Source organism: Roseobacter sp. (genome assembly GCF_045106495.1).
GTDB lineage: Bacteria > Pseudomonadota > Alphaproteobacteria > Rhodobacterales > Rhodobacteraceae > Roseobacter.
Window position 1 is genome coordinate 1 of sequence record NZ_JBGCEQ010000015.1, and the last position, 57671, is coordinate 57671.

The following is a 57671-nucleotide window of genomic DNA, read 5'->3' on the forward strand; positions in this document are numbered from 1 at the left end:
CCGCTATGGTGTATTGGATGCCGACAATAAACGCGGTCAAGTAGTGCGCCATATGATACACCACTGCGATGGGCAACACGCACAACGCCAGCCATCCACAGGCCCGACCGAGGGGCACGCGCTGATGCGCCAGCGCCATACCCATCCAAATGACCAAGACAAAAACCGCCATCAGGCCCAGAATAGCCCCGATCAGCCCTAGCAATGTAACGCCAATAATGGCTGAACGTCCCGGAAACTCCAACGGGTTCACGCCGATCTGGCCCAGCCACCAGAACGTCTCGTTTAATCCATCAAAACTACCGACGCCCAACATGGTCAGCGCGAAGATACCCGCCGCAGGGACAGGCGGGGATTGTGCGATTTGCCAACCTGGTCCACCGATCCCTGCCGGTTCGCGCAGTCGCAATGTTGCCATGCTGGCAAAGGCCGCGAACAGGGCGTGACCCAGTTCTGCACTATGACACCACTTCGGCCCGAACAGGAGCATCCCGGCGAAAGTGAAAGCCCAGTAACCGGCGACCAATTGCGCCAAACGGGCTGGATCGTCCGGGGCCGGGTCCGCCAGAAGGAAGGCGGCAAAGGCAACCAGTATCAGCGTGGCAGGCCAGACCCCGATGCTGTCGGGCATTCGCAGGACCGGCTCGTTGATCCCCAAAAGCCGATAGGGGCCCATCCACGGATTAACCCAGATCCAGAGATTGCCAAGGAAGGCTGCAAGGCTGACCAAAGCAATCCATCCGATTGTCCAGAACCCCAATGGCATCAGGTTCGATAGCGGATCGCGGGGGCCATAAACGCCAATGTAGATGCCGAAGAGCATTAGGCAGAATGACAAGAGACTGGTTAGGATTTGCAGCTTGCCAAAATCCTTGGATGGCAGCGAACGCGTGGAAAACATCCGCCTGACGACGCGGTCTGGTACTGCAAACAGCGCAACGACCGTAAGGGCGACAACCGCCACTCCGGCGCTGATATAGGCTCCGGTCGGCAACAGCAGAACAAAGCCCTGTTCGGACACATGCGCCATCGCCGGGTTAGCCCACAACACCGAAAGGTTGACGCAGATGATGAAGTTCCGCAGTTTCATGTTGGCATGATGGGTGTGAGCGGACAGAGATGAAAGTCGGTATTCTACTATTGGCGGTAGCTGCGATCGGGGCCGCTCTTTTTTTCGGCGGGTTTCTGGCCCCTCCCGCCAGTCAATTACTGGTCACACAAGCCACCGCAACTCCGATGCAAGACGGGGCGGCAGCCGTGCTAACAATTGAAAATCAAGGGGCGCCCGATGAACTGGTCGCGGTCAGCAGCCCTGACGCCGAGGTCGTATTGCACAATGCGGACATGGGCCTGCCCATCCAGACAGGTGTATCCTCATTGGCGATGGATGCAGCCCACATCTTGGTTACTCCCCTTGCGGCGGATTTTGAGGATGGCAGGTTGATCCCTCTAACCTTGACCTTTGCCAATGCTGGTGATGTCAGCGTCAAGGCCCGCTTTTCAACCCCAGACCCAAACAGCATGGCCGGACATATGGCTATGGGCCACGGCAGCATGGGGCACCCAGTCGGGGAAGAACCGCGCCCGAATATATCCTTGAGCGCCGAACGGGTCGAAGGCGGGTGGATCGCTCAAGTCGCTACAAAGAATTTCACTTTTTCCGAGGCGATGCAGGATGGCGACCATGTCCCTGGCACGGGGCATGGGCATATCTATTTGGGCGGGATGAAACTGGGCCGGGTGTTTTCTGACAGCTATCGTCTCGGCGCATTGCCCGCAGGACAGCATGTCCTGCGCGTCACGCTCAACACCAATGATCACCGTGCCTATGTGATTGATGGGCAACCCATCTCAGCCGAAACCGTCATTACAGTTGACTAGCCCCGCCGCTTTGCGACTTTATTGGTATACAAGCAAGTTTGCACGAGGTGTCGCCGTGGCAAAAGACAAAATTATTGGTGTGGATGTGGGCGGCACATTTACCGATCTGGTAACGATTGACGGCGATACCGGCGACATTCGCATCGCCAAGACACCGACAACATTGGACAATCAGGCCTTTGGCGTGATCAATGCCTTGGATCTGGCGCAAGTCGATCTGGCGCTTGTGGATCTGATCGTGCATGGCACCACAACAACCACCAACGCAGTGCTGGAACGCAAGCTGGCCAAAACCGGCCTGATCACGACCGCCGGTTTCCGCGATGTGCTGGAACTGGGGCGGCGGACCCGCCCACAGCCCTACGGGATGACCGGGCAATTCTTTTCCATCATCCCACGCGACCTGCGGATGGAAGTGGCTGAACGCATGGATGCCACGGGCAATGTCCTGACACCGCTGGATGAAACCGCGCTGCGGGGTGCTGTACAGGTTTTGGTCAACGAAGGGTGTGAGGCGCTGGTCATCCATTTCTTGCATGCCTACGCCAATCCCGCCCATGAAATCCGCGCGGCAGAAATCGCCGCCGGGTTTTGGCCCAACGCCTACATCACGACCGGTCATAGCCTTTTGTCTGAAACGCGCGAATTTGAACGGGGCGTGACGGCGGCCGTCAACGCTTCGGTCCAGCCGCTGTTGGAACGCTATGTCACTCGCCTGAGAGACGAGCTGACGGGCAAAGGATATCAGGGCGACGTGTTGGTCATGAACGGCAATGGGGGTATGGTATCCTCGCGCCTTGTCGCCCGTGAGGCCGCGAAAACGGTCATGTCCGGCCCGGCCTCTGGCGTGATGGCCGCCGCCTATACTGGTGCAAGGGCAGGTGAAGACAACCTGCTGACTTATGACATGGGCGGTACCTCGACCGATGTGGCGCTGATCCGTAACGGCACCCCCCCGATTTCCAACGAAATCGAAGTTGAGTATGCGATGCCGATCCATGTGCCGATGGTCGATGTGCGCACGGTAGGTGCCGGCGGCGGGTCAATCGCGTCCGTCAATGCAGCTGGGTTGTTAGAGGTCGGACCCGCCAGCGCCGGCGCTGATCCTGGCCCGATCTGCTATGGCAAGGGCGGGGTCGAGCCGACAATTTCGGATGCCAACATGTTGTTGGGACGGCTAAACCCCGAAAAATTGAACGCGGTTGCGGGCGGCGTCAGTCAGGACAAGATTGCAACGGTATTTGCGGCAAAGCTGGGCGCCCCACTTGGCGTTGATGCCATGCAAGCGGCCGAGGCCGTGATCCGCGTCGCCAATGCCAAGATGGCAGGCGCTGTCCGCATGGTGTCGCTGTCACTGGGTGCGGACCCGCGCGACTTTGCACTGTTTGCATTTGGTGGCGCGGGGCCGCTGCATGCTGCTGACTTGGCACGCGAGTTAGGTGTTCCGCGTGTGCTGATCCCGGCCCGTCCCGGTATGACCAACGCGCTTGGATGTATCGTGGCCGACTTGCGTCATGACTACGTGCAAACTGTCAATCAACCGCTGGGATCGGAGGACGTCGGCATGATCCACGATATCTTTGCGACCCAGGTTGCCATGGGCGAGGCCGCACTGGCACAGGAAAGCATCACCATCCGTGAGATCCGCAAGGTCTTTAGCGTCGATATGCAGTTTTTGGGGCAAAGCCATGTGGTACGGGTGCCACTCGACAGTGCAATACCAACCGCAGCCGAATTGTGCTGCGGTTTCGAAGCGGTCTATTGGAACCGTTTCAAGGTTGAACTGCCTGAAATCCGAGCACGCATTGTGAACGTGAATACATCGGTCATTGGGGTGTCCGACCCGGTGGATCTGTCCCGGCTGATCAATCCCGATGGGCGACAGGACACCACAAAACCGGTAAGTTATCGTGCAGTCGTGTTTGACGGCAAAGCACATAACACGCCGGTTTACTGGCGCGATCATCTACCCATCGATGCGACCTTAACCGGACCTGCCATCATCGAACAGCTGGACAGCACTATCCTGGTCCCTCCCGGTGACCGCGTGACCTCTGGCGCGGACGGCAATCTGTTCATTCATATAGAGGGCACGCCATGACCATTGATCCAATTACGCTATCCGTCATTCAGGCGGGCCTGCAGCAGGTCTGCGATGAAATGGACCTCAGCTTCTCCCGCGCGGCCTTTTCGCCTGTAATAGCCGAGGCGAATGACCGCTCTGACGGGATCTATGGTGCCGAAGACGGAGCGCTGATTGCTCAAGGGGTTGGCGGGTTGCCAGTCTTTGTCGGTACGATGCAGTACTCTACTCGCGTCCTGATCGAGATGATTACCGCAGGCACGGTCGCCGCACCCAAACCCGACGACATTTATATCGTGAATGATCCCTATCTTGGCGGCACGCACCTGATGGACGTGCGCTTTGCGCGCCCCTTTTACCGTAAGGGCAAAATATTCTGTTGGCTGTCAAACACTGGACATTGGCCTGACACGGGCGGGGCGGTACCGGGCGGGTTTTCCGCCTCTGCCACCTCGGTCGAACAGGAAGGGCTGCGATTGCCTCCCGTGCGGCTTTTCAAGGAAGGCACGCTAGACCCGGAAATCTACGCCATTATCTGCTCCAATATTCGGGTCGCCGACCAGCGGATCGGCGACGTCAAAGCGCAAGCTGCGGCACTGATGGTGGGCGCGGATCGTTTGAATGCTTTGCTCGATCGTTATGGCGATGATGTGGTTCAACAGGCGATTGCCGAACTGCGCAACCGCGCCGAAACTCAGATGCGCAAGCTGATCGATGAAATTCCCGATGGAAACTACACATCAACAGCCTGGATCGACAGCGACGGGGTGGTGAACGAGCCGCTCGCCATCCGGCTGCGGATTGACAAGACGCCGGGGCATCTGCGTTTTGACTTTTCGGAAAGCAGCCCGCCTTGCATGGGACCGATGAACTCGGTCCTGGCAACGACACTGTCCTCTGTTTACCTCGCTATGCGCCACATCTATCCAGAGGTGCCGATCAGCGCCGGAGCCTTCGCCCCGCTGGAGGTTCTGCGGCCCGAAGGCACGTTTCTGGATGCGCAATATCCGCGCCCTGTCTCCGGTTGCGCAGCAGAAGTATCGCAACGGATTGCCGAAGCGGTTTTTGCGGCCCTCGTCGCACCGTTGCCGGACCGCGTCACAGCCGCGCCTGCTGGCACCAGCGGCAATTTTGCTTTGGGAGGGCATGACCCGGAAACCGGCCGCGACTATGTGATGTACCAGCTGTCTGGTGGCGGCTATGGCGGCAACGCAGACCATGACGGTATGACCAACGGATGTTCGACCATCGGGATCTCCAAGGCACCCCCGATCGAGATTATGGAACAAAATTTCCCTATACTCTATCACCGCTACGCGATGCGCGAAGGGTCCGGTGGGCAGGGCAAGCACCGCGGCGGGCTGGGCTTGGAGTACGAGGTCGAATTAAGGCGCGGATCGGCAAGGGCGAGCTTTGTGATGGATCATGGGCGGTTCGGACCCCAGGGTGCACTGGGAGGTGGCGACGGAGCGGTGAACGAGGTCGAAGTCATACGCGCCGGCCAGACTTATACACCTAAGCATCTGTCAAAAGAACAGGACATTGCATTGGAACCCGGAGACAGGGTCTGCGTGCGAACCCCGGGCGGAGGCGGTTATGGGCACCCGGCAGACAGAGATCCAAATCTGGCTGAAATCGATAGGCGCCTGGGTCGCACATGAACGAAACAACGGTTTTGGCCATCTCTTTTGACTGTGCAATGCCAGCTTACAACACCACTTGCCTAAGATAACTGACCCTCGATGATCTTGCATGACCCAAGGGCGTAATCGCGGATCAAGTACTTCCTTTTGGTGAGCATGATATCAGGCTCAACGTTCTCTCTACCATTGGCACGAAGTGTTCCAAGTTGGCCGCTGAAGCAATAAATCTGGCTCTAAATTGACCGGCAGAGAAGATCCCCGCCGTACAACAAATCTACGGCGTTCATATTGAGGCATTAATTTTGGCCCGTAAGTCACGGAAACTCTCTCAGGCAGCCTTGGCGGAACGGTTGAAGTGTCACCAATCGTTCGTAGCGCGGATAGAGTCAGGCCAGCGGCGTATTGACGGGCCTGAATTGGTGATCATAGCGCGGGCGCTCGATGTTCCTGCGGAACACTTCTTCGATGCAGTCATCAAGGCCGTTCCACTTGGAGAACGCATCTAAAAACCTGATTTTGTTAAACAATCACGCATACCACGAGAGAAGTTTGTTGCTTTGGATGTGGCCAAATCATGAATGCTGCGTCCCAATACTTCTTCAAACAGAATACTCAAAATAGAAACGGATTCACCCCGAAAACATCGTTGTGAAGCCGCTCAATGTACAATCTATGAGTAGATAATGGACCCATGTTAGAACGAAATGGGCAACCTATGGGTTATTTCACAAACAAAAAATGCGATTTTAGATGGTCAACTGCACTTTGAGTAACCGCAACTACCGCAAGTCATACAGCCTTCCACCATGCGCAGGTCGAATTGGCCACAGCTGCTGCAAGCCTGCCCGCGCGGAGTGTCCAGGCCCACGACCTGCGCCTGCGGGTCGGTCTTCAGCCCCATACCTTCTCCCTCGATGAAACCGGTCGCGATCATGTGCTGCTCAACGACACCACCAATTGCGGCGAGAATGGATGGGATGTATTTGCCCTGCATCCACGCTCCGCCGCGAGGATCGAAAACAGCCTTTAGTTCTTCTACCACAAAAGAGACGTCGCCGCCGCGACGAAACACCGCCGAAATCATGCGGGTTAGAGCCACTGTCCAGGCAAAGTGCTCCATGTTCTTTGAGTTGATAAAGACCTCAAACGGCCGCCGACGACCGCCCATTACGATATCGTTTATCGTAATGTATAGGGCGTGTTCGCTATCGGGCCATTTCACCTTGTAGGTATTGCCCTCCAACTCTCTGGGTCGGTCCAGAGGTTCGGACATATAGATCACATCGCCATGGGGGGTGGCAGGTTCTGCCTCCGAGCGCGTGATCACCTCAGGCGCTTCATCAGATGGCTTCTCTTTGGTCACGCTCAATACAGAGCCGGTTACGGCGTTTGGCCTGTACGTCGTACAGCCTTTGCAACCGGTGTCCCAGGCTTGCATATAGACGCTTTTGAAAGCATCAAAACTGATATCTTCTGGGCAATTGATTGTTTTCGAAATCGAACTGTCGACCCATTTTTGCGCGGCTGCCTGCATCTTTACATGGTCGGATGGTGCAAGGGTTTGCGCATTTACAAAGTGGTCTGGCAAAGGTGCGTCGCCATACTTCTCGCGCCACAAAGTGACGGCATAGTCCACGACTTCTTCTTCGGATCGAGATCCGTCCTTTTGCAAAACCTTGCGACTGTAGGCAAACGCAAAAACGGGTTCGATCCCGGAAGAGACGTTGCCTGCATAGAGACTAATGGTTCCTGTCGGTGCAATAGAAGTTAGCAGCGCATTCCTGATGCCGTATTTGCCCACTGCGTCGCGAACGTCTGTGTCCATGGTCTGCATCGTGCCAGATGCAAGAAATGCATCGGCATCAAAAAGTGGGAAAGCGCCCTTTTCCTTTGCCAAATCCACAGACGCCAGATACGCGGCGCGGGCGATACTGCGCAGCCAATCTTCCGCCTGACGCGCCGCATCGTCTGATCCATACGTCAGCCCCACCATCAAAAGAGCATCCGCCAGCCCTGTGACCCCTAAACCAATCCGGCGTTTTGCCTGCGCCTCGTCCGCTTGCGCTTCCAAGGGAAACTTGGACACATCCACAACGTTGTCCATCATCCGCACGGCAGTGGCGACCAACTCCACTAGCGCGGGTTCGTCCAATTCAGCCGTCTCTTCAAATGCATCGCGGACAAGGCGGGACAAGTTGATCGAACCCAGTAAACAGGCGCCGTAAGGAGGCAATGGTTGCTCACCGCAAGGGTTCGTTGCCGCAATGGTTTCGCAATAACTCAGGTTGTTGGCCGCATTGATCCGATCGATGAATATAACACCAGGTTCGGCATAATCATAGGTCGCCTGCATAATCCGGTTCCACAAATCAAGCGCTCGCACGGTCCGGTATACCTTGCCGTCAAACACCAAATCCCAGGCTGCGTCAGCTTTGACGGCTGCCATGAACGGATCTGTAATCAGCACAGACATGTTAAACATGCGCAATCGCGCCGGGTCGGATTTGGCCGCAATGAAATCCTCCACATCCGGGTGATCACACCGCATGGTGGCCATCATCGCCCCCCTGCGCGAGCCCGCCGACATGATCGTGCGACACATAGCGTCCCAGACGTCCATGAAACTCAAAGGTCCCGACGCATCCGCCGCAACCCCTTTGACGTCCGCACCCTTGGGTCTGATCGTCGAAAAGTCGTATCCGATGCCGCCGCCTTGCTGCATTGTCACAGCAGCCTCTTTTAGCATTTCGAAAATGCCACCCATGCTGTCAGGTACTGTGCCCATAACAAAGCAATTGAACAGGGTCACTGTTCGCGCTGTACCCGCACCAGCAGTGATCCGACCAGCAGGCAGATATTTGAAATCCTCGAGTGCTTCGTAAAACCGCTCTTCCCAGACGGAAGGTTCCTTTTCGACCGATGCCAAATCACGCGCAATGCGACGCCAGGTGTCCTCGACAGTCACATCTTTGGGCGTGCCGTCGGCATCCTTGAAGCGGTATTTCATATCCCAGATCTGTTCGGCGATGGGGGCGGCAAAACGGCTCATGGCTATCGATTCCCTGCAAGCGGTCTAAGACTGTCAAACTACCACCTATTGAAGGTTTCAGCAATTGAGATACATTATGAGGTAGCTTGGGGGCGACTCTGTGGATAAACCTTGTGTAAATTTGATCAAGCTCTCTGTTGGCTCGGAAACTGTGGACGACATGGTTGCCTGGCAAGCAAAAAGACGTGCCCAGAGTGACGATGGTTTGCCGCGCCATGTGACGCGCATGTGGCCAAAACGCGAAACCGAAATTCTCAATGGCGGTTCGATCTATTGGGTCGTCAAAGGCGTGGTGCAATGCCGCCAGACAATACTCCGTCTGGACGAGGTGATTGGCAGTGACGGCATCCGCAGATGCGGGATCGTGCTGGATCCCGAAATGGTCCGTACCCAAGGCAGCCTAAAACGCCCTTTTCAAGGCTGGCGCTACCTACCGGTAAGAGATGCCCCGCCGGATCTTCCCAAAGGCCGATCCACAGAAGAACCATTGCCGGTGGAACTCAACCGGGCACTGGCAGAAATTGGTGTTTTATAGTTTCTAGCTGGACAACCTGGCGACGAATTCGGCCACAACTGCACGATCTGCATCGTCGACATCCGCAGTACGACTACGCCAAAGCGTTGCCTGCGATCGCAGAATGGGGTCGTCGCTTAGCACTTTGAGGTGGTTCGCGCGTAATGTCTCACCGCTCGACGTGATATCTGCAATGGCCTCTGCGGTCTCATTTGCGACAGTGCCTTCTGTCGCACCCTGACTGTCCACAAGCGCGTAATCCGCCACGCCGCCGTGGCGCATGTATTCTCGCACCAGCCGGTGGTATTTGGTCGCAATGCGAAGCCGCATGTTGTGAGAGGTGCGAAACGCCGCCGCCACTGCATCCAGATCGTCTAATGTGTCCACATCCACCCACGCTTTCGGCACCGCCAAGACCAGATCTGCGTGGCCAAAGCCCAATGCCATCATGGATTCGATCTGCTGTTCCCACAAAGGTAGCTTTTCGCGCACAAGATCTGTGCCTGTTACACCGAAGTGGATACGCCCTGCTGCCAGTTCTCTCGGAATTTCGCCAGCGGACAGCAAAACCAGCGCCACCCCCTTAATGCCCTTGACGGCGGCGGCGTATTCCCGCTCCGACCCGGTGCGTGCCAAAATGACATCGCGCTGACGAAACCAGTCGAAGGTTTTTTCCATCAACCGGCCTTTGGAAGGCACGCCCAGCTTGACCGTCATTGCGCCGCCTCCAGTTCCAGGATCAAGCCGGGTCTGAGCACGCCACCAACCGCAGGGATTTCAGTGCCTTGTCCCAAACGTTGCGTCAACGCATCATACCGACCACCCGTTGCAATGGCCGGAAGTTCCGCCCTGGTTGGGCTGAAAAAACCAAAAACAAAACCGTCATAATACTCCATGGAAGTGCGGCCAAAACTCGCTTCAAATGGTAAGTCGGCAACGTCGATCCCGCGCAGGCTCAGGGCATCTGCGCGCAATGCGATGCGCTCCACCGCTGGGGCGATTGATGGCAGATCAACGGCGATGTCACGCAAGTGTTCCAGCGCGAAGGGCAGGGTTTCACGTACGTTCAGAAGAGCATCCAACAAATCAACTTCCACAGTGCTGAGGAGCGGCGCCTTCGCATCTGCGCGTAAAGCCTCAAGCCTTTGATTTATCTCCGCTTGCGAACGTCTACCAATCAGCGGCGCGTCAATCTGCACATCCGCGTTTGCCAGCAATTTTTGTCGCTCCACGGTCAGGGGCAAACGACCAGCATAGCGATTCAATAGGTTTCGAAATCTGCGGGGTCGCCAAATATGGCGCAACAGCGCAGATTTGCGCGCCTGAGTTGTCTTCAACCCCTGCACAGCAGCCATAAGAATGCCAATGTCCCCCGTCACTGCGCGCAGGTTCAACGGCTCAACAATTTCGGATATCAAAGCAAATACTTCTGCGTCTGCTCCAGCGGGATCGGCCCGATCAAAAACCTCGTAACCGACCTGGACGTATTCGTTGGGGCGATCCGGGTCGTGTTCTTGTCGGCGAAACACTTCACCCGAATATGTATAACGCGCAGGCTCAGCGCCCTCCGCCATGTGCATTTGCACGACCGGGACTGTAAAGTCTGGCCGCAACATTTGCTCTCCACGCAAGGCATCCGATGTCACATAAGCCCGCGCGAGAATGTCCTCACCATAGAGGTCCAGCAGCGTATGAGCCGGCTGCAGGATCGATGTCTCTACCGGAACCGCGCCCGCTGCCTCAAAAAACCGGCGCTGTTCAGCAGCCCTTGCCAGGGTCTTTGCCCGCGTGATCATTGGCCTGTATCGCCGCCAAACAGACCATGTTGTGCCAGAATTTCCTGCGTTTTTTCAACAAGCTGCGCGCGGGGTACTTCATACTGGCTGGGTCGGTCCTTCCATTCTTCCAAAGTCGCGCTTTCGGCAATCTTGGCCCCAAGGATCAGGTCCTTGATTTGTATGACGCCCTTTTCCTTTTCATCACCGCCTTCGATCACAGCAATCGGGCTGTTGCGTGTGTCCGCATATTTCAGCTGGTTTCCAAAGTTTTTAGGATTGCCGAGATAGACTTCGGCTCTGATACCGGCCTGGCGCAACTCCGCAACCATCGCCTGATAGTCGGCCATACGGTCCCGGTCCATCACTGTGACGACGACGGGGCCGGTTTCCTTTCTCTCCATGCGTCCCTTGGCATGCAGAGCCGCCAGCAATCGGTCTACGCCAATAGAAACACCCGTCGCAGGCACCTCTTGCCCCGTGAACCGCTTGACCAGATCGTCATAGCGCCCGCCCCCCGCGACCGATCCAAAGTTGCGGGTACGACCCTTTTCGTCCTGAATTTCAAACGTCAGTTCAGCTTCGAAAACGGGCCCAGTATAATACCCCAAGCCCCGTACGACCGAAGGGTCAATTTCGATCCGGTCCGAGCCATACCCGCCTGCAGCCAACAAACCAGCAATGGTTTCCAGTTCGGATACGCCGTGTGTTCCGATTGGTGATCCCGCGACCAGTTCGCGCAAACGCGATACCGTTTCCGGGCCATTTGGGCGTTTCGCCTTCATGAAACCCATGATGACACCGGCCTGGGCATCGCTCAGGCCCGCCCCTTCGGTAAAGTCACCGCTTTCATCTTTACGACCGTCTGTCAAAAGTGCGCGCACGCCATCGAACCCAAGCCGGTCCAGTTTGTCGATTGCCCGCAACACGATCCCGCGTTCCTGCGCAAAGGTTGACGGATTCTCTGGGTCAAGCACACCCGCAACTTCCATCACACCGTTTAATACCTTGCGGTTGTTTACACGGACAACATAATCACCCCGTGCAATGCCAACTTCTTCCAAACAGTCCGCCAGCATCGCGCAAATCTCAGCATCTGCAGCGACGGAAGAAGCACCAACCGTATCCGCATCGCATTGATAAAACTGGCGAAATCGCCCCGGACCAGGTTTTTCGTTACGCCACACCGGCCCCATGGCATACCGCCTGTAGGGTTTGGGCAAGTCGTTCTGGTGTTGAGCATAGACCCGCGCCAAGGGGGCCGTCAGGTCATAGCGCAGCGCCAGCCAATCGCCCGGCTTGTCAGCCTCCGCGTCTTCTTGCCAAGCGAACACTCCTTCGTTGGGACGGTCCACATCTGGCAGGAATTTTCCCAGCGCTTCGACGGTCTCCACACCCGAACTTTCCAGCACATCAAAGCCATAACGATGGTACACCCCGGCAATCGCACGCAGCATTTCGGTACGCTGCGTTACTTCAGCGCCGAAATAATCACGGAAACCCTTTGGCATTTGTGCCTTGGGGCGCGGGGTTTTCTTTGGCTTGGCCATGGATTTACCTTTGGCGATTGGGTTCGCGCGCGGTCTAGCGGATGGGACTGCCACAGACAAGGTGGGGATACGACCTCATTATCCCACAGATGTCTCGTGACACCTTCGGAACGACACGGTAGGACATGTCCCATGAAAGAACTCGAGGAACAGATTGCGCATCTGACGCGAACGGTTGACGATTTGTCCGAAGTGGTTGCACGTCAGGAAACAGAAATTGCGACACTTACGCGGCGCGTGTTCATGCTCATGCAGCGAGAAGGCGAGCGCGAGGCGCAGCAATCCGGCGGCGTGGTCATGGGCGACGAACGACCACCGCACTACTAGAGGTCCTCAACCTCGAGAACTCCCGTAAGCGATTTGATCGCGCCCTTGATCTGCGGATTGACCACAAAATCCTGCCCCAAACTCACCTCCACCTCTCCCGGAAGGGTTGCGTCCATCAGGCAGAACTCGACCGGACTGTTACCTGCGGATTTCACGGCATGCGCCGCTCCTTCCAAAACGTTCGCGACGGCGGATATCGCCTCTGGTTCCGTGATGAAAACCTTCAGTCCCATACCCCCTGCGTTCAAAGCCATCGTATCAGCGGGTGCCACAGATCGACCCAGCAGTTTCAGCTGGTCTGCTTCCATCGTCGCCTCAACGGTCACAATCACCTTGGACCCTGTCTCCAGATGATCCCGTGCGGCCTCCAACGTATCAGAAAACAGTGTCACCTCATAAGCGCCCGTGGGGTCAGACATCTGAGCAAAGGCAAACCTGTTGCCCCGCGCGGATTTTCGCTCCTGCCGACCCGCGACAATCCCGGCAAGGCGCGCGTTCATGGCGCCGCTAATTGTGACTTTTTCGGTTAATTCATCCAACGTTAGAAACGGCACGCCCCGATCATTGGCTGTTTTGCGTTTCAAAGGCCCCATGTAGTCGTCAAGCGGGTGGCCTGACAAATAAAATCCGACGGCTTTGAATTCTTCGCCAAGGCGCTCAGCCGGCAACCAATCATCCATTGAGTGCAAACGCGGTTCGGGCAGATCGTCTCCCGCTTCGCCAAACAAAGACACCTGATTGGATGCTTTTTGCTCGTGAATGGCCGCGGAATAGGCAACGAGCGCGTCCAATGCGCCGAAGACACGCCGCCGGTTCGGGTCCAATGCGTCGAACGCCCCCGAGCGCGCCAGCATCTCCAAAGGTCGTTTGCCCACACGCTTCAAATCGACCCGACGCGCCAGATCAAAAAGCGTAGCAAAAGGCTTGTCATCGCGACCTTCTGTGATCAGTTTCATCGCCTCGATGCCCACGTTCTTCAGTGCGCCCAAAGCATAGACCAAAGCCCCATCCACCACCTTGAACGTTGCATCCGATCGGTTCACACAAGGTGGCACCCAGGGCAGGTCCAGCCTTTTTCGGACTTCTTCAAAGTAGACGGCCAGCTTGTCCGTAAGGTGGATGTCGCAATTCATGACACCGGCCATGAATTCGACCGGGTGATTGGCCTTCAGCCACGCCGTTTGATAGCTGACCACCGCATAGGCCGCCGCGTGGGATTTGTTGAAGCCGTAGTTGGCAAATTTCTCCAACAGGTCGAAAACTTCGGTGGCTTTCTTCTTGTCGACGCCATTCTCCATCGCGCCTTTTTCAAATTTGGGACGCTCCTTTGCCATTTCTTCGGCGATCTTCTTGCCCATTGCGCGCCTCAAGAGATCCGCACCGCCCAGCGAATATCCCGCCATGACCTGCGCGATCTGCATCACCTGTTCCTGGTAAACAATAATGCCTTGGGTTTCCTTGAGAATATCGTCGATCAGCGGGTGGATGGATTCAAGCTCACGTTGACCATTCTTGACCTCGCAATAGGTCGGGATGTTTTCCATCGGACCGGGACGATAAAGCGCCACCAGCGCCACGATGTCCTCGATACAGGTTGGTTTCATTCGCTTGAGGGCATCCATCATGCCCGAACTTTCCACCTGAAACACAGCAACTGTTTTTGCGGATGCGTAGAGCTTGTAGGAGGCCTCATCATCCAAGGGGATGGTGCCGATATCGTCTTCCAATCCCTTGGGTGGCTCAAAGAGTTCGGTGCCATCCGCTGCGATGTGAAGGTGTCGGCCATTGGCCTGGATCTGATCTACCGCGTTTTGAATGACCGTTAAGGTTTTAAGGCCCAGAAAGTCAAACTTGACCAACCCAGCCTGTTCCACCCATTTCATGTTGAACTGGGTGGCGGGCATATCGGACCGAGGGTCTTGATAAAGCGGGACCAGCGCATCCAATGGACGGTCCCCGATCACTACGCCTGCAGCATGGGTTGACGCATTACGCAACAGGCCCTCGACCTGTTGACCGTATTCCAGCAAACGCGCGACCACCTCTTCGTTTCGCGCTTCTTCGCGCAGGCGTGGCTCGTCAGCCAACGCCTTTTCAATCGAAACCGGCTTGACCCCTTCGACAGGTATCATCTTGGATAAACGATCAACCTGACCGTAAGGCATCTGCAAGACACGGCCGATATCGCGCACCGCGGCCTTTGACAAAAGCGCGCCAAAAGTGATGATTTGTCCCACCTTGTCGCGGCCGTACTTCTCCTGCACGTACCTTATGACTTCCTCGCGGCGATCCATACAGAAATCGATGTCAAAGTCCGGCATCGATACCCGCTCCGGGTTCAGGAACCGTTCAAAGAGCAGGTTGTAGCGGAGCGGATCAAGATCAGTGATTGTCAGGGCATAAGCCACCAGTGATCCCGCGCCCGACCCACGGCCCGGGCCTACGGGAATGTTTTCGTCCTTGGCCCATTTGATGAAATCGGCAACAATAAGAAAATAGCCGGGGAAGCCCATGCCTTCGATAATGCCTAACTCGAATTCCAGCCGCTTTTCGTAGTCTTCGACGCTCGTGGCATGTGGGATCACCGCCAAACGGTCTTTCAGACCGGCCTGGGCCTGTTGTTGCAGTTCTTCGATTTCGTTGTCGGCAAACTTTGGCAGGATGGGATCCCGCCGATACGCTTGAAACGCACAACGCTTTGCGATCTCTACCGTGTTTTCGATAGCTTCCGGCAAATCCGCAAACAGCGTCACCATTTCCGATTGTGACTTGAAATAATGCTGTGAAGTCAGCCTTCGACGCGCATCCTGCTGATCCACATAAGAACCCTCAGCAATACAAATGAGCGCGTCATGGGCCTCATACATCTCGGGCTTGGGGAAATACACATCATTCGTCGCCACAAGAGGGAGGTCCATGGCATAGGCCATTTCGACAAAACCGCGTTCCGTCAAACGCTCGGCTTCGGGCTGGCCATTTTCGCCTGGATGGCGCTGTAACTCAATATAAAGACGGTCGCCGAAGTTTGATTTCAGTCGGTCCATCAGCTCCTGCGCTGTAGGCCCTTGCCCGGTCTGCAACAGCATGCCCACCGGGCCACCTGGCCCGCCTGTCAGACAAATCACATCTGCGGCATAGGTCTCAAGCTGATCCAATGTGACCTGTGGCAATGCCCCGCCTTTATCAATGTAAAGACAAGAGTTTAGCTTCATCAGGTTTTCATAACCGGTCTCCGACTGCGCCAACAGAACCACAGGGGCGGGCATCCGAGGTTTCTCCCCTGGACGGGTCTCCACGTAGGTCACATCCACCTGGCATCCCAATATCGGCTGTAACCCGGCCCCTGACATCACCACTGAGTATTCAAGTGCGGCAAACATATTGTTGGTGTCGGTCAATGCCAGCGCAGGCATATCTGCCTCTTGACACAACGCGGGAATTTTTTTGAGCCGCAGTGCCCCTTCCAAAAGAGAGTACTCGGAATGGCTGCGCAGATGAATGAATCGGGGATTTTTACTCATGGCGCGAGCCTAGATCACGCGCGCCACCACCACCAGTACGAAGACAAGCCCGCGCTCATTTTTGACCCATGCGGTTCGACCACCCAACTATGATGCCTCTTTTTCCTTGCAAACCAGCACGTAGCGCGCTTAGCCTCACTGCCGAACTGCTCGCTTTTCGTTCTACGCCGCATCGAACGATAAGCCCAATGTGCACCTGGTACCGCGGCGGATCTGACTGAATGAACATTGCGTTTCGCCTGAACGGAGAAACAGTGGCGCTGCAGGATGTCGCGCCAACTACCACCCTTTTGGATTGGCTCAGAGACGACCGTGGCTTGACCGGCACCAAGGAAGGTTGCAACGAAGGGGACTGCGGAGCCTGTTCCGTCATGGTCACAGATGCGCAAGGCGCGCATGCCCTGAATGCTTGCATTCTGTTTTTGCCGCAGCTTGACGGGAAGGCCGTGCGCACGGTCGAAGGGATCGCAGCACCTGATGGCACACTGCACCCGGTGCAACAGGCGATGATCGATTATCACGGCAGCCAGTGTGGGTTCTGCACCCCAGGATTTATCGTTTCCATGGCGACCGCGCATTTGAATGGTCAAACCGACCATGACACGCAATTAGCGGGCAACTTGTGCCGTTGTACTGGCTATGCCCCAATCATTCGCGCGGCAAAAGCCGCCGAGACTGCGCTCGTGCCAGATCATATGCACGACGCACCACTTGCAGAATCTAGTCCTGAACCATATGCCGATGGATTTCGACCCAAGACCAGCGATGATCTGGCCGCGTGGTACCTGGATAACCCCGAGGCCACATTGATAGCCGGAGCGACTGATGTTGGTTTGTGGGTGACGAAATCTTTTCGCGATTTGGGCAAAGTGGCCTTTCTGAACGGCTGCGATGATCTGCGTGGGGTGAAACAAACTGGCGACGAAATTCGCATCGGTGCGATGACAACCCTCTCCGATTTGGAAACCACTCTTAGCCCGATCTATCCGTCCTTGGGCGCGATGTTACGGCGCTACGGTTCGGTTCAGGTTCGCAATGCCGCTACCATTGGCGGCAACATCGCAAACGGTTCGCCCATCGGCGACGGACCGCCCGCACTCATTGCGCTTGGCGCCCAATTACACCTGCGTCAAGGAGATCGGCACCGTAACATGCCACTCGATGAGTTTTTCCTCGACTATGGCAAACAGGACCGACAGCCCGGCGAGTTTGTGGAAGCCATCACCATCCCGAGCAGGGACGATCGTCTGAAATGTTACAAACTGTCCAAACGCTTTGATCAGGACATCTCGGCAGTCTGTGGCTGTATGTCCATCGCAGTTGCGGATGGTATTGTGACATCTGCTCGCATCGCATTTGGCGGCATGGCGGGCACACCGAAACGCGCATCACACGCCGAGACCGAATTGATCGATGCCCAGTGGTCCGAAGCCGCAGTCCGCAAGGCGATGCTGGCCATGCGCGCAGATTTCCAGCCACTTTCTGATATGCGCGCCAGTGCGAATTACCGCATGCAGGCAGCGCAAAACATGCTGATGAGATACTGGCAAGAGGATCATGGAGATCAAGTGAGTGCATGGGAGGTCACGCCATGAGTGTCACCCAGCCGCTCCCCCATGACGCAGCACATCTCCATGTCACTGGCGCGGCGCGCTATATCGACGACATTCCAGTGCCAAAGGGCGCGCTGCATCTGGCGTTTGGGATCTCGCACATTGCGGCGGGCCAATTGAAAAGCATGAGTTTAGATCAGGTGCGCAATGCACCGGGAGTTGTTGCCGTCTTGACGGCAAGCGATTTGCCTTTTGAAAACGATGTCTCGCCCTCCAATCACGACGAACCCCTGCTGGCAACAGATACTGTTCACTATGTTGGCCAACCTTTGTTCTTGGTCGCTGCGACATCGCATCATGCCGCGCGCAGAGCCGCGCGTCTGGGGGCATTTGACATCAACGCAACACCCGCGATTTTGAGCATCGAGGAAGCGATGGCGCAAAGCAGTCGCTTTGAAGAAGGGCCTCGTATCTACGCGCGCGGAGACCTTGAGGCAGCAATGGCCAGCGCGCCACATACCCTGAGCGGGCAATTGGATGTAGGCGGGCAAGAGCACTTTTATCTGGAAGGCCAGGCCGCTCTGGCGCTGCCCCAAGAAGGCGGAGACATGGTCGTGATGAGTTCAACCCAGCACCCTACAGAAATTCAGCATAAGGTTGCCGAAGCCCTAGGCAAGCCGATGCACGCAGTCCGCGTGGAAACCCGTCGCATGGGCGGCGGTTTCGGCGGTAAGGAGAGTCAGGGAAATGCCCTCGCCGTGTCTTGCGCCGTGGTTACTCAGCAAACCGGGCGTCCCTGCCGCATGCGATATGACCGGGATGATGACATGGTCATCACGGGAAAACGCCATGATTTTCGAATTGACTACACCGTTGGGTTTGATGCCAACGGTAAAATCCAAGGCATTGATTTTACGCATTTCGCGCGTTGTGGCTGGGCACAGGACTTGTCCCTGCCCGTTGCCGATCGCGCCATGTTACACGCGGACAACGCCTATTTCCTGCCCGCCGTCCGCATAACCAGCCACAGGTTGAAGACAAATACACAAAGCGCCACGGCCTTTCGCGGCTTTGGCGGACCACAGGGTATGTTGGGCATTGAGCGGGTGATGGATCACATCGCCAGCCATCTTGGCATGGACCTGCTGACCGTGCGTCGCAATAACTTCTACCTAGGCAATGTCAGCAAGCCTTTGCAAACCACGCCCTACGGCCAGGAAGTCGAGGACTTCATCCTGCCTGAAATGATCGATGAGTTGACCAGAACCAGTGACTACGCCAACCGACGCGCGGCGGTGGCAGAGTGGAACGCAAATAATGCGACCCTCAAAAAGGGCCTCGCCCTGACGCCCGTGAAATTTGGCATATCCTTTACGCTGACCCATCTCAATCAAGCCGGTGCACTGGTGCATGTCTATCAGGACGGATCGATCCATTTGAATCATGGTGGCACAGAAATGGGGCAAGGACTGTTTCAGAAGGTGGCACAGGTCGCTGCCGCCCGGTTCGGCGTCGAAACAAACATGGTGAAGATTACCGCGACAGATACCGGCAAAGTTCCCAATACATCCGCCACGGCAGCATCTTCCGGCAGCGATCTCAATGGCATGGCCGTACAGGTTGCCTGCGATACCATTCGGGAGCGCATGGCAAAATTACTGGCAGAACGCCACCAATGCGAAGCCAGTGAAGTTCAGTTCAAGCAGGGCAACGTCCTAGTAGCGGGCGCACGCTATAGCTTTTCCGACGTTGCCGAAATGGCCTATTTCGCGCGCATCAGCTTGTCCGCCACTGGCTTTTACAAAACGCCCAAATTGGAATGGGACCGTATCAAAGGTCAGGGGCGTCCATTTTTCTATTTCGCCTATGGCGCTGCTGTTACCGAAGTTGTTGTGGACACTCTGACAGGAGAAAACCGCATTCTACGCGCCGATATTCTGCACGACGCAGGTGCCTCCTTGAACCCTGGTCTGGATATCGGCCAGGTCGAAGGCGGCTATGTGCAAGGCGCAGGCTGGCTGACGACAGAAGAACTGGTGTGGGACGACGCAGGACAGCTGCGCACACATGCCCCGTCCACCTACAAGATACCTGCTTGTTCCGACCGGCCTGACGTATTCAACGTCGCTCTTTGGGATGGCGCAAACCGTGAAGAGACTGTCTATCGGTCAAAGGCTGTGGGCGAGCCACCCCTGATGTTGGGTATCTCTGCCTATTCAGCACTGTGTGATGCTGTACAGGCCTGCGGGCCAAACTACGCAGACTTGCAAACGCCCGCCACGGCCGAGGCGGTTCTGTCTGCAATAAATCGGGCACAGGAGGTACGTGATGTCATTTGACAGAACCGCACTCATTGAAGCGTGCCGGCGGTATGGAAGAGTCGCGCGTATCGTGGTCGCAAAAACCAAAGGGTCCACCCCGCGTGAGGTTGGGGCGTCGATGATGATCTGGACCACTGGCCAGTCTGGAACCATTGGCGGTGGCGCGCTTGAGCATACGTTGACGTTATCAGCCCGGCGCTTGCTGGAAACCGGTACAGACGGGCTGACACGCCATGCATTGGGCCCGGACATGGGTCAGTGTTGTGGCGGTGCAGTGGAAATTCTGACCGAATTCTACGACCTGGAGGGCGCACAATCTCTGGCCACAGATCTGGTTGCACGCGGTAAAGGCCCCGAACCGCTCGCTGTCAAACGGCTGCGAAGCCAGATGCGCAACAGCGGTCTGCGCCCTGAGCCGGTCTATCGCGACGGTTGGATGATCGAACCCATCTGCAAACCCACGCGCGACATTTGGATTTGGGGTGCGGGACATGTAGGGCGTGCGCTGGTCGCGGTTCTGCATCCGCTGCCAGATATCAAGATCACTTGGGTCGACACGCATCAGGATCGTTTCCCCGAAGACGTGCCCAAGGGGGTGTCACAACTCGGCGCGGCGCAACCCGCCGGACTTGTGAGCTACGCGCCAAACGCTGCAGACCATCTGATCGTGACATACTCCCATGCATTGGACCTGGAGCTTTGCCACCAATTGCTGAACAGTGGTTTCAGTTTTGCCGGCCTCATCGGATCTGCGACGAAATGGGCGCGGTTTCGCAAAAGGTTGCGCGACCTGGGTCATGGCCCCGACCAAATCGCTCGCATCACCTGCCCGATCGGGCGGCCGGATCTTGGCAAGCACCCGCATGAAATTGCAATAGGTGTTGCAGGCCAACTGCTTGCAGGTCAGACCCACATCGACACATTACGAAAGACCCATGCATGACCCCGCTCTTATCTTTGAACGGATTGACCAAGGCTTACCCTGGCGTGGTCGCCAACGATGCGGTGTCCTTGAGGATTGCCCCGGGTGAAGTACACGCCCTGCTAGGCGAAAACGGCGCCGGAAAGTCAACACTTGTCAAAATGATTTATGGGCTGGTGAAACCAGATCAGGGCAACATGGAAATGCATGGAGCGCGCTACTCTCCTTCCGAACCCCGCGCAGCTCGGGCCGCTGGTGTCGGTATGGTGTTCCAGCATTTTTCACTTTTCGATGCTTTGAGCGTCGCTGAAAACATTGCTCTGGGCATGGAAAATGCGCCGAAACTGAGAGCGCTATCGGAACAAATAGAAAAGGTATCAGACACGTATGGCCTGCCACTTGCGCCGGACAGGATTGTCGGAGATCTGTCGGCTGGCGAACGCCAACGGGTTGAGATCATCCGGTGTCTGCTTCAGGATCCGAAGCTCCTGGTCATGGATGAGCCGACATCTGTGTTGACGCCTCAAGAAGTTGAGATATTGTTCGACACTTTGCGCAAGCTGAGCGCTGAAGGCACTGCAATTCTCTATATTTCTCACAAGCTTGAAGAGATACGTACGCTCTGTGATGCCGCAACTATCTTGAGGCTCGGCAAGGTTGTAGGCGCGTGTTCTCCGCGCGAAACAACAGCGCGCGACATGGCCGAAATGATGGTGGGTAAAGTGCTCGGCACGCCGACCCGGTCGGGCGTCGCCTTGGGAGAAACCGTCTTGGAGCTCAAGGACTTGTCTCTCCCATCCCCGTCGGCGTTTGGCATGCCTTTGCGAAACATCAACCTGTCCATGCGCAAAGGCGAGATCTTCGGCATTGGCGGTGTGGCGGGCAATGGACAGGACGAACTTTTGGTAGCTTTGTCTGGCGAAATGCTTGCGCTGCCCGGTACGGTCTACTTGAAAGGCATCGACGTTGGCGCATCCGGACCTAACGCGCGGCGCATTGCAGGCCTTCTTTCCGCACCCGAAGAACGGTTAGGCCACGCGGCTGCACCCGATATGTCCCTGACCGAAAACGCGATGCTCACGGGTGCCGCACGCGAAGGATTGGATAAAGGCGGTTTTCTCGATTGGCCCGCAGCACGGGGCTTTGCAGACAAGATCATCAAGGCATTTGACGTTCGCACACCGGGAGCTGGAAATGCTGCGCGCTCGCTGTCAGGCGGAAATTTGCAGAAATTCGTCATCGGTCGCGAAGTTTTGCAGCGGCCTGAAGTGTTGGTGGTCAATCAGCCAACATGGGGTGTGGATGCCTCAGCTGCGGCGGCCATTCGTCAGTCACTGCTCGACCTTGCGGAGGGGGGTGCTGCGGTGATCGTGATCAGTCAGGGCCTTGATGAGTTAATGGAGATTTCCGACCGTTTTGCCGCCCTGAACGAGGGGCGGCTTTCAGAACCCTGCAGCACAAAAGGGCTGAGCGTGGAGAAGATTGGTCTCATGATGGGAGGTGCACATGGAATGGAAATCGCCCATGTTTGAAGACTTGTGCCGTTGCGATATGCGGCATCCTAAAACATCACTCATCAAACGAAACACTACCGGGATCTGCCAGTGATTCATCTCGAAAAACGACCTGAACCCAGTTCTGTATTTTCCTATTTGACGCCTCTGCTCGCGGTGCTGGCCACATTCGTCTTTGGCGGTATTTTATTTGCGGCACTTGGCAAAGATCCGATTGTGTCGATCTTGACGATTTTTTGGGAACCGCTCTTTGGCGAGTTTTCGTTCTACTACCGGCCACAGCTTCTGATCAAAGGGGCGCCGCTCGTGCTCATCGCCATCGGCCTGAGCCTGGGTTTCAAAGCGGGCATCTGGAACATCGGCGCCGAAGGTCAATACATTATGGGCGCGCTTTTTGGCGCAGGCGTCGGGCTGGCATTTTACCCCTTGGAAAGCGCGTTCATCTTTCCAGCAATGGTATTGGCGGGCGCTTTCGGTGGTTGGATCTGGGCCATGATACCGGCAATCCTGAAAGTGAAGTTTGGCACGAATGAAATCCTGGTTTCATTGATGCTCGTATATGTAGCTGAGCAATTCCTTGCCTCTATGTCTCTGGGTTTACTAAAAAATCCGGAAGGGTTTGGGTTTCCCGGCAGCCGAAACTTGCAACAATATGCCTCGGCTCACAACGCTGAAATCATCGCCGGGTCAGGCATGCATTGGGGCGTTGTCGCCGCCATGATTGCAGTAATTTTCTCCTACGTCTTGCTCACCCGCCACAGGCTGGGATTTGCCGTCCGCGTCACGGGCGAAGCGCCGCGTGCCGCGCGCTTTGCGGGGGTCAACCCCAGCCGCTTAATCCTGTTCTGCCTGGGTACATCGGGCCTTCTCGCCGGTTTAGCGGGTCTGTTCGAAGTCGCGGGCCCCGCCGGTCAAGTCAGCATCGATTTCAACGTGGGCTACGGGTTCACCGCGATTATCGTGGCGTTTCTGGGACCTCTGAACCCCATTGGCTTCGTGCTTGCCGGCTTGCTGCTGGCGCTCACCTATCTTGGCGGCGACATCGCGCAAAGCCAATTGGGGTTGCCCGCCGCAGCCATTCAGGTCTTTCAAGGCATGTTGCTGTTTTTCCTTCTAGCACTTGATCTTTTGACAAACTACCGGCTGCGCTTTGGCCGGTCGGAGACCGCGTAATGGACCTGTCCGTCATCAACCCCGTTTTACTGATTGCGGCCCTGATGAGTGCGGCCACACCTATTCTTCTGGCCGCAATCGGTGAGCTGATCGTTGAACGTGCTGGTGTGTTGAACCTTGGGGTCGAAGGCATGATGATTGTCGGCGCGATCTGCGGTTTCGCTATTGCCGTGGAAACCGGATCGCCTATGGCGGGTTTTGTGGCGGCTGCTGTCGGAGGTGCCATCCTGAGCCTGCTCTTTGCTTTTCTGACGCAGGTCACGCTGGCTAACCAGGTCGCTTCAGGTCTGGCGTTGACCTTGTTTGGCCTGGGTCTCTCTGCGCTCCTCGGTCAGGGATACGTTGGGGTCAAACCGCCGCGCGTCGCCGACTTAAATTTCGGACCGCTGGCAGATATTCCAATCGTTGGGCCGATTTTGTTTTCGCATGATCCCATCCTTTATTTTGGCATTGTCTTGGTCGCAGGCGTGTGGGCGGTGCTGAAATTCACCCGCGTCGGTCTGATCCTGCGCGCCGTGGGCGAAAACCATGACGCCGCGCATGCCCTAGGGTACAAAGTCGTGCGCTTAAGGACACTGGCGATCATGTTTGGTGGCGCCTGTGCCGGCCTGGGCGGCGCCTACATCAGCCTGATCCGTGTGCCACAATGGACGGAAGGCATGACCGCAGGTGTCGGCTGGATTGCTCTTGCGCTGGTGGTATTCGCAAGTTGGAAGCCCTGGCGGGTTCTCTTGGGTGCTTATCTTTTTGGCGGTATTACGCAATTGCAACTGAACCTGCAGGGAGCAGGCGTTGCCATTCCTGTCGAATATCTGGCAATGTCACCGTATATCATCACAATTGTCGTGCTTGTTGTTCTTTCTGCTGACAAAAGCGCTGCACCTGGCTCTTTGGGCCGCATATTCCACGCCTCACACTAGGGGCAAATCAACGCCTCGCATAAGGGGCGAACTAACATGGGGAAGACCTGAAAATGAAAGTGAAAACACTATTGGCAGGTGCCGCAATGGCACTCGGACTGGCCGTCGGCGCGTTGGCCGATGGTCACGAGAAAACCAAAGTCGGCTTCGTCTTTGTCGGACCAATCGGCGATGGTGGCTGGACCTATGAACACAACAAAGGCCGCCTGGCGGTCGAAGAAGCCTTTGGGGACGCCGTTGAAACAGTCTACGTCGAGAATGTCGCTGAAGGCCCCGACAGCGAAAGGGTGATGACGCAGATGGCTCTGGACGGCGCCGATCTAATTTTCACCACCTCCTTTGGCTACATGGATCCCACGATCAATATTGCGAGCAAGTTTCCCGATGTGAAATTTGAGCACGCCACGGGATACAAGCGAGCCGACAACGTTTCTACATATTCCGCGCGTTTTTACGAAGGTCGCGCGATCCAGGGCCACATCGCGGGCAAGATGACCAAGTCCAACATCATCGGCTATATCGGCTCCTATCCGATCCCCGAAGTGATCCGCGGCATAAATTCCGCCTTTATTCATGCGCAAAAGGTCAATCCTGACGTCGAGTTTCGCATCGTCTGGGCCTACACGTGGTTTGATCCTGCAAAAGAAGCGGACGCAGCCAAGGTTCTGATCGAACAGGGCGCGGACGTTGTCTTGCAACACACCGATTCCACAGCACCGCAGGCCGCTGCGCAAGAAGCAGGCAATGTGGTGACTTTCGGTCAGGCTTCGGACATGGGCCAATACGCTCCGTTCCCGCGTGTTTCTTCGATCATTGATGACTGGGCGCCATATTACATCGCGCGCACACAGGCCGTGATTGACGGCACATGGGCTAGCACCGACACATGGGACGGCATCGGCCCGGGCATGGTTGGCATTGGCGAGATTTCAGACGCAGTCCCGGCCGACGTCAAAGAAGAAGCGCTGGCGATGAAAGCGGCGATTGCAGATGGATCCTATCACCCCTTTACAGGCCCTTTGAAAAAACAGGACGGTAGCGATTGGCTCGCCGACGGCGAGGTTGCGGATGACGGCACGCTGGCTGGGATGAGCTTTTACGTCGAAGGTCTTACCGGCGAAATTCCGCAATAAGATTGTAAAACAACGGAATAGGCCTCGCATATGCGGGGCCTATTTTATGATTGGCAAGCTTCGTTCGATCCGGCAAAGATTACGCGTTACTTCTTGCGCGTGCCGGGATGCAGAGACGCCGCCAGAATGTGGTCTGCCGCCCGGACAACATTTTCCGCTCGGTGAACGATATTCGGATCCGGCAATTGCGCGACAACCGTATCCTTGTCCGGGTAATCCAGTTCTGAAAGGAAGTGCTTCATGCAATTGAGCCGCGCACGCTTCTTGTCATTGGATCGTATCACCGTCCAAGGCGCGTCAGCCGTGTCCGTGTAAAAGAACATCGCTTCCTTTGCTTCAGTATAGTCGTCCCATTTGTCCAGGCTGGCGCGGTCAATGGGCGAAAGCTTCCAGCGCTTCAACGGGTCTGTTTCGCGAGATGCAAACCGCTGCTTTTGCTCGTCTTGCGTTACCGAAAACCAGAATTTGAAAAGTTTGATGCCGCTACGGACCAGCATACGTTCAAACTCCGGCGTTTGACGCATGAATTCGAGGTATTCGTTCGGCTCGCAAAACTCCATTACTCGCTCGACGCCTGCGCGATTGTACCACGATCGATCGTAGAGAACGATTTCGCCGGACGTCGGAAGATGCTTGATATAGCGCTGGAAGAACCACTGACCTTTTTCTTCTTCTGTGGGTTTGTTCAGGGCCACGACGCGTGCAGAACGTGGGTTCAAATGCTCGGCAAACCGCTTGATCGTTCCCCCTTTGCCTGCTGCATCGCGCCCTTCAAAAAGCATAACGATTTTTTGCCTCGTTTCTTGCAACCAATGCTGAACCTTCAAAAGTTCGACCTGAAGCGCTGCCTTTTCAGCCTCATATTCGGACCGTCCCATTTTTTCCGGATAGGGATATTCGCCCTTTTCAAATCCGATAATGCTCGCTGTTTGTTGTTCAACGGGCGTTGGTTTTGCAGTTTGCACGAGGTTTGTCATATGCTTTCTCCGAATACCAATGCACCTTATCCTTGGCGCGGCAGCTTCAACATTGATCTGCGTCAAATAACTTCGAAATGGGACTGTGCTTATCGAAGGCCACCTGGTGTCCAGCTTAGGCGCCGTTGATCTAGATCATATACGGGTCGGTCCCAACCTGAGATGGATGAGTCACAATTGACAATCACGGAGGGCGAGCCAATGCTAGATATTTCCACCACCAAAGTGGCTCAGATCATTCTGTTTGGGCACGAAATCGAACGCGCCGAAGGCGAGTTGCGCGGGTTCATTGAAACCCTGAATGAAGACGAGTGTTTCAGCCTGATTGCCTTAATGTGGATCGGACGTGACAGCTTTGCAACAGACGAATACTCAGAGGCGCTGGCAACCGCCAAAGGCGAAGCAGTGACACCAACAGCCGACTATCTTATCGGAACGCCACATTTTGCGGACCATCTTGAAACCGGTCTGGAATTGCTCGGGCTATCAGCCGCCGAAGCGGAACAGTCTTTGCTTTAAATCAGTTTCACTATGTTGGAGCGCTTTTAGCAATGCGTTGTGAGCATCACGAAAGAACTGAGGTCAGTAAGAGAATTCGCTGTAAATCCGGCTGAGGTCACCGTTCCACTCGCCATGATAGCGATCAAGCAACTCATCTGCAGGCGCTTTGCCGGTCTCAATACTCTCATGCAACGCGTTCAGGAAATGCGTCTCATCCGGGATCATGCCGCCAGCACCCGGGCGGGCGCGGGCCTTGAGGCCAGAATGGCTAATGGCAACGGTTTCACGGGCGATGTCATGCATTTTGATTCCATGAACTTCCGCTTGAAGCCCGTCGATCGACGCTGCCACCCGCATCAATTCGCGCGTACCAACCCCCCAGCCCTTGACCAGATCCCAAGCTGCATCGAGGGCGGTTTCGTCATACATCAATCCAACCCAAAAAGCTGGGAGCGCACACAATCTTCGCCAAGGACCACCATCCGCGCCGCGCATTTCTATGTATTTTTTAGTGCGCGCTTCGGGAAAGGCCGTGGTCAGATGGTCCGCCCAATCGGAAAGTGTCGGTATTTCACCGGGCAGCGCAGGCAATTCGCCCTTCAGGAAATCACGAAACGACATACCCAGAGCGTTGATGTATTGTCCGTCTCGGTAGACAAAATACATCGGCACATCCAGCGCGTAGTCCACCCAGCGTTCAAACCCCATCCCGTCTTCAAAAACGAAAGGCAACATACCGGTGCGCGCCGCATCCAAATCGCGCCAAACCCGAGACCGCCAGGACTTGTGCCCGTTCTCCTTGCCTTCAAAGAAGGGCGAGTTTGCGAAAAGGGCCGTGGCAACAGGTTGCAGCGCCAGAGCCACACGCATTTTCTTGACCATATCCGCCTCAGACCCGAAGTCCAGGTTGACCTGAACGGTACAGGTGCGGCGCATCATGACCCGGCCCATTGTTCCCACACGCGCCATGTACTCATTCATCAGTTTGTAGCGGCCTTTTGGCATCAGATCCATGTCGTCATGGGTCCAGATCGGGGCGGCACCCAGCCCGATAAATCCCGCTCCAATCTTGTCCGCCACGTCTTGCACTTCGCGCAGATGCACGTTCACTTCGTCGCAGGTCTCGTGGATCGTCTCAAGCGGCGCACCGCTCAATTCCAACTGGCCTCCGGGTTCCAGACTAATGTTTGCACCATTTTTTTCGAGACCAATCAAATGATCGGCCTCAAGGACCGGGTTCCAGCCGTGTCCATCTCGCAGGCCTTCCAGCATCACCCGGATAGAGCGGTCGCCGTCATAAGGCAGCGGCTTCAGCGTATCTTTGCAATAACCGAATTTTTCGTGCTCAGTCCCAATGCGCCAGCTTTCCTTTGGTTTGCAACCATCTGCCAGATATTGCGCCAATTGGTCATGGGAGGTGATCGGGCCGCCGCCAGACTGAGGGATGGACATAGGGGAGGCTCCGTTTGGTCATCGTATAGGTTTGGAAGATCAGGGATGGGATGATTTTGGCGAGGTGTCAATGCAGACTAATCTGTGCATTTTGGGAAGCATCGCGTTGCCAGATCACAATCAAGTGTTTCTCCTTTCCTTCTATGGCATGCAGCATGCGCTCGGTGCGTAGCCCCGATAGCGTGGCAAACGCGTCGAAAAGGGCCGCCGCGCCTTCCGCATTGATAGGGATCAGGAGCTCCGGCTGTCCAGGTTGCTGCAACCGCCAATGTGCGGGAAACAGCGTTTTGTCGAGTGTTAACCTCGACACCTCGCGCAATGCCACTGCGCCACCAGTGAGCGGTCCAAAATACGTGATCTGCCCCTCGTCCACGCGCACAGAACCTGGCCCCTCGCCACTTGCCCGGAAGCGGGCCCGTTGCGCACCGACCCAGATCAGGCAGGCGCCGGCAATGAGTAAACCTATGCCGGGCAGGATCAGCAATCGACCCGGCCCGATCAGCCACCAAAGACCCAGCCCAGCCATGACGGCCCCGGCAAGGACTTCACGCCAGCGCATGAGTTGCGCCTTGGCCTCGGGTCTGATCATGTCCAATCCCCCATCTGCAGTTGCCAAAATGTGAGAGCCGCCACGGCGGCAGTATCCGCGCGCAAAATGCGCGGCCCCAGTGAAACGGGATGCGTATGCGCCAGCTTTTGCATGCGATCTCGCTCATCTGGCGAAAATCCGCCTTCCGGGCCGATCAAGACTGCCCAAGGGCCTTTTTGCGGCAGCAGGTTGGGTTGTAAGTCGACTTGCGTCTCATCGCAAAACATTATCCGGCGCTTTGTGTCCCAGTCCGCCAGTATTCGGTCCAGCCGTCGCATCTCCGTAACTTCGGGCACATAGGTGCCACCACACTGCTCAGCGGCCTCTGAGGCATGAGCTTGCAACCTGTCGCGCTGGATGCGGCCCGAATTGGTAAAATCAGTCTGCACGGGCACAATCCTTGCCACCCCCATCTCTACGGCCTTTTCCACAATGAAATCTGTGCGTGCCTTTTTTATTGGCGCAAATAGCAACCACAGGTCTGGTGGCATCTGCATCAGCTTGGTTTGCTCTTCTACCACAAGCAAACCACCGCGCTTGCCTGCCTCAACGACCTCAGCACGCCATTCACCGCTCTGCCCATCAAACAACAGCACGTGCGCGCCCACACGCAGACGCATCACGCCAAAAAGATAATGCGCCTGCTCCCGCGACAGAGGAACAGATTGCCCCTGCCCCAATGTGTGCTCTACATAAAGCCTGATTTTCGCGGTCGCGTTTCGATCCATGGAGAGATACATATGCAAGACCTCAAGCCAGTACCAGATGGTCAGGTCGCAGATGCGGTAAAAGGCAACTGGGTCGATACCGTCGCCCCGCCATGGTCTCGCCCTTATCTGCGTCTGAGCCGCGCGGATAGACCCATTGGTACATGGCTGCTTTTGCTGCCTTGCTGGTGGGGACTTGCTTTGGCCATGGTTTATGATCAACGGGCCAGTTGGTTTGATCTATGGATCGCGTTGGGCTGCGCCATCGGGGCCTGGCTTATGCGCGGCGCGGGCTGTACTTGGAATGACATCAACGACCGCAAGTTCGACAGTCAGGTGGAGCGCACACAGTCGCGGCCGATCCCGTCCGGCCAGGTAAGCGTAACCGGGGCCGTCATATGGATGTGCATCCAATCGCTGCTTGCCTTCTGTATTCTGCTCACCTTCAACATCGCGGCCATCGGCATGGGCATCCTGGCGCTGCTGCCAGTTGCCATCTACCCATTTGCCAAACGGTTCACCTGGTGGCCTCAAGTCTTTCTGGGGCTAGCTTTCAATTGGGGAGCTATGCTGGCTTGGGTGGCCCACTCCGGTACACTGGACGCGCCTGCAGTCCTGCTTTATCTCGCCGGGATCGCCTGGACGCTCTTTTACGACACGATCTATGCGCATCAGGATACTGAAGATGACGCTTTGATCGGTATAAAATCGACGGCCCGTCTCTTTGGCGACAAAACGGCACCCTGGCTGCGGCGTTTTCTGATGGCGACCGTGGGTTTAATGGGATTGGCTGCAATATTTGCCGCCTTGCCAAAGGCCAGCGTGTTGGCGATGGTTTTTGTGTTGGCCGGGCCTTGGGCGATGGGATGGCACATGGCCTGGCAACTACGTGGGTTTGACTTGGACAATAGTGCAAAACTGCTGCAATTGTTTCGAGCCAACCGCGATGCCGGCTTGATACCGCTGTTGTTTTTTGCGGCAGCGTTATTGGTGTGATTGAAACTGTGCGGCTGGAGGCGTATCACAGCAGAAATTCGGCTACGGACTATCGGTGAACGCGCTTGCCTCAATATAAAATGATCTTCTCTGCCTTTGTTGCTGCTGCGGCCGCCTCCCTTTTTGTGGCGGATTCATCGGTGAAATTGGTGGAGGACTCATCGGAAATTGGCGTACGCTCAGCGCTGGATGAAAACGCGCTCACGTGGGTAGAAGTAGAGGCTGATGGGCTTCAGGTTACACTTTCCGGAACCGCACCCACCGAAGCACTGCGATTCAAAGCCCTAAGCGTGGCGGGATCCGTTGTGGATGCGGCGCGTGTCATTGACATCATGGAAGTCGAGACCGTTGCCGCCATTGCACCGCCACGATTTTCGGCCGAAGTTTTGCGCAACACAGCCGGTTTGTCGATCATCGGTCTCATTCCCCAAACCACAGATCGCGAGGCGATGGTGGAAGGGTTTGCGGCCATGAGCGAATTACCAGTCACGGATTTACTGGAAACGGCGGACTATCCTGCACCGGATGGCTGGGAAGATGCCCTAGCCTATGCCATAGAAGCGATCGAAGATCTGCCCCGCGCGAAGGTATCTGTCACGGCGGACCGTATTACCATCACAGCAATGGCAGACAGCGCCCAGGCCAAGGCAGCGATGGAGGACAGGTTGATCCGTACCGCGCCGCCCGAATTGGCGCTCTCTTTGGACATCTCGGCACCGCGCCCGGTAATCACCCCGTTTACATTACGCTTTGTGAAAGACGAAGGCGGTGCACGATTTGATGCCTGTTCCGCTGATACCGAAGCCACAAAAATTCGCATTCTGGAAGCGGCATCAAAAGCGGGATTAAAGACTCCCGCGTTATGCACGATCGGAATGGGCGTTCCCTCAAAAAACTGGGCAGCCGCTGTAGAAGCGGCGATTGCCGCGCTGGCGGATTTGGGGTCTGGCAGTGTGACCTTTTCAAATGCCGACGTGACACTGGCCGCTGCTGAAGGCACCGCTCAAAGCGACTTTGATCGTGTGACCGGCGAGTTGGAAAATGGATTGCCTGAAGTCTTTGCGCTATACTCCATTTTCCCAGACACGTCCGAACCGTCCGTTGGGCCGCCGGAATTTGTCGCGACGCTCAGTCCCGAAGGCCAGGTTCAACTGCGCGGTCGCATCTCCGACGAAAAAATGCGCGACGTTGCAGATAGCTTCGCGCGTGCCAAATTCGGATCTGGTAATGTCTATACCGCAGCTCGCATTGTTGCCGATTTGCCATTGAATTGGTCCGCGCGGGTACTGACGGGCATCGAGGCTCTGGCCTTTCTGAACAACGGCGCGGTGACCGTGACCCCGGAAGCCATCACACTTAGCGGAAAGTCTGGCAATCAAAATGCAAGTGCGGAGGTTGCACAGCTGATGGCAAGCAAGCTCGGACAAGAGGGTGTCTTTGATATCAGTATTCGCTATGCGGAAGAATTGGATCCGGTGGCTGCAGTACCCTCTCCCGAGGAATGCGAGGTGGCCATTTCGGAAATTGTGTCCTCAACAAAAATTGTGTTTGAACCCGGCAGCGCGACAATAGATTCGTCCGCCCTCAGCACAATGGACAGCATTGCAGACGTCCTTCAAAAATGCGGCAGTATCCGGCTAGAGGTACAAGGGCACACAGACAGCCAAGGCCGCGAAGAAATGAATTTGGCTCTTAGTCAGGCTCGGGCAGAGTCCGTGTTGAACGAATTGCGGGCGAGGCGCGTTTTGACCGGTTCTTTTGTCGCTAAGGGCTACGGCGAAACGCAACCTATCGCTGACAACGACAGTGACGAGGGCCGCGAAGCCAATCGGCGTATCGCGTTCCAGTTGATCCGGCCTGAACCATCAGTCCCGCAAGGTGATTCAGCACTGGAAAGCATCGCGGAATCCAGTGATATAGGCGCAAATACAGAAGCAACCGATGCAGAAGGACAAAACGATGAGTAGGATAGAGTTTGTCATCGCGACCGCAGCCATCCTGTTCGTGGCATTTTGTCTAGGTTGGTTCGCCCATTGGCTCGTGAACCGCTTTACACGGGTTGCTGCGGATGACGTCGCGCAATTGGACCGGATGAGCCAGGAGCTGCACGAAGCCGAAGAAACCAGAGACCAGGCCATTACCTATCTGCAACAACGTGAAGCGGACCTGACCAACCAGCTTACTCAAACTGAGTCGGAACTGCGTGGTGCCATGGATGGTCTGCGCGACGCGCGCCAAGAAGCAGAAGAACTGCGCGCGCAACTAAACCGTCAGCAAGCCATCTGAAGGTTCACATCACCGTCATATGCGCACAACTGGCCATACGACCGACACGCTGCGACGTGCTGCCCAGCACCAGCGCAGAAAGATTGCCGAGCCCCCGACGCCCCGTCACGATCAGATCTGAATTGACGGCTTTGGCATGCTCCAGCAACGACTCCGCAGCATCACCATCACCAACTTCGGTAACTATATTTGGCTGACCGGAGTCAGCTGCAATTTCTTTCGCCTGATCCAGCAATTTTTGGGCACTTTTCGCGACATCTTCCGAAGAAGGCATTGTCGTAGCCACATGATAGCCAGCCACGGCACCCATTGCAAAGGCAACAGTTTCCGGTTTTGGCGTGTGCAATACATGGACATCGGAATCGTACTTGGACGCCATGTCGCATGCCAGACGGAGCGCATTTTCAGACGGGCGTGACCCGTCAAAACCAACTGTAATTGTCTTGAACATCGCGATAACTCCTCTTTGTCATTTGATGACCTAAGAGTAACTCACGTGGTAAATTTCCACCTTGATGCACGTCAATGGCAGTGGTTTTACCAGCGTTCCAGAGCCTTTTCGTCTTCATCACGCGATGCGACCCATGTGGCTCCCGACGCAGTAACTTCGCGTTTCCAGAAGGGCGCGCGTGACTTGAGGAAATCCATCAAAAACTCTGCCGCGTCAAAAGCGTCCTTGCGGTGCCGCGCAGCAGTCGCAACCATCATGATCATCTCACCCGGCTTCAAGCTGCCATAACGGTGAATAATCAACACATCACCCAACGACCATCGGGCATTGGCCTGCTCGGCAATGTCGGAGAGCGCCGCTTCTGTCATGCCTGGATAGTGCTCAATTTCCATGGCGTGTAATGTTTCATCGCCGGTATCTCGCACCACGCCTGTAAAGCTTACCAAAGCACCTACATCCTTGCGACCGGCTGCGAAATTGCTGGTCTCCTGACTTGGATCAAAGGGCGCGTCCTGAACCGAAATGCGCATATTTCAACCCCCAGTCATCGGTGGGAAAAATGCAACCTCACGCACTCCATCAAGTTTGGCATCAAAATCGCTGAGTTCTTGATCAAGCGCGACACGGAGCGCGGATAGGTCTGAAAACGCTGCTGCATACCGATCTTCGCGTGCCACCAATTCATCCACAAGGTCCGAAACCGTCCGTGCAGAAGTTTCCAGCTTTTCGCGGGGCAGGCCGATCCGCTCGCGCACCCAGGCAAAGTACAGCACATCCATTAGATTTCGTCCTTCAAATGAGGCAATGACTTCATCAGGTAATCAACCCCCGTGATCAGCGTCAAGGCTGCCGCAATCCACAATAGACCCAGTCCGGAAATCCCAGCCCATTCCATTGCAGCGTGCTTCCACTGCAATCCCTGCAAATCGGGTTCTTCGCCCGCAAAAATGGCATTCACCATGTTCTGGTCCATACCGAAAGCCGACATGCCCAAATAGTGCTCGAACACCCCTTGCGAGAACAGAACGGCAATGGCGACCATCTGACAGGTCGTTTTCCATTTGGCCAACTGCGTAACCTTTAACGTGCCCGCTGTATCTCCCAGGAATTCACGAAGACCCGATACGAACACCTCTCGGAAAAGGATCACCGTTGCCGGCAGGACCAGCCAGGGCGACCAACTGGAAAACGCAATGATCACCATCAAGGCAATCACCACCATGGCCTTGTCAGCAATAGGGTCCAACATTGCCCCCAGTTTTGTTTCCTGTTTCCAGGCCCGCGCGAGGTAACCATCAAACCAATCGGTTATCGCGGCAGACACAAAAAGAACCAATGCAAACCAATCTGCATAGGGTCTGGTGAAATACAGAAACATCACAGCGACCATCGGGGCTGCAACCAATCTGATAATTGTCAGGATATTGGGCAATGTCAGTGTCATATCCCCACCTTACAACGCTAAAATGAGCTTCGAAAGCAGCAACAGCATCGGGTGCATCTGACCGCCTACTCGACGAGCAGAAACAGGTCCAAAACACTCAACATAAAGGTCAAAAAACAGTATCCTTGGGACGCGGGTCCTTCGGGTCAGCCGCGCTCGTGAAAGTAGTCGTAGATTTTCTCTGCCAAAGCGACGGACACCCCTTCGACTGCTTTAAGATCGCTCAGATTTGCCCGAGCAACAGCCTGAGCCGATCCGAAATGCGCCAGCAGCGCACGCTTGCGTGATGCGCCGACACCCGGCACATCGTCCAATGGCGTCGCACCTACCGCTTTCGCACGTTTCGCACGATGCGTGCCGATGGCAAAGCGGTGCGCCTCGTCACGCATGCGTTGCACAAAATACAGGACAGGATCGTTATGGCGCAGCGCAAAAGCAGGTTTGCCGGTGCGGTAGAACTCTTCTTTACCCGCGTCCCGGTCAACTCCTTTGGCAACACCGACCATCGGGATATCCTCAACCCCAAATTCCCTCATGATCGCGCGGACCGCACTTACTTGGCCCGCACCGCCGTCAATTAGCAACAGATCCGGCCAATGGCCCTCTTTGCGCTCCGGGTCCTCCTTGATCAACCGCTTGAAGCGGCGTGTCAGCACCTCTTTCATCATGCCGAAATCGTCTCCAGGCGTCAGATCCTCTCCGCGGATGTTGAATTTGCGGTATTGATTTTTCATGAATCCTTCTGGTCCTGAAACGATCAAGGCACCCACCGCAAAAGCCCCTTGAATATGCGAGTTGTCGTAGACTTCAATGCGCTCGGGCGGCGCTTTCAGATCAAAGGCTTCGGCAATCCCTTTCATCAAACGCGCCTGTGTGGCGGTTTCCGCCATTTTGCGTGCCAATGACTCCCGCGCGTTCCTCAGAGCACTATCGATAAGCTCCGCTTTTTCGCCTCGTTTCGGGACAATCAGTTCAACCTTGCGTCCGAGCTTGCCACTCAGCGCTTCTGTCATCAGGTCCGGGTTTTCAATATCGTTGCTCAAGATCAGCTGTTTGGGCGGCTCTTTCGTATCGTAGAATTGACCAATAAAGGCCTCCAGGGCCTCTGCCGCATCTACATCCGGCCCAACACGCGGATAATAATCCCGGTTGCCCCAATTCTGGTTGGCGCGGATAAAGAATACCTGAACACATGCCTGCCCTCCCTCCATATGCAATGCAATGATATCTGCCTCCGACACGCTCTTTGGGTTGATGCCCTGCGCGGTCTGAACCTGAGTCAACGCTTTGATCCGATCCCGCAAAGCAGCCGCGCGTTCAAACTCCATGGCCTTGGATGCGTCGCTCATCTCTTGGGCCAGGCGCGCCTGAATATCCGTGGTCCGTCCCACGAGGAACTTCTCTGCATCCCGCACTGTTTGCTGATAGTCTTCCGGGCTGATTTTTCCAACGCAGGGAGCCGAACAACGTTTTATCTGGTATTGCAAGCAAGGACGCGTGCGGCTTTCAAACATGGAATTGGAACAGTCGCGCAACAGAAAAACCCGCTGCAACTGGTTCAACGTCCGATTGACCGCGCCCGCGGATGCAAAAGGACCATAATAACTGCCGTTTTCCTTTTTTGCGCCGCGGTGTTTTTTAATCTGCGGGAAGTTGTGGTCTGCAGTTACCAAGATATTGGGAAAGCTTTTGTCGTCGCGTAAAAGCACGTTGAACTTAGGCTTTAGCTGCTTGATCAGATTCTGCTCAAGCAAGAGCGCCTCTGTTTCCGTCCGGGTGGTCAGAAACATCATTGAGGCTGTATTTGAAATCATCCGCGAAATTCGGCCCGAGTGACCGGAGGGCCGTGCATAATTACTAACCCGTGCCCGCAGATTTCTGGCCTTGCCGACATACAAAACACGGCTTTCTGAATCGAGCATCCGGTAAACACCAGGCGAGCTATCAAGTGTCTTTAGATAACCTTGAATAACAGCATAACCGGTCGCTACATCCTGTGGCTGAGTGTCAAGTGGTTCGGTCATACAACTCTAATGATGATTCTGTGATGCGCTGCACTGTAGCGCAGCCAACTGCAAGGGATAACCTGTCCACCGTTCATGTGGATAACTCTGCAGATAACTTCCAGAGATTTGGGAATTTTCGTTGTAATTGGGGTATTTCAACGATTTGCCTAATTTTTAGGCAATAACTCAAGACTTTGATTTCATTATATATTTTCTTTTTTGAGGCGCAAGTTTTTGAAAACAAAGACATTTTAGTAACGGATTTGTGACGCAAATTAGCGCGGTGCAAAACTCGAAACTCAGTCTGACTTATTCCACTCCAAGGACGTCCGGTGTTTGCCACGCAAGGTGTTGACCACCGTCCACACAAAGCAACTGCCCCGTTACTGCAGGGGCGTCCAGGAAGTATCCCAGGGCGGCAGTCATGTCCTGTGGGTTTGAGCCGCGTTCAAGCGTTGTGTTGGCCCTTTGTGTCGCGAAATGATCTGCTGATTGGCGCCCGCCCTGAAGCGTTGGACCGGGTCCGATGGCGTTTACCCGGATGGCGGGGGCCAAGGCTTGCGCTGTCGTGCGGGTCATTGCCCAAAGTCCCATTTTCGCCAGCGTGTAGGTCATGAATTCCGGCGTCAATTTGCGCACCCGTTGGTCAATCATATTAACGATCAATCCTGTCGACATCGGTTCGTTCGCGACATCCTGATCAGCGGTCAATCCTTGCGCTGCCATTGCCTGCGTCAGCAAGAAGGGCGCACGCAAGTTGCTCTGCATATGTCTGTCCCAATTATCACGCGTGGCGCTCTGCACAGTATCATATTCGAATATCGAGGCGTTGTTGATCAGGCAGGTCACAGGGCCATCAAATTGGCCCGCCGCCTTTGAAAAAAGCACCTCAGTTTGCGAATCCTCGAGAAGATCGGCCTGAATGGCCACGCCACGGCGTCCTTTTTCTTCGATCATGGCAACCGTTTCGCGTGCGCCCTTGTCAGAGGACGCATAGTGCACAACGACATCGTATCCTCGGTCCGCCAGATAAAGAGACATGGCCCGACCGATGCGATGCCCTGCCCCCGTTACAAGCGCTGTACCCATGCTCAAACCTCCTTCATTGTTTGATCACGTCAGAACGACAATCAGATAGGCCACGTACAGACCAGTCAAGACCGCCCCCCAAAACCGCGTGATATTCCAACACAAGTAGACGAAAGGGAACAAAAGAACAGAGGCGCCCAACATGACCCAAAGATCGAACGCAAGGAATTCCGGATCAACGGGAATCGGCCCAACAAAACTGGCGATGCCAATGATTGCCAGCAGGTTGAACATGTTCGAGCCGATGACATTGCCCAGGGCCACATCCGCCTGCCTTCTGAGCGCTGCCATAACCGTGGTGGCCAACTCCGGCAAAGAGGTGCCTATGGCGACCAGCGTCAGGCCTATGACCGTGTCGGAGACCCCGTAGGTTCTCGCAATAATGGTGGCATTGTCGACCAGCAAATCGGCCCCTAATGGCAGACCAATCAAACCAAGCACGAGAAACACCAGAATGCGCCACCAAGGCATGTCAGGGTCGGCGCCTTCGGGCTCTTCCTCGGGTGCGTCCTTGCCGGCCTGCCGATGCAGGTGTGCGTCGCGAAAGGCGTCCGCCAACATCAAAGACAACCCGGTCAATAGAACCGCACCCGCGATCCAGTCAAACACCCCACGAAACGCCAGCGCAATGAAAAGCACACTGGCCATGATCATAAAGTTATAGGTCTTGCGGGTGTTGCATTCAGACGTATGCATCGTAGCCAGCAATGCAGGTATGCCCAAAACCATTAGAATATTGGCGGTATTTGAACCAACCACATTGCCCAAGGCCAGCCCTGGCGCATTATCATCAACGGCCTGAATGGCGATAAGCAACTCGGGTGCCGAGGTACCGAACGCGACGATGGTAAGGCTCACGATGAGCGCAGGCACACCAAGACGCAGGCTCAAGTTCACCGCACCCTTGACGAGTGCGTCCCCTGCTAACAGTAGCAAAACCAACCCGAAGCCGCATAAAAACCACGGCATGATCATGATTTGTCGCCTTTTCCGCAGGCACAAGGCCCACGTCCGATGCGGTAGCGCCCGCAGCTGGGGCATTTTGTGTTTGAAAGACGTTTCCCACCCAACCAGTGCATCTTACCAAACATGGCCAATACGCCAATGACGACCAGAAAAAGGGAGACAATCTTGAAAATCATTGAGGTTACAGGCCGAACTGCGCGAAGGCAGCGCGCTCTTCGATGCTGCTTATGGCATCACCAAAGATACGGGCGCTGAAACGGGACAAAATAGATTTGCGCAATCCATAGCGGCGAAATTTGACCTTTTCGCCGAAGCGATCTGTCATCATTGGTTTCAAATGGCCGATGCCGTCTATCAGTCCAAGTTCGGTTGCGCGCCGTGCAAGCCAGACCTCACCCGTGAAAAGATCGCGATCCTCTGGCAGCTTGCCTTTTCGACGCGCAGTGACGTGATCCTTAAAGTTGGTATGGATGTCATCCAGCAGCGCTTTCAGACGCTCCACATCTTGGGGGTTCTCGGGCCGAAAGGGATCCAGCATGGATTTGGACTTGCCTGCGGTATAGACGCGCCGCTCGATCCCCTGGCGCGACAAAAGCTCATGAGCGCCAAAAGAAGCAGAAATCACGCCGATCGAGCCAACAACGGAACTGTCATCTGCATAGATTTCATCGGCTGCAGCGGCCAGCCAATATCCGCCCGAAGCTGCAACATCTTCGACAAAAGCGATAACTGGCACTTCTTTTTCCTCAGCCAACCTGCGGATTCGAGCCCCGATCAACGAAGATTGTACCGGGCTGCCGCCGGGTGAATTGACTTCCAAAACCACAGCGGCGGGTTTTCCGCGCGAAAATGCTTTTTCAATGATTGGTGCGAGGCTTGCGTCGTTCAGAGTGCCCCGGCCTGCGGCACTGATCACACCTGACAGACGAATGATTGCGACAGTCGGGTCTGACTTGAGAAAGGGTATCCAGTGTTTCATGTCACCCCATGTAGAATGACCGCCTCAATCAAACAAGGCAGCGAACTCAATGAGTTCAAAATTGCGTCTTTATTGACGAATGCGCCAGCCGGTTTTGAAAATCCACCAGATGATGAAAAGGCACATGGAGGTGAAGCCCGCAATGGCACAAAGCGAAAGGAAAATCGGCACGTCCGCCGTGCCAAAAAACGACCAGCGAAAGCCTGATATAAGGTAAACGACCGGATTGAAGAACGAAATGGTTTGCCAAATCGGCGGCAGCATCGAAATCGAATAGAAAGACCCTCCTAGAAAAACAAGAGGTGTAACGACGAGCAAAGGTACAAGTTGTAACTGCTCGAAATTTCCGGCCCAGATGCCGATGATGAACCCTAAAAGTGCAAAGCTCAGGCAAGTAAGCAACAAGAAAACAACCATCGCAATAGGATGCGCGACGCTCACGTCGACAAAGAAAAATGCCGTGATCAAAATGATGACGCCTATAAAAAGCGCTTTGGTCGCTGCGGCCCCGACATAGCCCGCGACGATCTCCAAAAAGCTTACCGGGGCCGAAAGCAATTCATAGATCGTGCCAATAAACTTCGGAAAATAGATGCCGAAGGAGGCGTTCGAGATGGCTTGTGTGATAACGGAGAGCATGATCAGGCCCGGCACAATGAATGCGCCATAACTGACACCATCGACTTCCTGAATGCGGCTACCTATGGCCGCTCCAAAGACCACAAAATAAAGGCATGTCGACAAAACGGGCGATATGAAACTCTGCGCCAAGGTTCGAAAGAAACGCGCCATTTCGAAGAGATAGATTGCCTTGATTGCTGTCCAGTTCATTGCGTTGTCTTTTCTTCATCGTGCACCATGCCTACGAATATATCCTCAAGACTGCTTTGCCGGGTGACCACATCGCGCAGCACCAAACCAGCAGCCGACACATCCGAGAGCAGCTTGGTGATGCCGGTTCGCTCCGCGCGGGTATCATAGCTGTAGGTTAGCGTTTTGTTGTTATCGCAAAGGGTCAGATTGTATTTTGCCAAGGCGGCAGGCACGGCGTCCAAAGTCTGAGACAATTGCACATCGAGCTGTTTTTGCCCCATGCGGGCCATGAGGTCAGTCTTGTCTTCGACCAAGAGCAATTCACCCTTAGCGATGACACCCACGCGGTCAGCGATGGCCTCTGCCTCTTCTATGTAATGTGTTGTCAGCACGATGGTCACCCCATCAGCTTTCAACTCGTTGACCACATCCCACATGTCTTTTCGCAATTCGACATCCACGCCCGCTGTGGGTTCATCCAAAAAGAGTAGCCGAGGCTCATGACTAAGCGCTTTGGCGATCAGCACACGCCGCTTCATACCGCCTGACAGTTCCCGGATCTGGTTGTCGCGTTTGTCCCACAAAGAAAGCTGCTTTAAAATCCGCTCCAGCGCAGCTTCATCGGGTGGTTTACCAAAGAGGCCGCGCGAAAAGCGAACTGTGTTGATCACCTTTTCAAAGGGTTCGAGATTGATTTCTTGCGGCACCAACCCGATCATGGCACGCGCTGCGCGGTAGTCACTCAGAATATCATGACCGCCAACGGTGACAGTTCCAGACGTCGCCGTTGTGATCCCACAGACTGTCGAGATCAGTGTTGTTTTGCCTGCACCATTGGGACCTAAAAGCGCAATAATCTCACCGACCTCTATACAGAGGCTGACATCTTTGAGCGCTTCGAAACCATCGGCGTAGGATTTGCGCAGGTTTGAAATCTCGAGAATTGGTTCCATGCCGACCAGACACCCCCCTGTGTTGTTCGGATACTTACGGCGCAGACGCCAAAAACAACAGCGCACCCATGCACAGTCACCCAAAGGTTTTTGCGCGCAGACGCACTGAGTCCTGCTCAGGCCTTACCAGTCAGACGTTTAAGCCACCCCTTCTTCTCCGCTTCTGCGTCGTCGTCAGCAGGTTCATCATCTGTCGGCACCGGGCCTTCGAGCGTGTTTTGCAAGTTTGAAAAGAACTGTTCGGCCATCTTCTTTGCAAAACCGTCAATGATCCGACTGCCCAATTGCGCGAGCTTGCCACCCACCTTGGCCTCAACATCATAGCTCAGCTCGGTGCCACCATCTTTGGCGGTCATCCGCACCTCAGCGCCACCTTTGGCAAAACCAGCGGCGCCGCCCTTGCCCTCTCCGGTAATAGTCAGAGACTCGTTCGGCACCAAATCGGAAAGTGTAACGGCACCTTTGAATGTCGCTTTTACGGGCCCGACCTTTTGAACAACGGTGGCCTCAAATCCTTCTTCGGCGGAACCTGTCACGTCCTGTGCGCCCGGTACACAGGCCTGCAACACCTCAGGAGTGAGCAATGCAGCGTAAACCTCTGCGGGGCTGGCGGCGATCTGGCGGGTATCGGACATTTGCATAAGCGGGCTCCTCCAAAGCAATTTCCGTTCGTTCTAGCGCAGAGACGTCCAATGCGCCAATGCGATTTGGATCATGTCGCTTCTTTGCTCGACAGCTAACGCAGGACTGATAGGTCATGCATCATGGCAGCCCAACCTCAAAATCGCGCCGGCCCCGGCATTCTGTTTGTATTGGCCGGTGTTTTCGCGATTTCGATCAACGACATGCTGATCAAGCAATTGTCGGGCGGATACCCGCTGCATGAAATTGTTTTTCTACGTTCTGGTATCGGGATCCTCTTTTCCCTGATCATGGTGCAGATGGAAGGCGGTTGGCACATCCTGAAAACGCGCAGACCAATCCTGCATATCGTACGCGGCATGTTGATCGTCATCGCCAATATGAGCTACTTCGTGGCGCTGGCAGCCATTCCACTGGCCGACGCCACCGCTTTGTTCTTTGCCGCACCCTTGTTCATAACCGTGCTGTCCATTCCGATTCTGGGGGAAAAGGTCGGCATCATCCGCTTGATCGCTGTTTTTATTGGTTTTGTTGGCGTCGTGATCATGCAGCGTCCTTGGGCAGACGCTGAAACTCTCCAAGCATCGCGGTTTATTTTGCTGCTACCTTTGCTGTCCGCGCTAACCTATGCGCTCAACCAAATCATGACGCGCAAACTTGGTGTCGAAAGCAAGGCTTCCGCCTTGTCAATTTACATCCAAGCCACTTTCATTGTGGTTTCACTTGGCTTTTACCTGGTCGCAGGGGACGGCCGTTTCGCAGACAATACCGACAATGCGTCGATGCTGTTTCTTTTGCGCGCTTGGGTCTGGCCATCACCCGCCGATTGGTGGATCATGTTGGGGCTGGGTGCGAATGCTGCGATCATCGGCTATTGCCTGAGCCAGGCTTATCGCTTGGCGGATGCCGCGACAGTTGCCCCATTCGAATATGTAGGTCTGCCACTTGCAGTGTTTTGGGGGTGGGCCGTATTCGCGGAATTACCCGTTTGGGAAGTCTGGGCAGGTATCGCTCTGATCCTGGGCTCCGGACTGTTTGTTTTTCTGCGGGAAAGGCAAAAAGCTAGTATCATCGCGCGCGCACCTATTCGGCGCAGATGAAAGATTGCTGAATCAGGGTCAGTCGATTTTGACTACGACTTTGCCTGTCGCTTTGCGGGTTTTCAGCAAATTCAGCGCCTCATTGGCCTGCTCTAACGGTAGAACATTGCTCACATGCGGCTTGATCTTTCCCGAAACATACCACTGCGTTAGCACCTCAAAACTATCGGTCAGAACCTTTGGATTCACCCGCGTGTACCCGCCCCAGTAAAAACCGATGACCGTTAAGTTTTTTACGAGCAAGTGATTGGCCGGAATCTGCGGCACCTCGCCCGATGCAAAACCGAGTGGGATCAGGCGGGCTTCGGGGTTGCAGGCGCGCAGGGCTGCCTTGAACTGAGCACCGCCAATTGGATCATAGACGACATCGGCGCCGCCCAGCGATTTGACCACTTCGCGAATGTCATCTGTCTCCGAATTGACCAGATGATCCGCCCCCATCGCCTTGGCGACTTCCAGTTTTTCAGCGCCGCGTGCAACCGCAACAACTTCGGCCCCCATAATCTTACCCAGTTCAACAGCCGTCAGCCCAATGCCGCCAGACGCACCCAGCACCAACAAACGCTCGCCGGGTTTGAGATTGGCTTTGTAATCCAGCGCCACGTGGCTTGTGCCGTAGGCAATCAGAAATGCCGCGGCATGTTCGTCGGTCATTTCGTCCGGAATCGGCACGCAAACGTTGGCCGGAACGGCAGCATAATCTGCCAATGCGTCAAATCCACAGTAAGCCGCAACCCTTTGCCCTACCTGAAGGTTAGTGACCCCTTCACCAACCAGGGTCACAGTGCCGCAGAGTTCCATACCCAACGTGAACGGCACCTCCGGCTTTTCCTGATAGGTGCCTTTTATGATCAGCAAGTCACCGAAATTCAAACCGCATGTATGGGTTTTGACCAACACCTGCCCAGCAAGTGCGGTGGGTTTGGGAATGTCGCACAAACGGAGTGGCTGGCCGAGTTCCGTGACTTGCATTGCGCGCATTTTGATGTCCTTCAAAGGGATTTGATTTTGGGCAATCAGGCCAGAGCCTGGGCTAATTGGCAAGGCTCAATGCGCTGACAATCAGTCAACTCACCCACCGTCCATTCGACCAAACACTAAGCACGTTAGGCTTATGCCCCGCTTCACGAAAGCGTTTCATCGGCCTGCGGATACAGGTGATCCGAGATGCGCGACGCAACTTGTTGCGGCATCTTCTCAATTACATCTGCCAATTTTGAGCGCACAGCTAGGACAAGCTTCATAAAATTTACCAATGCAGCGCCAGCCCACAGAGAGTAAATCACTATGGTGATCTCATTGCACGCTGGTTCACTTTCATGTGCCAGGATGGTGATACCATGCGGCAAATCCACCATGGGCGGGGTCGTTTGGCTGTGTTCGAGGTTGTGGCCATGCAATTCGATCAAATCGGGGCTCACGGAATTACTCTCGCAGTCAATGGAACTTCGCGACAAAGACGTACCCTTATCAACCGCGATGCAGCGCGCACTAGCGATTGTCACTGATCCCGTCACATCCTGTGTTGGCAGAAAACAATTGGCATTGGCGAAGATGGTCGGCGGTGTCATGGACATGTTAACCTGAAGTGCAAAACTGAAAGAGATACGATGGGACAGGCCCTATGAACTTCACGCGCTACGGAATTTATTTCACGCCGCGCCCTGGAGCTTTTGCACGGGTCGGCGCGTCCTGGCTGGGGTGGGACATCGCGCAAGGTCAAATGATCGGCACGCCAGATGACAATGTTACCTTGCGACCACACAAATACGGCTTCCACGGCACGATCAAACCGCCTTTTCGCCTGACGGACGGAAAGACCCTTGATGATCTGCAAGCTGCGCTTGATCAACACGCAGCACTCTTGCCATCCGTCGCCCTTGAAGGTTTGACCCTATCGCGGATCGGTTCGTTTCTGGCAATGGTCCCAGTAGGTGATACCCGCGAATTGGCGGAGATGGCGGCGCAGGTAGTGCGCGGTCTGGACATCTTTCGCGCGCCGCCAGACGAAGATGAACTGGCGCGGCGCCGACGTTCCGATCTGACTCAGCTGCAAGAGGAAAACTTGAAAACCTGGGGCTACCCATACGTTATGGCAGCATTCAAATTCCATATGACATTGACCGGACCGCTGCCTCGGGCGCATTTCGGCAAGGTGATGGAGGAGGCGAGCACCCATTTTGGAGATTTGCCGCCTCGGCCTTTTGTGATCGACAGTCTGACCCTTGTGGGCGAGGCGGATGGTGGGAAGTTTCACGAAATTTATCGCTATACGCTAACCGGAAAGTAGGTCGCGACTACGCCCTCCAAAGTATCTTTGAGGGGCCGGTTTTTCTTGATGTGCACGATATTACTACCGCCAAAAGTGCGGAGATCTGGCGCGCTGTATTATGGTGCAAATGTCCTGTGCGCCTTCATGTCAACAAACTAAGCAAAGGAAATCGCTTGGAAACCTGCACTGCCCACATCGGACCCACAGCCTATCGAACGCCAGACACTCTACAAGTCAGCATGGGTTGCGGAAATAGGCTCGTTCACCATGTCTTTGCAGACGCTTGATGGCCCAGCAACGCCAAACAGCCTACTATTCATCCAAGCCATCTTCGACTCAATTTGCAACATATCTAAGCTGTGGCCGCAAACTATCGCGAACACATCAGCACTAAGGGATATTTCGAGAATGGCTGCCGCACTCGACTTTTCCTATTCGATCAACGACGGCACAAATACGCAACGTACCGGATCAAGGCGGCGGGTTGATCGTCAAGAAGCAATGCGCGAGTCGTATGAGTACATCCGCGCGCAATGAAGAACCACCGCCTCTTCGAAGCAATTTAGCGGCCGCGCAACTGACTTGGCGAACGAGACGGTTTATTTGTTTGGCATGAGGTCTAATGTTACATAAAGAGAAATCGGCAACTTAACAGCAGAGTAAACCCAAGCGATCGAGCGCTTTTTCTGCGTTTTCACGCTCAGTCGACGTGCCGTAGAGGATATCGTTGTTCAATTTGGTCACTAGCTTACTGAGCGACCGTTTTTTGATGCGCTGTTCGATGAATCTCGAAATTTCGGAATCTTCGAGTTCAAGGACATTGAGTGATGTTTTCTGATCGTTGATCCCTGCGTGCTTCATACTGCCTCCAGCCAACAATTTCTTGCGAGAATGCTAATGGAGCGCATCGGTGAGAGTCACCGATTCTTTGATGCTGTTTCACACAAAATAGTGAAATGTCCTGAGCTGCCTCCGAGGGTAGAAATTTGGTTGTTGCACATTGCCAACGGCGAAAAACACGGTGTCGCCAAATTAGTCATCGACACCAACATGGGCTGTAAGAACCCAGGCAGTGCCGGCCGGCGATAAGACAGCTTCGTTGTTGCTCTGTCCAAGTACATCAACCTGGTCGAGAGCATACTGGACAACAAGGTCCGAGTACCCTTCCGAGGCCACCTCGGATTACTTTGGGGCATCATCACATCGCCTTGCAAAACCAGCTTTTGTGTAGCCATTACATATCGAGTGACCTCAGTCGCCTGCTGGATCCGTGCAGGCACAGCCATCGGGTCGGTCTACGAAATTCGTGGCTTTTAGCTTTGGAAGCTATCTGCAAGCGCGTAAATTGTGCCTTTCGGGTCCGCTATAATACCGTGTTGCGCGGGCAAATCGCCGGCCTAGGCAATGGAATGCTCCGAAGACGCAGCAATTTCCCACATCATTGTGCCATCGTTATAAAAGAAATGGCCATGTCGTACGCCGCCATCCATGTCACCTCGTTCGCGATGGCAAATTTGTAAGCATCAATCCATTGCAAACCGCCGGGTTCGCGGGACCGTCCGAACTGAATTTGATCGAACGTAAACGCGACTCTACCGTCGGCGGTATCGACACCTTCTAGACCTACAGATCTGGTGGAGACAAGCGACAACATATTGCCATCGTCGGACACCACCGCAAGACAACTGTTTTCCTGTCACGTTTCCCCAACCTCACCCATATCGGTGATGTGCGCCGATGTTTTCTAAGTTACCAAGCCGTCAAAATTCGACGACTCCGGGAAAGAAGCGACCCGGTGGAAATTCAGTTCGGCAAACGCAATTGTCTTCGCAACGGTCGCAAGCAGTGTGCTGTTCAATAGCATTTCTTTTGTTGCTAAAGGTCCCATGGTCGTGAGATTGCGCGCAAACACACAAGCTCAAGACACGTGAACATGGCGGTCGTGTTTCAGCATTTTAAACTCTTAACTGACACCGCGCATAAGGTCAGAAGCCTTTTCCCCAATCATGATCGCGGGCGCATTGGTATTGCCGGACACGATCTCAGGCATGATCGAGCAATCGGCAACGCGCAGACCATGTATTCCGTGTACTTTCAGTTCGGCGTCGACAACTGCGTCGTCTCCGGACCCCATTTTGCAAGTACCCGTCGGGTGATAGATAGAAGCCGTATTGTTGCGCGCCCAGTCCAGGGTTGCATCATAGTCATCCAGATCCAGGCTGGCGTGCGGGCGAAACTCCTCGGAAATCTTGGATGTAAGTGGCGCATGCCGCGCGATCCTACGCGCGATATTCACGCCTGCGACAACCGTTCTGCAATCGGTCTCGGTGGACAGGTAGTTGGGAATGATTTTCGGGTATTCCCGCGGCTTAGCCGAATTCAACCTGATCTCACCTTTGCTTTCAGGTCGCAATTGACAGACCGACATGGTGAAGGCCGAGAACCGGTCAGCTCCCTTTCCCGGATTTTCCGCAGACAATGGCTGCACGTGGAACTGGATATCAGGTGTCTCCATGTCTTCGCGCGTCTTTAAGAAGCCTGTGGCCAGACTCGCCGCCATCGTCATGGGCCCGGCGCGAAACAGAACATATTTCAATCCGATCTTAGCCTGACCGAACAGGCTGCTGACCTCATCATTCAAAGTTGGCTCGTTACATTTATAAACCAACCGGGCCTGCAAGTGGTCTTGCATGTTCTTGCCAACGCCCTTGAGGTCTTTTTTCACCTCTATACCGTGTTCGGAGAGCTGTTCCCCCTCGCCGATACCCGAAAGCATCAACAATTGCGGTGAATTGATCGCGCCGCCACAAAGCACCACCTCGCGGTTAGCCTTGACGGTCTGCGACTTGCCAGAGCGATCTTTGTATGTGACGCCGGTCGCGCGACCCTCTTCAATTTCGACCTTATCCACTTGCGCATGCGTTACGATCTGCAAGTTCGGACGTTTCTTGACCGGATTGAGATAGGCGACAGCCGAACTGCACCGGCGGCCGTTGCGTGCGGTCAGCTGAAAAAAGCCAACGCCTTCCTGATCAGCGCCATTGTAGTCGGGATTGAATTTGTAACCCGCCGCCTGCGCCGCAGCCACCCAGGCATCCGTGATCGGCCGCTGGATCCGCATGTTGGACACAGAAAGCGGCCCTTTGTCCCCGTGATACTCATCTGCGCCGCGTTCGTTGTTTTCCGCCCGTTTGAACAAGGGCAAAACATCATCCCAACCCCATCCAGTATTCCCCATCTGTCGCCAGCGGTCGTAATCCTGTGCTTGGCCGCGCACATACAGCAATCCGTTCAAAGAGGATGAACCCCCCAAAACCTTTCCGCGCGGCCACTCAATGGAGCGGCCGTTCAGGCCGGGATCAGGCTCGGTTTTGTAGCACCAATCGACATTCGGATTATGGATAGTCTTAAAATATCCCACCGGGATGTGAATCCACGGGTTAAGGTCACGACCACCGGCTTCCAAAAGAATGACCTTGGTATTGGGATCCGCACTCAATCTATTCGCCAGAACACACCCAGCAGACCCTGCTCCAACGACAACAAAATCGGCTTCCATAACGTCCTCCCAAAACAACCTAAAAAAAACTCTATGCAAAAAGATAATACTATACTAGTGTTTTTTGGGACTAATAGTCTCAATAAATGACATTCAGGGAGGAAGTCATGACAATTCAAGATAAATTAGCGGGTATTTCGCGTCGCGACCTTTTCAAGGTTGCTGGGCGATACGGTTTGAGCTCGACACTACTCGCAGCAGGCGGATTTGGTGGCGCAATGAGCCTTGCAAACTTGGCAAGTGCTGCCGAATCAACCTACGAAAAACGTTTTGCGAAAGAGGCAAAATTCACGCTTAAATTCGGCGCTTCCGGTTTCAATGCGCGCAACTTGCTGATCGAGCGCGCCGGTGCATTGGAATTTGCACGCGATTTGGAAAGTCGTACAGACGGCGAGATTCGCGTCGAATTCATTGGTGACAACCAAATTTGCGGTCAAACATCTTGCGTTGAGAAAACACAGCAAGGCATCGTCGATATCTATGCAGCTTCCACACAGAACTCTGCAGGTGGTGCACCGTACCTCAACGTTCTGGATTACGCCTATATGTTCCGTAACCGTGCGGATCAGTACCACTTCATGTACTCACCAGCATCCCAGCGTCTGCTGCGTGAGCCCTATGAAAAGCGCCACGGCCTTAAGTTCCTATTCACCCATTGCGAACTTCGCGGTATCCAGTTGGGTCTGAACTTTGAAGACAAGCCAACTGTGACTTCCATCGAAGAACTTGCCGGCACAAAAAACCGTGTGACAGGCACACAACTTGGTCGAATCGCAATGGAAGCGCTCAACCTGAACCCTGTTCCGGTGGCTTGGGAAGAGACGCTAGATGGCCTAAAGCAAGGTCTGATCGATGGTGCCGAAACATGGGCATCTGCTGTTGCATATGCAAACATGGCGCCTGTTGTGTCACAGTCGGTCCATCTTAACTTCTTCTGCGGAACTGAGCATACAGCAATGTCTGCGTCCGTGTTCGACAGCCTTGGTGGTGAACTGCAGGATGCTGTGATGGAGTCATCGTATCTGGCACAGGTTCATGTTCAGGCTGCGAACGAAGTGGCGCTTATCAATACTGTTGGCCAGTCCGATCCTCAGCTTCCTGGCACAATCTTTGCTCAAAACAACGTGCGCAACGCGTTCTTGTCCGAAGAAGAGATCAAGAAAGCCGAAGAAATGTGCTCGCCAGAGTTTCAACCACAACTGTGGGAACAATGGCGCGAGCGGCTCAACGGCTGGTCCGGCGGCTTGGACACTTATCAGGAAATCTATGACGAAGTCCGCACAATCGATGGCAACACGTTGCCTGAAAATGTTGAACCTCGCCGGTGGTGGAAAGCCTAACACGGGCTTGGACGCACTATGAGATTTGGCCGACCTGAAGAGGAGTTCGGGTCGGCCCTTATTGTCTCAACAACACCACGCTATAGTGGTTGTAATCAAAACATGTGGGGGAGATCTATATGTCGATGTTGGCTGAAGCGGTGGCTGTTGTTTCTGCTATTTTATCAGGCGATACCTGGGAGATGAGAAACGCATTTGATGCTGATGGAATGTGGCTGTTTTGTTTTGTGGCCACATTGGTAGGTGGATATCTTGCGCACTGGTTTTATAAATTGGTCCCATTTTGCGAAAGACACCTTGAACGCGGTCTTTCCGTCACTGCTTATCTCATAATTGCGGCGATAATCTGTTGGGGGGTGATCGACCGGTTTGTGTTCCAGAGTCAATGGTCAGGATCGACAACGATCCCGCCCTTCCTCTTTATGGTGATGGCCTGGTTTGCCTGTTCTTATAATGTCAAACTTCGCACTCACCTTAGCTTTAGCGAATTTAGATCAAAAATGGCGCCGACCGGCCAGATGGCGACACTGACCTTGGACGCCGCCCTGTGGCTTGGTTTCTGTTGGATTGCCATCACCACATCATTGCGGTTCACAGCGCTGTCAGCTGACAACTTCCAGTTGGTAGATGGTGTCGATGACGTCATGAAATGGTGGTTCTACATTACTGTCCCAATTGCGTTTACCTTGATGTCCGGTCGCGTCATCGGCAACTGGCTGCAAGATTGGAACAACTACCGGTCTGGCAACCAGATCATAACACAAGCAGTCATCGGTGGAGACGCATAATGTCAGATGGATCATGGATTACACTTATATCGCTGGGCGTCACGGTTTTCTTCATGCTCGGCACTCCGGTTCTGCTCGTAATTTTTTACTGGGTGATCGGCGTTAGCTTTGTCATTGACCTGCCATTGTCGAATACGGGCAACGAATTGATCAACGTGTTCAGCAAAGGCTTTGCCTTGCTTGCGATGCCATTGTTTATTCTAACGGGGGACTTGATAAACCAATCAGGGATTGCGCGCCGATTATCGGATTTCGCCTATTCCTGTCTTGGCTGGCTTCGGGGCGGATTGGCGATGGCTTCTATCGCAGCATGCGGGCTTTTTGCAGCCATCTCTGGCTCAAACTCGGCCACAACAGCAACCATTGGTTCGATGCTTCATCCTGAAATGGTCAAAGGCAATTATGACGAACGCTTTTCGGCAGCAACCGCTGCTGCGGGTGGTACGGTCGGGATTATCATTCCGCCGTCGATCATATTTATTGTCTACGGGTTTTTGATGAACTTGCCGATTTCAGATCTGTTTATCGCAGGTATTGTTCCCGGTACGTTGATGGTCATCGCCATGATGCTCGTTGCTTTTGTTGTATGTACGATCAACGGCTGGGGTATCTTGATTGGCCTATCGTTCCAGCGGGTCGTCAAAACCGCTTTTGGCGCTTGGCTGGGTTTCTTTGCCATCGGTTTGGTGCTTTGGGGCATCTACACGGGCAAGTTTTCTCCAACCGAGGCTGCGGGCGTAACCGTTGGTTTTTGTGTATTCGTTGGATTGCTATGTTATCCGCTGAACAAAATCATGGGCAGCGGAGCAGACGTGGAAGTATCTGATAAAAGCTTTTTGTCGATGTTTGTCGTCGAAGGTTTCACCTTGCCAAGCGTTCCAACCATCGTGTCGCGATCTGCACAGATTACTGGTATCCTTGTTCCCTTGATTGCGGTGTCCGTTGCAATGCAGCAGGTACTGTCTTCGCTGGGCGCAAAAGAATACATTGGGGCATTTGTGACTGGTATGGGCGGCTACTACGCAGTTCTGTTCACTGCAATGGCCATTGTTTTTGTCACCGGGATGATCCTTGAATCCTTACCTGTGACGATCATCCTGGCGCCGATTTTGGCACCGATTGCGGCATCGGTTGGTGTGGACCCAATCCACTTTGCAGTTGTATTCTTGGTAGGCGCATCCATCGGCTTCATCACACCGCCCTATGGGCTCAATCTTTACGTGGCCTCTGGCGTGACGGGCGTTCCTTACTTCCGACTGCTCAGATTTTCGACAATGTATCTGGCCTCGCTAATCTTCGTTTGGTTTCTGATTGCTCTTGTGCCCAATCTGGCGCTTATGCTTCTGCCAAATTCATAGAACGAGAGATCATGCCGGACGATTTTGCAAATGAACGACGCGGCCAGATACCAACCAACCTACGGTTGCTGGTCCTGCTGGAAGAAGTTGCAAAAGCCGGCGTCCCGGTCACTCCTTCATCTCTCAAGGACAACTTGAACCTACCAAAACCCACGCTGCACCGGCTGTTTAATACCGCCGAGGCAGCGGGGTTCTTACAACGTGATATTGATGGCAGGTCCTATGGACCTGGCCCACGCCTGAGACAATTGTCACTCAATACGATGTCTTCACAACGCCTGCGGACTGTCCGACTTGCAATTTTGCGCAGCGTCGCCGAACAAATTGGTGAAACCTGCAACATTGCCACACCGGACCGCGAAGGCATGATCTATCTAGATCGTGTAGAAACGCACTGGCCCCTCAGGATTCAATTGCCAGTAGGCACTCAGGTCCCATTCTACTGCACCGCGAGTGGGAAAATGTATCTGGCCTCATTGCGGTCTGCTTATTTCGAACGCTATTTGTCTACCGCCCGGCTCGATATGCGCGGACCAAACACGATAACAAACAAACAGCAACTCAAAGCCGAAATCGAAACCACGCGCAAACGCGGTTATTCAACCGACAATGAAGAGTTCATGGAAGGCATGGCCGCCATCGCGGTTCCAATTTTCGACGATCGAAAAAGAGTTGTTTCGACCCTGTCTGTTCATGCCCCCTTGCAGAGACGCGATCTCGTTGAATTGTCAAAAAATGTCGAAGCTCTCAAAACGGCAGCACATGAGTTGACCGAATTGATTAATAGTTAGTCTCAGACAGGTCTTCCGCCCTCCAGAAATGCACCAATGCGATGCTTTCGCGCCCTCTTATGGCCACCGGTTTGGCCAAGCTTGGCGCAACCTTGGGCGGCTGCTCCGCGACTTTCAACAACACGTCTGTTGCTGCGACGATAGCCAGTTCCTCTTTTGCGACTTCCAAAAGTCGGCTCGCCAAATTCACTGGATCTCCTGCCACTGATACCTGCTGGTGACGGTCACCTCCTAACCTTGACAGAATGACGTCGCCATGGTGGAGCCCGATGCGGCACCCAACCAACAGACCCGAGGCCAATTGCGGTCCAAGTGACAGGATTTCGTCAACCAACTCGAACGCCGCGTCGATTGCATCATTAGCAGCCCGGTCCACAGCATTGGTCATGCCAAAGATTGCAAGGGCTCCGTCACCCATATAATTCAGAACAATCCCGCCCTTGGCCTCGATTGTCTTTGCAGTGATCTGGTGAAACCGCTTGAGCAAATCTTGAGTGCCCGCGGGTCCCAACTTTTCAGACAGGTTCGTAAAACTGCTCAGGTCAACAAAAAACACAGTCAATGCTCTCTCTGTTGGCCTTCTCAAAAATACCGGATCATTCGCAATCATCTCGGCCAGTGCTGGGGACTGAAACTGTTTCAGGGCTGCCAACGCCCGCGCGCCCTGCACGGCGCTGCGTCTTTCTCCAAAGTATCGCCAACTTGCAGCACCCAAAACCGAAAAAAGAACGCACACCAAGGGAATTGACGCACTGAGCCAGAGGCCAACTGAAAATGCATACCAGACAACCGCTAGCCACGCGATCAACGCGCCAAGCGCCAAAGGCACACCCGTCGACAAAGGAAGAGTTATGACCAGTAATGCAGTCGACAACGCCAAAACCACACCCGCGATGACATCAAACTGGCGGGTTTTTGCGTCGCGCCTTATTGTTTCCGAACCCAGCATCTGGGATACGGCCGTGGCCAAAATCTCGGCTCCGGGCACGTTTTCATCAAAGGGGCTTGGAAACCGATCGCCAAAGGCGGTTGCAGTATACCCCAGAATCACGGCTTTGCCGGCAATCTGTTCGTTAATCTTTCCCGAAAGCACGTCCATTGCGGAATATGTTGGGATTGCCGCTGTTGGTCCCACCAGCCGCAAGGGCATGTTGAGCCCCATGTCTAAAGGTATGTCCCTACCATCAAGGGTCAGCACATCTGATGTGATCGTTGGCGATGCGTCGGTGAAATTTGAGGCGACAAGCAAGGCAAAAGCAGGCTCAACGCCTTGTGATGTTTGAAAAATTACGGGTAAATAGCGAGGCGTCCCGCCTGCATCCGTGGATAAGTTGACCATACCTGAAACAGACGTAAGTAAAAACCTGTTGGTTGGCCGCAACACCGATATTGGGCGGGTCGGGTCATCAACGGTCAGATCTTCAGGGAAGCGCCCAGCAGCCGCGATTACCGAAGTGACGCGTGCCAGGGCGGCCGCCAATTGATCGTCAACCTCCGGATCGCCCGCATCCGCCAAAATCACATCCAGACCGAGCACTTTGGGTCTTGCATCCGCGATGCTCTGGATGACCTCCGTAAGAAGACTGCGGTTGTCTACATAGGCACCACGGGTGGCGTCCAGCGTCGCATCATCAACCGCGACAACCACCACATCAGGCGCCGGTTGGGTCGGGCCAAAACTGGCGTATCGCGCATCCAGAAGGGCGGATTCCAAGCGATCCAGCGGACTTGCCGTCGCCAGCGCGGTAGGGCGACTAACAAAAAGAGCCCATACCACAGACAAGAAAACGACTAGAGTACCGATCAGCATCGGCGACCATCGGCGCTTGTTCATTTACCAAAGCGAGCCAACAGGGCCTGCGAACGACTGGCAGGCCAGGTTTTCACCTCAAGATCAAAACCAGCCGTAACATCCACGCCTTCACCCGAACGGAGTGTTATCGACTCTGCCTGGTCACCAGAACGGGATACGGATACTTCCCCCTCAACCACAAAAACGGAAGTGGTTTCGAACGATACATCAATGAGATAAACGGTGCCGCGCACAGCCGCGATAGCATGGGGTGTTCTGATCTGTGGACGGGCAGCCCCCGGTTCTACGTCAATGAAGACGGCACCGTTTTGCAAAGTGATTTCTGTTGGTTCTGTTGCGAGAACCTCACTTGAAAATTCCAGTTCAGCGGCGGCTTCCAATTCCAGAGTCAATCCAAATGCGCATTTCAACACCTGTCTGTCGGGGTTCGTTGCGGTTTCAACAAGACAATTCGGAGGCACTTGCGCCGCGCCCTGTTCGAACCAGACCAAGATCGCCAATGCCGAAAACGCCACTACAGAACGCTTAAAATTCATATCAATACAACTTTTCCAAATGCGTTTATCTGTGCAAACGGTGTATGCGCCAAAAGCCGGATGGTCGCGCCATTCCACTCACGGACAACACTAGCATCAAAGCGCAAACCGCTAAAGAGATTGGAGAGACCACGAAGCAGAAAGGCGCCGAAATGCCCAACCAATAAAAGTGACTTGAACTGGAAAAACAGTGCAAAATTTTATGTGCTACTAGCTACTAATTGTACCGCACGCAGGTTTAAGCCGCCTGCAACCGAATTACCGCACCCTCTGGTCTGATCAAAATTTCTCAGGGAAATCCAATGGCCGATATCTCAAGCAGCCTGTCTTTGCCTTTTATACAACCAAGTCAGGCCCAAAAGCATGTCACCCACAATGAAGCGCTGCGTATATTGGACGTGGTGACGCAGCTTGCGGTATTGGCAGATGATCAGTCAACGCCACCGCAATCACCCGCGGAGGGTGATCGATACATCATTGATAGCTCCGCCACAGATGCATGGTCTGGTCATGTCGGCGATGTCGCGTTGTTCGAAAATGGCGGCTGGCAGTTTTTCAGCCCAAAATCTGGGTGGCGCGCTTATGTCACAAGCCGCGAAGCATTGATTGTTCATGATGGCAGTGATTGGATTGACTTGGACAGTGCCGAAATCCAGGACATCGAAGCCTTTGGTTTGGGCATGACTTCCCTGCCTGATACACCGTTTGCCGCCAAGCTGAACACGGCCTTGTGGACAGGACTGTATCAAGCGGATGGCGGCACCGGCAGCATGATCACCCGACTGAACAAGGAAAACGCACCCGACGACGCAGGATTTGTGTTTCAACAGGATTTCAACACGCGCGGGCTGTTTGGTCTGTTTGGCAGCAACAATCTGCGGCTTGCAACTTCGACAGACGGCATCGTTTTCCAAGAAGGGCTAAGTGTCGATGTTGCTACGGGCATCGTAGATCAACCCAATTTACCCCGCTTCAAAGGGGCTACGAATTTTGACAATTATGCTGCGGCCGACACCTGGACCAAGGTTGCCATCAATGAAACAGACTTCAACGATCAAAACACTTTTGACCCCGTTGTTAACCAGTTTGTGGCACCCGTTGCAGGCACCTATTTTCTGGGAGCGGCGCTGACCTTCAAACAAAACACATCTGATCAGGCACGCATGGGCGCGCGACTGATTTTAAATGGATCGGATGTGGTCACAGGATCGTTGGGCGAAATTACCGGTCCGCATGTGTCCGAGCAAACAGCATTAAGCGTGCAAACAATGGCTTCGCTTGCAGCGGGTGATACAATTGAACTCCAGGGGCGCATGCGCAATTTTGACGGCTATTTCTTGGCCGATCAAACCAGCTTTTGGGGTTTCAAGGTCGGCTGATCCTG

Annotated in this window: 52 protein-coding genes; 25 read left to right on the forward strand and 27 right to left on the reverse strand. The window is 54.6% G+C overall.

Translation table 11 applies throughout. From position 1 onward, the window contains the following. Positions 1 to 1090, reverse strand: a 1090-nt coding sequence (locus AB8B75_RS11165; RefSeq protein ID WP_405362255.1) for a hypothetical protein, incomplete at its 3' end; no start/stop codon positions are given. Between the two features lie 29 nt (positions 1091 to 1119). Here AB8B75_RS11165 and AB8B75_RS11170 point away from each other — a divergent pair. From AB8B75_RS11170 to AB8B75_RS11185, 4 genes are all read left to right on the forward strand, one after another. Further along, the gene (locus tag AB8B75_RS11170; RefSeq protein ID WP_405362257.1) at positions 1120 to 1881 is read left to right on the forward strand and encodes a copper chaperone PCu(A)C; all 762 of its coding nucleotides are present in this window, start codon (positions 1120 to 1122) and stop codon (positions 1879 to 1881) included. A gap of 55 nt (positions 1882 to 1936) precedes the next feature. Continuing rightward, complete coding sequence (locus AB8B75_RS11175) at positions 1937 to 3982, forward strand: hydantoinase/oxoprolinase family protein (protein ID WP_405362259.1); 2046 nt, start codon at positions 1937 to 1939, stop codon at positions 3980 to 3982. Further along, positions 3979 to 5625, forward strand: coding sequence for a hydantoinase B/oxoprolinase family protein (locus AB8B75_RS11180; protein WP_405362261.1), 1647 nt, complete (start codon positions 3979 to 3981; stop codon positions 5623 to 5625). The genes AB8B75_RS11175 and AB8B75_RS11180 overlap by 4 nt, the downstream gene beginning before the upstream one ends. A gap of 284 nt (positions 5626 to 5909) precedes the next feature. Then, complete coding sequence (locus AB8B75_RS11185) at positions 5910 to 6113, forward strand: helix-turn-helix domain-containing protein (protein ID WP_405362262.1); 204 nt, start codon at positions 5910 to 5912, stop codon at positions 6111 to 6113. 248 nt (positions 6114 to 6361) lie between these two features. Here AB8B75_RS11185 and AB8B75_RS11190 read toward each other — a convergent pair whose 3' ends face one another. Continuing rightward, a complete protein-coding gene (locus AB8B75_RS11190; RefSeq protein ID WP_405362264.1) occupies positions 6362 to 8656 on the reverse strand; it encodes an adenosylcobalamin-dependent ribonucleoside-diphosphate reductase in 2295 nt (764 codons plus the stop codon). 100 nt (positions 8657 to 8756) lie between these two features. Here AB8B75_RS11190 and AB8B75_RS11195 point away from each other — a divergent pair, with 100 nt between their 5' ends. Then, positions 8757 to 9191 carry a DUF1489 family protein gene (locus tag AB8B75_RS11195; protein WP_405362266.1) on the forward strand — a complete coding sequence of 145 codons (435 nt, stop codon included), beginning with the start codon at positions 8757 to 8759 and terminating at the stop codon, positions 9189 to 9191. A gap of 3 nt (positions 9192 to 9194) precedes the next feature. Here the strand turns inward: AB8B75_RS11195 and hisG are convergent, their stop codons facing one another. Genes hisG through hisS form a run of 3 tightly spaced genes read right to left on the reverse strand, consistent with a single transcriptional unit; the run spans position 9195 to position 12495 of the window. Then, positions 9195 to 9887, reverse strand: a complete 693-nt coding sequence (gene hisG, locus AB8B75_RS11200; RefSeq protein WP_405362267.1) for an ATP phosphoribosyltransferase — start codon at positions 9885 to 9887, stop codon at positions 9195 to 9197. Beyond that, complete coding sequence (locus AB8B75_RS11205; protein ID WP_405362269.1) at positions 9884 to 10966, reverse strand: ATP phosphoribosyltransferase regulatory subunit; 1083 nt, start codon at positions 10964 to 10966, stop codon at positions 9884 to 9886. The genes hisG and AB8B75_RS11205 overlap by 4 nt, the downstream gene beginning before the upstream one ends. Next, on the reverse strand, positions 10963 to 12495 hold the full coding sequence (hisS, locus tag AB8B75_RS11210) for a histidine--tRNA ligase (RefSeq protein WP_405362271.1): 1533 nt from the start codon (positions 12493 to 12495) through the stop codon (positions 10963 to 10965). The genes AB8B75_RS11205 and hisS overlap by 4 nt, the downstream gene beginning before the upstream one ends. Before the next feature lie 132 nt (positions 12496 to 12627). Here hisS and AB8B75_RS11215 point away from each other — a divergent pair, with 132 nt between their 5' ends. Beyond that, positions 12628 to 12822, forward strand: coding sequence for a SlyX family protein (locus AB8B75_RS11215; protein ID WP_405362273.1), 195 nt, complete (start codon positions 12628 to 12630; stop codon positions 12820 to 12822). On the opposite strand, the gene dnaE is transcribed toward AB8B75_RS11215, so the two are convergent. Next, positions 12819 to 16343 (reverse strand): DNA polymerase III subunit alpha, encoded by a 3525-nt coding sequence (gene dnaE, locus AB8B75_RS11220; RefSeq protein WP_405362274.1) that lies wholly within the window; start codon positions 16341 to 16343, stop codon positions 12819 to 12821. The genes AB8B75_RS11215 and dnaE overlap by 4 nt on opposite strands. A 221-nt stretch (positions 16344 to 16564) precedes the next feature. On the opposite strand from dnaE, the gene xdhA reads away from it, so the two are divergent. The 7 genes from xdhA (at position 16565) to AB8B75_RS11255 (ending at position 25879) form a co-directional block, all read left to right on the forward strand. Beyond that, positions 16565 to 17938 carry a xanthine dehydrogenase small subunit gene (gene xdhA / locus AB8B75_RS11225; protein WP_405362276.1) on the forward strand — a complete coding sequence of 458 codons (1374 nt, stop codon included), beginning with the start codon at positions 16565 to 16567 and terminating at the stop codon, positions 17936 to 17938. Next, positions 17935 to 20235 carry a xanthine dehydrogenase molybdopterin binding subunit gene (gene xdhB, locus AB8B75_RS11230; protein ID WP_405362278.1) on the forward strand — a complete coding sequence of 767 codons (2301 nt, stop codon included), beginning with the start codon at positions 17935 to 17937 and terminating at the stop codon, positions 20233 to 20235. The genes xdhA and xdhB overlap by 4 nt, the downstream gene beginning before the upstream one ends. Next, positions 20225 to 21160 (forward strand): xanthine dehydrogenase accessory protein XdhC, encoded by a 936-nt coding sequence (gene xdhC, locus AB8B75_RS11235; protein WP_405362279.1) that lies wholly within the window; start codon positions 20225 to 20227, stop codon positions 21158 to 21160. Before xdhB ends, xdhC begins: the two co-directional genes overlap by 11 nt. Then, positions 21157 to 22671 carry an ABC transporter ATP-binding protein gene (locus tag AB8B75_RS11240; RefSeq protein WP_405362281.1) on the forward strand — a complete coding sequence of 505 codons (1515 nt, stop codon included), beginning with the start codon at positions 21157 to 21159 and terminating at the stop codon, positions 22669 to 22671. The genes xdhC and AB8B75_RS11240 overlap by 4 nt, the downstream gene beginning before the upstream one ends. 72 nt (positions 22672 to 22743) lie before the next feature. After that, entirely contained in the window at positions 22744 to 23826 is a 1083-nt protein-coding gene (locus AB8B75_RS11245; RefSeq protein ID WP_405362283.1) for an ABC transporter permease, read from the forward strand. Beyond that, positions 23826 to 24746: an ABC transporter permease gene (locus AB8B75_RS11250; RefSeq protein ID WP_405362285.1), complete on the forward strand. Its 921-nt coding sequence runs from the start codon at positions 23826 to 23828 to the stop codon at positions 24744 to 24746. Before AB8B75_RS11245 ends, AB8B75_RS11250 begins: the two co-directional genes overlap by 1 nt. A gap of 53 nt (positions 24747 to 24799) precedes the next feature. Next, positions 24800 to 25879, forward strand: a complete 1080-nt coding sequence (locus AB8B75_RS11255) for a BMP family ABC transporter substrate-binding protein (RefSeq protein WP_405362287.1) — start codon at positions 24800 to 24802, stop codon at positions 25877 to 25879. Positions 25880 to 25965: 86 nt separating this feature from the next. Here AB8B75_RS11255 and ppk2 read toward each other — a convergent pair whose 3' ends face one another. After that, a complete protein-coding gene (gene ppk2 / locus AB8B75_RS11260; RefSeq protein ID WP_405362288.1) occupies positions 25966 to 26856 on the reverse strand; it encodes a polyphosphate kinase 2 in 891 nt (296 codons plus the stop codon). A gap of 201 nt (positions 26857 to 27057) precedes the next feature. Between ppk2 and AB8B75_RS11265 the strand changes: the two genes are divergently transcribed. Beyond that, the gene (locus tag AB8B75_RS11265; protein WP_405362289.1) at positions 27058 to 27375 is read left to right on the forward strand and encodes a DUF3775 domain-containing protein; all 318 of its coding nucleotides are present in this window, start codon (positions 27058 to 27060) and stop codon (positions 27373 to 27375) included. Positions 27376 to 27438: 63 nt separating this feature from the next. Here the strand turns inward: AB8B75_RS11265 and AB8B75_RS11270 are convergent, their stop codons facing one another. The 3 genes from AB8B75_RS11270 to AB8B75_RS11280 all read right to left on the reverse strand — a co-directional run bounded on the left by AB8B75_RS11270 (position 27439) and on the right by AB8B75_RS11280 (position 30138). Continuing rightward, positions 27439 to 28809, reverse strand: a complete 1371-nt coding sequence (locus AB8B75_RS11270; protein WP_405362291.1) for a glutamate--cysteine ligase — start codon at positions 28807 to 28809, stop codon at positions 27439 to 27441. A 67-nt stretch (positions 28810 to 28876) separates the two neighbouring features. Next, positions 28877 to 29398 (reverse strand): hypothetical protein, encoded by a 522-nt coding sequence (locus AB8B75_RS11275; protein WP_405362292.1) that lies wholly within the window; start codon positions 29396 to 29398, stop codon positions 28877 to 28879. After that, positions 29395 to 30138, reverse strand: a complete 744-nt coding sequence (locus AB8B75_RS11280; protein WP_405362294.1) for a 16S rRNA (uracil(1498)-N(3))-methyltransferase — start codon at positions 30136 to 30138, stop codon at positions 29395 to 29397. The genes AB8B75_RS11275 and AB8B75_RS11280 overlap by 4 nt, the downstream gene beginning before the upstream one ends. On the opposite strand from AB8B75_RS11280, the gene ubiA reads away from it, so the two are divergent. From ubiA to AB8B75_RS11295, 3 genes are all read left to right on the forward strand, one after another. Then, positions 30139 to 31101, forward strand: coding sequence for a 4-hydroxybenzoate octaprenyltransferase (ubiA, locus tag AB8B75_RS11285; RefSeq protein WP_405362296.1), 963 nt, complete (start codon positions 30139 to 30141; stop codon positions 31099 to 31101). Between the two features lie 80 nt (positions 31102 to 31181). Then, positions 31182 to 33068 carry an OmpA family protein gene (locus AB8B75_RS11290; protein WP_405362388.1) on the forward strand — a complete coding sequence of 629 codons (1887 nt, stop codon included), beginning with the start codon at positions 31182 to 31184 and terminating at the stop codon, positions 33066 to 33068. Beyond that, positions 33061 to 33387, forward strand: coding sequence for a hypothetical protein (locus AB8B75_RS11295; protein WP_405362298.1), 327 nt, complete (start codon positions 33061 to 33063; stop codon positions 33385 to 33387). Before AB8B75_RS11290 ends, AB8B75_RS11295 begins: the two co-directional genes overlap by 8 nt. A gap of 4 nt (positions 33388 to 33391) precedes the next feature. On the opposite strand, the gene AB8B75_RS11300 is transcribed toward AB8B75_RS11295, so the two are convergent. From AB8B75_RS11300 to AB8B75_RS11350, 11 genes are all read right to left on the reverse strand, one after another. Next, a complete protein-coding gene (locus AB8B75_RS11300) occupies positions 33392 to 33838 on the reverse strand; it encodes a universal stress protein (protein ID WP_405362300.1) in 447 nt (148 codons plus the stop codon). A gap of 86 nt (positions 33839 to 33924) precedes the next feature. After that, entirely contained in the window at positions 33925 to 34368 is a 444-nt protein-coding gene (locus AB8B75_RS11305; RefSeq protein WP_405362302.1) for a molybdenum cofactor biosynthesis protein MoaE, read from the reverse strand. Positions 34369 to 34371: 3 nt separating this feature from the next. Further along, positions 34372 to 34617 (reverse strand): molybdopterin converting factor subunit 1, encoded by a 246-nt coding sequence (gene moaD, locus AB8B75_RS11310; RefSeq protein WP_405362303.1) that lies wholly within the window; start codon positions 34615 to 34617, stop codon positions 34372 to 34374. Beyond that, positions 34617 to 35282 (reverse strand): CDP-diacylglycerol--glycerol-3-phosphate 3-phosphatidyltransferase, encoded by a 666-nt coding sequence (pgsA, locus tag AB8B75_RS11315; protein WP_405362305.1) that lies wholly within the window; start codon positions 35280 to 35282, stop codon positions 34617 to 34619. The genes moaD and pgsA overlap by 1 nt, the downstream gene beginning before the upstream one ends. Positions 35283 to 35428: 146 nt before the next feature. Next, positions 35429 to 37306, reverse strand: a complete 1878-nt coding sequence (gene uvrC, locus AB8B75_RS11320) for an excinuclease ABC subunit UvrC (protein WP_405362306.1) — start codon at positions 37304 to 37306, stop codon at positions 35429 to 35431. A gap of 291 nt (positions 37307 to 37597) precedes the next feature. Continuing rightward, a complete protein-coding gene (locus AB8B75_RS11325; RefSeq protein ID WP_405362308.1) occupies positions 37598 to 38377 on the reverse strand; it encodes an SDR family oxidoreductase in 780 nt (259 codons plus the stop codon). Positions 38378 to 38401: 24 nt separating this feature from the next. Beyond that, complete coding sequence (locus AB8B75_RS11330; protein WP_405362310.1) at positions 38402 to 39352, reverse strand: calcium/sodium antiporter; 951 nt, start codon at positions 39350 to 39352, stop codon at positions 38402 to 38404. A 172-nt stretch (positions 39353 to 39524) separates the two neighbouring features. Next, positions 39525 to 40322, reverse strand: a complete 798-nt coding sequence (locus AB8B75_RS11335) for a S49 family peptidase (protein ID WP_405362312.1) — start codon at positions 40320 to 40322, stop codon at positions 39525 to 39527. Positions 40323 to 40391: 69 nt separating this feature from the next. After that, a complete protein-coding gene (locus AB8B75_RS11340) occupies positions 40392 to 41153 on the reverse strand; it encodes an ABC transporter permease (RefSeq protein ID WP_405362314.1) in 762 nt (253 codons plus the stop codon). Further along, positions 41150 to 42088, reverse strand: a complete 939-nt coding sequence (locus AB8B75_RS11345) for an ABC transporter ATP-binding protein (RefSeq protein WP_405362316.1) — start codon at positions 42086 to 42088, stop codon at positions 41150 to 41152. Before AB8B75_RS11345 ends, AB8B75_RS11340 begins: the two co-directional genes overlap by 4 nt. Before the next feature lie 116 nt (positions 42089 to 42204). Further along, positions 42205 to 42729, reverse strand: a complete 525-nt coding sequence (locus AB8B75_RS11350) for a CoxG family protein (RefSeq protein ID WP_405362317.1) — start codon at positions 42727 to 42729, stop codon at positions 42205 to 42207. A 123-nt stretch (positions 42730 to 42852) separates the two neighbouring features. On the opposite strand from AB8B75_RS11350, the gene AB8B75_RS11355 reads away from it, so the two are divergent. After that, positions 42853 to 43830, forward strand: a complete 978-nt coding sequence (locus tag AB8B75_RS11355) for a DMT family transporter (protein WP_405362319.1) — start codon at positions 42853 to 42855, stop codon at positions 43828 to 43830. An 18-nt stretch (positions 43831 to 43848) separates the two neighbouring features. On the opposite strand, the gene AB8B75_RS11360 is transcribed toward AB8B75_RS11355, so the two are convergent. Both AB8B75_RS11360 and AB8B75_RS11365 read right to left on the reverse strand, forming a co-directional pair. Beyond that, a complete protein-coding gene (locus tag AB8B75_RS11360) occupies positions 43849 to 44811 on the reverse strand; it encodes an NADPH:quinone oxidoreductase family protein (protein ID WP_405362320.1) in 963 nt (320 codons plus the stop codon). A 143-nt stretch (positions 44812 to 44954) separates the two neighbouring features. Next, positions 44955 to 45401, reverse strand: coding sequence for a hypothetical protein (locus AB8B75_RS11365; RefSeq protein WP_405362321.1), 447 nt, complete (start codon positions 45399 to 45401; stop codon positions 44955 to 44957). A 53-nt stretch (positions 45402 to 45454) separates the two neighbouring features. Between AB8B75_RS11365 and AB8B75_RS11370 the strand changes: the two genes are divergently transcribed. Beyond that, positions 45455 to 46120 (forward strand): DUF1045 domain-containing protein, encoded by a 666-nt coding sequence (locus AB8B75_RS11370; RefSeq protein ID WP_405362323.1) that lies wholly within the window; start codon positions 45455 to 45457, stop codon positions 46118 to 46120. Positions 46121 to 46510: 390 nt separating this feature from the next. Further along, positions 46511 to 46639, forward strand: a complete 129-nt coding sequence (locus tag AB8B75_RS11375; protein WP_405362324.1) for a hypothetical protein — start codon at positions 46511 to 46513, stop codon at positions 46637 to 46639. A gap of 111 nt (positions 46640 to 46750) precedes the next feature. Here AB8B75_RS11375 and AB8B75_RS11380 read toward each other — a convergent pair whose 3' ends face one another. Together AB8B75_RS11380 and AB8B75_RS11385 are read right to left on the reverse strand one after the other, a co-directional pair. Continuing rightward, complete coding sequence (locus AB8B75_RS11380; protein WP_405362326.1) at positions 46751 to 46963, reverse strand: hypothetical protein; 213 nt, start codon at positions 46961 to 46963, stop codon at positions 46751 to 46753. Between the two features lie 1102 nt (positions 46964 to 48065). Continuing rightward, the gene (locus AB8B75_RS11385; protein ID WP_405362328.1) at positions 48066 to 49661 is read right to left on the reverse strand and encodes a GMC family oxidoreductase; all 1596 of its coding nucleotides are present in this window, start codon (positions 49659 to 49661) and stop codon (positions 48066 to 48068) included. A 107-nt stretch (positions 49662 to 49768) separates the two neighbouring features. Here AB8B75_RS11385 and AB8B75_RS11390 point away from each other — a divergent pair, with 107 nt between their 5' ends. From AB8B75_RS11390 to AB8B75_RS11405, 4 genes are all read left to right on the forward strand, one after another. Further along, entirely contained in the window at positions 49769 to 51001 is a 1233-nt protein-coding gene (locus AB8B75_RS11390) for a TRAP transporter substrate-binding protein (RefSeq protein ID WP_405362329.1), read from the forward strand. A 119-nt stretch (positions 51002 to 51120) separates the two neighbouring features. Beyond that, complete coding sequence (locus AB8B75_RS11395) at positions 51121 to 51789, forward strand: TRAP transporter small permease (protein WP_405362331.1); 669 nt, start codon at positions 51121 to 51123, stop codon at positions 51787 to 51789. Continuing rightward, positions 51789 to 53147, forward strand: a complete 1359-nt coding sequence (locus AB8B75_RS11400; protein WP_405362333.1) for a TRAP transporter large permease — start codon at positions 51789 to 51791, stop codon at positions 53145 to 53147. Before AB8B75_RS11395 ends, AB8B75_RS11400 begins: the two co-directional genes overlap by 1 nt. 11 nt (positions 53148 to 53158) lie before the next feature. After that, positions 53159 to 53938, forward strand: coding sequence for an IclR family transcriptional regulator (locus tag AB8B75_RS11405; RefSeq protein ID WP_405362335.1), 780 nt, complete (start codon positions 53159 to 53161; stop codon positions 53936 to 53938). Here the strand turns inward: AB8B75_RS11405 and AB8B75_RS11410 are convergent. Next, positions 53928 to 55772: a CHASE2 domain-containing protein gene (locus AB8B75_RS11410; RefSeq protein ID WP_405362336.1), complete on the reverse strand. Its 1845-nt coding sequence runs from the start codon at positions 55770 to 55772 to the stop codon at positions 53928 to 53930. The two genes, AB8B75_RS11405 and AB8B75_RS11410, sit on opposite strands and share 11 nt — an antisense overlap. Then, positions 55769 to 56287: a FecR domain-containing protein gene (locus AB8B75_RS11415; RefSeq protein ID WP_405362338.1), complete on the reverse strand. Its 519-nt coding sequence runs from the start codon at positions 56285 to 56287 to the stop codon at positions 55769 to 55771. Before AB8B75_RS11415 ends, AB8B75_RS11410 begins: the two co-directional genes overlap by 4 nt. A gap of 302 nt (positions 56288 to 56589) precedes the next feature. Between AB8B75_RS11415 and AB8B75_RS11420 the strand changes: the two genes are divergently transcribed. Further along, positions 56590 to 57666 carry a DUF2793 domain-containing protein gene (locus AB8B75_RS11420; protein ID WP_405362340.1) on the forward strand — a complete coding sequence of 359 codons (1077 nt, stop codon included), beginning with the start codon at positions 56590 to 56592 and terminating at the stop codon, positions 57664 to 57666. Positions 57667 to 57671 lie beyond the last annotated feature (5 nt).

Bases quoted from the DNA above. Each gene is read 5' to 3' on its own strand.
- AB8B75_RS11345 (WP_405362316.1), bottom strand. From the start codon at position 42,088: ATGGAACCAATTCTCGAGATTTCAAACCTGCGCAAATCCTACGCCGAT.
- uvrC (WP_405362306.1), bottom strand. From the start codon at position 37,306: ATGACCGAACCACTTGACACTCAGCCACAGGATGTAGCGACCGGTTAT.
- dnaE (WP_405362274.1), bottom strand. From the start codon at position 16,343: ATGAGTAAAAATCCCCGATTCATTCATCTGCGCAGCCATTCCGAGTAC.
- AB8B75_RS11290 (WP_405362388.1), top strand. From the start codon at position 31,182: ATGATCTTCTCTGCCTTTGTTGCTGCTGCGGCCGCCTCCCTTTTTGTG.
- AB8B75_RS11380 (WP_405362326.1), bottom strand. From the start codon at position 46,963: ATGAAGCACGCAGGGATCAACGATCAGAAAACATCACTCAATGTCCTT.
- AB8B75_RS11370 (WP_405362323.1), top strand. From the start codon at position 45,455: ATGAACTTCACGCGCTACGGAATTTATTTCACGCCGCGCCCTGGAGCT.
- AB8B75_RS11190 (WP_405362264.1), bottom strand. From the start codon at position 8,656: ATGAGCCGTTTTGCCGCCCCCATCGCCGAACAGATCTGGGATATGAAA.
- AB8B75_RS11405 (WP_405362335.1), top strand. From the start codon at position 53,159: ATGCCGGACGATTTTGCAAATGAACGACGCGGCCAGATACCAACCAAC.
- AB8B75_RS11360 (WP_405362320.1), bottom strand. From the start codon at position 44,811: ATGCGCGCAATGCAAGTCACGGAACTCGGCCAGCCACTCCGTTTGTGC.
- moaD (WP_405362303.1), bottom strand. From the start codon at position 34,617: ATGGATGTGCTGTACTTTGCCTGGGTGCGCGAGCGGATCGGCCTGCCC.
- AB8B75_RS11410 (WP_405362336.1), bottom strand. From the start codon at position 55,772: ATGAACAAGCGCCGATGGTCGCCGATGCTGATCGGTACTCTAGTCGTT.
- AB8B75_RS11420 (WP_405362340.1), top strand. From the start codon at position 56,590: ATGGCCGATATCTCAAGCAGCCTGTCTTTGCCTTTTATACAACCAAGT.
- AB8B75_RS11255 (WP_405362287.1), top strand. From the start codon at position 24,800: ATGAAAGTGAAAACACTATTGGCAGGTGCCGCAATGGCACTCGGACTG.
- AB8B75_RS11390 (WP_405362329.1), top strand. From the start codon at position 49,769: ATGACAATTCAAGATAAATTAGCGGGTATTTCGCGTCGCGACCTTTTC.
- AB8B75_RS11275 (WP_405362292.1), bottom strand. From the start codon at position 29,398: ATGATCAGACCCGAGGCCAAGGCGCAACTCATGCGCTGGCGTGAAGTC.
- hisS (WP_405362271.1), bottom strand. From the start codon at position 12,495: ATGGCCAAGCCAAAGAAAACCCCGCGCCCCAAGGCACAAATGCCAAAG.
- AB8B75_RS11335 (WP_405362312.1), bottom strand. From the start codon at position 40,322: ATGAAACACTGGATACCCTTTCTCAAGTCAGACCCGACTGTCGCAATC.
- AB8B75_RS11340 (WP_405362314.1), bottom strand. From the start codon at position 41,153: ATGAACTGGACAGCAATCAAGGCAATCTATCTCTTCGAAATGGCGCGT.
- hisG (WP_405362267.1), bottom strand. From the start codon at position 9,887: ATGACGGTCAAGCTGGGCGTGCCTTCCAAAGGCCGGTTGATGGAAAAA.
- AB8B75_RS11215 (WP_405362273.1), top strand. From the start codon at position 12,628: ATGAAAGAACTCGAGGAACAGATTGCGCATCTGACGCGAACGGTTGAC.
- AB8B75_RS11270 (WP_405362291.1), bottom strand. From the start codon at position 28,809: ATGTCCATCCCTCAGTCTGGCGGCGGCCCGATCACCTCCCATGACCAA.
- AB8B75_RS11330 (WP_405362310.1), bottom strand. From the start codon at position 39,352: ATGATCATGCCGTGGTTTTTATGCGGCTTCGGGTTGGTTTTGCTACTG.
- AB8B75_RS11300 (WP_405362300.1), bottom strand. From the start codon at position 33,838: ATGTTCAAGACAATTACAGTTGGTTTTGACGGGTCACGCCCGTCTGAA.
- AB8B75_RS11180 (WP_405362261.1), top strand. From the start codon at position 3,979: ATGACCATTGATCCAATTACGCTATCCGTCATTCAGGCGGGCCTGCAG.
- AB8B75_RS11240 (WP_405362281.1), top strand. From the start codon at position 21,157: ATGACCCCGCTCTTATCTTTGAACGGATTGACCAAGGCTTACCCTGGC.
- AB8B75_RS11395 (WP_405362331.1), top strand. From the start codon at position 51,121: ATGTCGATGTTGGCTGAAGCGGTGGCTGTTGTTTCTGCTATTTTATCA.
- AB8B75_RS11415 (WP_405362338.1), bottom strand. From the start codon at position 56,287: ATGAATTTTAAGCGTTCTGTAGTGGCGTTTTCGGCATTGGCGATCTTG.
- xdhA (WP_405362276.1), top strand. From the start codon at position 16,565: ATGAACATTGCGTTTCGCCTGAACGGAGAAACAGTGGCGCTGCAGGAT.
- AB8B75_RS11365 (WP_405362321.1), bottom strand. From the start codon at position 45,401: ATGACACCGCCGACCATCTTCGCCAATGCCAATTGTTTTCTGCCAACA.
- AB8B75_RS11355 (WP_405362319.1), top strand. From the start codon at position 42,853: ATGGCAGCCCAACCTCAAAATCGCGCCGGCCCCGGCATTCTGTTTGTA.
- ppk2 (WP_405362288.1), bottom strand. From the start codon at position 26,856: ATGACAAACCTCGTGCAAACTGCAAAACCAACGCCCGTTGAACAACAA.
- AB8B75_RS11265 (WP_405362289.1), top strand. From the start codon at position 27,058: ATGCTAGATATTTCCACCACCAAAGTGGCTCAGATCATTCTGTTTGGG.
- xdhB (WP_405362278.1), top strand. From the start codon at position 17,935: ATGAGTGTCACCCAGCCGCTCCCCCATGACGCAGCACATCTCCATGTC.
- AB8B75_RS11170 (WP_405362257.1), top strand. From the start codon at position 1,120: ATGAAAGTCGGTATTCTACTATTGGCGGTAGCTGCGATCGGGGCCGCT.
- ubiA (WP_405362296.1), top strand. From the start codon at position 30,139: ATGCAAGACCTCAAGCCAGTACCAGATGGTCAGGTCGCAGATGCGGTA.
- AB8B75_RS11375 (WP_405362324.1), top strand. From the start codon at position 46,511: ATGGCTGCCGCACTCGACTTTTCCTATTCGATCAACGACGGCACAAAT.
- AB8B75_RS11250 (WP_405362285.1), top strand. From the start codon at position 23,826: ATGGACCTGTCCGTCATCAACCCCGTTTTACTGATTGCGGCCCTGATG.
- AB8B75_RS11385 (WP_405362328.1), bottom strand. From the start codon at position 49,661: ATGGAAGCCGATTTTGTTGTCGTTGGAGCAGGGTCTGCTGGGTGTGTT.
- AB8B75_RS11280 (WP_405362294.1), bottom strand. From the start codon at position 30,138: ATGTATCTCTCCATGGATCGAAACGCGACCGCGAAAATCAGGCTTTAT.
- AB8B75_RS11350 (WP_405362317.1), bottom strand. From the start codon at position 42,729: ATGCAAATGTCCGATACCCGCCAGATCGCCGCCAGCCCCGCAGAGGTT.
- AB8B75_RS11325 (WP_405362308.1), bottom strand. From the start codon at position 38,377: ATGGGTACAGCGCTTGTAACGGGGGCAGGGCATCGCATCGGTCGGGCC.
- pgsA (WP_405362305.1), bottom strand. From the start codon at position 35,282: ATGACACTGACATTGCCCAATATCCTGACAATTATCAGATTGGTTGCA.
- xdhC (WP_405362279.1), top strand. From the start codon at position 20,225: ATGTCATTTGACAGAACCGCACTCATTGAAGCGTGCCGGCGGTATGGA.
- AB8B75_RS11400 (WP_405362333.1), top strand. From the start codon at position 51,789: ATGTCAGATGGATCATGGATTACACTTATATCGCTGGGCGTCACGGTT.
- AB8B75_RS11305 (WP_405362302.1), bottom strand. From the start codon at position 34,368: ATGCGCATTTCGGTTCAGGACGCGCCCTTTGATCCAAGTCAGGAGACC.
- AB8B75_RS11205 (WP_405362269.1), bottom strand. From the start codon at position 10,966: ATGATCACGCGGGCAAAGACCCTGGCAAGGGCTGCTGAACAGCGCCGG.
- AB8B75_RS11295 (WP_405362298.1), top strand. From the start codon at position 33,061: ATGAGTAGGATAGAGTTTGTCATCGCGACCGCAGCCATCCTGTTCGTG.